The 57,671-nt window shown below is 54.5% G+C and carries 50 protein-coding genes (2 of these 50 cut by a window edge); 24 read left to right on the top strand and 26 right to left on the bottom strand.

Translation table 11 applies throughout. The annotated features are described in order from the left end of the window. From cydB to mngA, 4 genes are all read right to left on the bottom strand, one after another. Positions 1-597, bottom strand: the 5' portion of a protein-coding gene (gene cydB / locus OGX75_RS17465) for a cytochrome d ubiquinol oxidase subunit II (protein WP_012133250.1). Its footprint begins 543 nt before the window's first position; 597 of the gene's 1,140 nt are visible here — the first part of the coding sequence; it begins with the start codon at positions 595-597; its stop codon lies off the left edge, out of view. Positions 598-612: 15 nt separating this feature from the next. Further along, a complete protein-coding gene (cydA, locus tag OGX75_RS17460; RefSeq protein WP_024130525.1) occupies positions 613-2,181 on the bottom strand; it encodes a cytochrome ubiquinol oxidase subunit I in 1,569 nt (522 codons plus the stop codon). A 682-nt stretch (positions 2,182-2,863) separates the two neighbouring features. Beyond that, a complete protein-coding gene (gene mngB, locus OGX75_RS17455; protein ID WP_115614951.1) occupies positions 2,864-5,497 on the bottom strand; it encodes a mannosylglycerate hydrolase in 2,634 nt (877 codons plus the stop codon). Positions 5,498-5,518: 21 nt separating this feature from the next. Beyond that, positions 5,519-7,435, bottom strand: coding sequence for a PTS 2-O-a-mannosyl-D-glycerate transporter subunit IIABC (gene mngA / locus OGX75_RS17450; RefSeq protein WP_058669157.1), 1,917 nt, complete (start codon positions 7,433-7,435; stop codon positions 5,519-5,521). A 177-nt stretch (positions 7,436-7,612) separates the two neighbouring features. On the opposite strand from mngA, the gene OGX75_RS17445 reads away from it, so the two are divergent. The 10 genes from OGX75_RS17445 (at position 7,613) to cobO (ending at position 18,901) form a co-directional block, all read left to right on the top strand. Next, on the top strand, positions 7,613-8,332 hold the full coding sequence (locus OGX75_RS17445; RefSeq protein ID WP_049008346.1) for a GntR family transcriptional regulator: 720 nt from the start codon (positions 7,613-7,615) through the stop codon (positions 8,330-8,332). 490 nt (positions 8,333-8,822) lie between these two features. Beyond that, on the top strand, positions 8,823-9,272 hold the full coding sequence (glmS, locus tag OGX75_RS17440; protein ID WP_012133257.1) for a methylaspartate mutase subunit S: 450 nt from the start codon (positions 8,823-8,825) through the stop codon (positions 9,270-9,272). Further along, the gene (glmL, locus tag OGX75_RS17435; protein WP_012133258.1) at positions 9,272-10,660 is read left to right on the top strand and encodes a methylaspartate mutase accessory protein GlmL; all 1,389 of its coding nucleotides are present in this window, start codon (positions 9,272-9,274) and stop codon (positions 10,658-10,660) included. The genes glmS and glmL overlap by 1 nt, the downstream gene beginning before the upstream one ends. 18 nt (positions 10,661-10,678) lie before the next feature. After that, the gene (locus OGX75_RS17430) at positions 10,679-12,124 is read left to right on the top strand and encodes a methylaspartate mutase subunit E (RefSeq protein WP_012133259.1); all 1,446 of its coding nucleotides are present in this window, start codon (positions 10,679-10,681) and stop codon (positions 12,122-12,124) included. After that, entirely contained in the window at positions 12,124-13,365 is a 1,242-nt protein-coding gene (locus tag OGX75_RS17425) for a methylaspartate ammonia-lyase (protein WP_071259697.1), read from the top strand. The genes OGX75_RS17430 and OGX75_RS17425 overlap by 1 nt, the downstream gene beginning before the upstream one ends. Before the next feature lie 3 nt (positions 13,366-13,368). After that, complete coding sequence (locus OGX75_RS17420; RefSeq protein ID WP_012133261.1) at positions 13,369-14,739, top strand: acyclic terpene utilization AtuA family protein; 1,371 nt, start codon at positions 13,369-13,371, stop codon at positions 14,737-14,739. Next, positions 14,736-15,053 carry a DUF4387 domain-containing protein gene (locus OGX75_RS17415; protein WP_012133262.1) on the top strand — a complete coding sequence of 106 codons (318 nt, stop codon included), beginning with the start codon at positions 14,736-14,738 and terminating at the stop codon, positions 15,051-15,053. The genes OGX75_RS17420 and OGX75_RS17415 overlap by 4 nt, the downstream gene beginning before the upstream one ends. A 167-nt stretch (positions 15,054-15,220) precedes the next feature. After that, positions 15,221-16,528 carry a dicarboxylate/amino acid:cation symporter gene (locus OGX75_RS17410; RefSeq protein ID WP_012133264.1) on the top strand — a complete coding sequence of 436 codons (1,308 nt, stop codon included), beginning with the start codon at positions 15,221-15,223 and terminating at the stop codon, positions 16,526-16,528. A gap of 108 nt (positions 16,529-16,636) precedes the next feature. Next, positions 16,637-18,289 carry a class I fumarate hydratase gene (locus OGX75_RS17405; protein WP_286451408.1) on the top strand — a complete coding sequence of 551 codons (1,653 nt, stop codon included), beginning with the start codon at positions 16,637-16,639 and terminating at the stop codon, positions 18,287-18,289. 9 nt (positions 18,290-18,298) lie between these two features. Next, positions 18,299-18,901: a cob(I)yrinic acid a,c-diamide adenosyltransferase gene (gene cobO / locus OGX75_RS17400; RefSeq protein ID WP_012133266.1), complete on the top strand. Its 603-nt coding sequence runs from the start codon at positions 18,299-18,301 to the stop codon at positions 18,899-18,901. 242 nt (positions 18,902-19,143) lie between these two features. Here the strand turns inward: cobO and OGX75_RS17395 are convergent, their stop codons facing one another. The 9 genes from OGX75_RS17395 to sdhC form a co-directional block, all read right to left on the bottom strand. Continuing rightward, a complete protein-coding gene (locus tag OGX75_RS17395) occupies positions 19,144-20,052 on the bottom strand; it encodes a LysR family transcriptional regulator (protein WP_024130527.1) in 909 nt (302 codons plus the stop codon). A gap of 588 nt (positions 20,053-20,640) precedes the next feature. Continuing rightward, complete coding sequence (gene sucD, locus OGX75_RS17390; protein ID WP_012133270.1) at positions 20,641-21,510, bottom strand: succinate--CoA ligase subunit alpha; 870 nt, start codon at positions 21,508-21,510, stop codon at positions 20,641-20,643. After that, positions 21,510-22,676, bottom strand: a complete 1,167-nt coding sequence (sucC, locus tag OGX75_RS17385; protein WP_012133271.1) for an ADP-forming succinate--CoA ligase subunit beta — start codon at positions 22,674-22,676, stop codon at positions 21,510-21,512. Before sucC ends, sucD begins: the two co-directional genes overlap by 1 nt. A 129-nt stretch (positions 22,677-22,805) precedes the next feature. Further along, positions 22,806-24,026 carry a 2-oxoglutarate dehydrogenase complex dihydrolipoyllysine-residue succinyltransferase gene (gene odhB, locus OGX75_RS17380; protein WP_047458082.1) on the bottom strand — a complete coding sequence of 407 codons (1,221 nt, stop codon included), beginning with the start codon at positions 24,024-24,026 and terminating at the stop codon, positions 22,806-22,808. Positions 24,027-24,040: 14 nt separating this feature from the next. After that, entirely contained in the window at positions 24,041-26,842 is a 2,802-nt protein-coding gene (gene sucA, locus OGX75_RS17375; RefSeq protein ID WP_012133275.1) for a 2-oxoglutarate dehydrogenase E1 component, read from the bottom strand. 293 nt (positions 26,843-27,135) lie between these two features. Continuing rightward, positions 27,136-27,852, bottom strand: a complete 717-nt coding sequence (sdhB, locus tag OGX75_RS17370; protein ID WP_012133276.1) for a succinate dehydrogenase iron-sulfur subunit SdhB — start codon at positions 27,850-27,852, stop codon at positions 27,136-27,138. A gap of 15 nt (positions 27,853-27,867) precedes the next feature. Continuing rightward, entirely contained in the window at positions 27,868-29,634 is a 1,767-nt protein-coding gene (sdhA, locus tag OGX75_RS17365; protein ID WP_012133277.1) for a succinate dehydrogenase flavoprotein subunit, read from the bottom strand. Beyond that, complete coding sequence (sdhD, locus tag OGX75_RS17360; RefSeq protein ID WP_012133278.1) at positions 29,634-29,981, bottom strand: succinate dehydrogenase membrane anchor subunit; 348 nt, start codon at positions 29,979-29,981, stop codon at positions 29,634-29,636. The genes sdhA and sdhD overlap by 1 nt, the downstream gene beginning before the upstream one ends. Next, positions 29,975-30,379 carry a succinate dehydrogenase cytochrome b556 subunit gene (gene sdhC, locus OGX75_RS17355; protein ID WP_047458089.1) on the bottom strand — a complete coding sequence of 135 codons (405 nt, stop codon included), beginning with the start codon at positions 30,377-30,379 and terminating at the stop codon, positions 29,975-29,977. The genes sdhD and sdhC overlap by 7 nt, the downstream gene beginning before the upstream one ends. 383 nt (positions 30,380-30,762) lie before the next feature. Between sdhC and OGX75_RS21330 the strand changes: the two genes are divergently transcribed. From OGX75_RS21330 to OGX75_RS17325, 7 genes are all read left to right on the top strand, one after another. After that, positions 30,763-30,870 (top strand): hypothetical protein, encoded by a 108-nt coding sequence (locus OGX75_RS21330; RefSeq protein ID WP_418222314.1) that lies wholly within the window; start codon positions 30,763-30,765, stop codon positions 30,868-30,870. Between the two features lie 205 nt (positions 30,871-31,075). Then, positions 31,076-32,359: a citrate synthase gene (locus OGX75_RS17350; protein ID WP_012133280.1), complete on the top strand. Its 1,284-nt coding sequence runs from the start codon at positions 31,076-31,078 to the stop codon at positions 32,357-32,359. Between the two features lie 230 nt (positions 32,360-32,589). After that, entirely contained in the window at positions 32,590-34,323 is a 1,734-nt protein-coding gene (gene tssD, locus OGX75_RS17345; protein WP_286451409.1) for a type VI secretion system tube protein TssD, read from the top strand. Between the two features lie 10 nt (positions 34,324-34,333). After that, positions 34,334-34,612, top strand: coding sequence for a bacteriocin immunity protein (locus OGX75_RS17340; protein ID WP_134769621.1), 279 nt, complete (start codon positions 34,334-34,336; stop codon positions 34,610-34,612). A gap of 43 nt (positions 34,613-34,655) precedes the next feature. Next, a complete protein-coding gene (locus tag OGX75_RS17335) occupies positions 34,656-34,967 on the top strand; it encodes a bacteriocin immunity protein (protein ID WP_153258223.1) in 312 nt (103 codons plus the stop codon). After that, positions 34,964-35,368, top strand: a complete 405-nt coding sequence (locus OGX75_RS17330) for a DUF2251 domain-containing protein (protein WP_049011595.1) — start codon at positions 34,964-34,966, stop codon at positions 35,366-35,368. The genes OGX75_RS17335 and OGX75_RS17330 overlap by 4 nt, the downstream gene beginning before the upstream one ends. 204 nt (positions 35,369-35,572) lie before the next feature. Next, positions 35,573-36,622 (top strand): AbrB family transcriptional regulator, encoded by a 1,050-nt coding sequence (locus OGX75_RS17325; protein WP_286451410.1) that lies wholly within the window; start codon positions 35,573-35,575, stop codon positions 36,620-36,622. 5 nt (positions 36,623-36,627) lie between these two features. On the opposite strand, the gene OGX75_RS17320 is transcribed toward OGX75_RS17325, so the two are convergent. From OGX75_RS17320 to OGX75_RS17305, 4 genes are all read right to left on the bottom strand, one after another. Further along, positions 36,628-37,419 (bottom strand): oligogalacturonate-specific porin KdgM family protein, encoded by a 792-nt coding sequence (locus OGX75_RS17320; protein WP_286451411.1) that lies wholly within the window; start codon positions 37,417-37,419, stop codon positions 36,628-36,630. Between the two features lie 81 nt (positions 37,420-37,500). Next, positions 37,501-38,691 (bottom strand): glycoside hydrolase family 88 protein, encoded by a 1,191-nt coding sequence (locus tag OGX75_RS17315; protein WP_286451412.1) that lies wholly within the window; start codon positions 38,689-38,691, stop codon positions 37,501-37,503. A 21-nt stretch (positions 38,692-38,712) separates the two neighbouring features. Continuing rightward, positions 38,713-39,978: an oligosaccharide MFS transporter gene (locus tag OGX75_RS17310; RefSeq protein ID WP_012133289.1), complete on the bottom strand. Its 1,266-nt coding sequence runs from the start codon at positions 39,976-39,978 to the stop codon at positions 38,713-38,715. A gap of 23 nt (positions 39,979-40,001) precedes the next feature. Further along, positions 40,002-41,783: a DUF2264 domain-containing protein gene (locus OGX75_RS17305; protein WP_233599462.1), complete on the bottom strand. Its 1,782-nt coding sequence runs from the start codon at positions 41,781-41,783 to the stop codon at positions 40,002-40,004. 193 nt (positions 41,784-41,976) lie between these two features. Here OGX75_RS17305 and OGX75_RS17300 point away from each other — a divergent pair, with 193 nt between their 5' ends. Then, entirely contained in the window at positions 41,977-42,825 is an 849-nt protein-coding gene (locus OGX75_RS17300) for an AraC family transcriptional regulator (protein WP_058668776.1), read from the top strand. Between the two features lie 67 nt (positions 42,826-42,892). Here the strand turns inward: OGX75_RS17300 and nei are convergent, their stop codons facing one another. The 8 genes from nei to ybgI form a co-directional block, all read right to left on the bottom strand. Beyond that, on the bottom strand, positions 42,893-43,684 hold the full coding sequence (gene nei / locus OGX75_RS17295; protein WP_047458116.1) for an endonuclease VIII: 792 nt from the start codon (positions 43,682-43,684) through the stop codon (positions 42,893-42,895). A 14-nt stretch (positions 43,685-43,698) separates the two neighbouring features. Then, positions 43,699-44,343, bottom strand: coding sequence for a pyroglutamyl-peptidase I (gene pcp / locus OGX75_RS17290; protein ID WP_286451415.1), 645 nt, complete (start codon positions 44,341-44,343; stop codon positions 43,699-43,701). Between the two features lie 9 nt (positions 44,344-44,352). Then, positions 44,353-45,348: a DUF979 domain-containing protein gene (locus OGX75_RS17285; RefSeq protein ID WP_012133294.1), complete on the bottom strand. Its 996-nt coding sequence runs from the start codon at positions 45,346-45,348 to the stop codon at positions 44,353-44,355. Next, positions 45,345-46,070, bottom strand: a complete 726-nt coding sequence (locus tag OGX75_RS17280; RefSeq protein WP_012133295.1) for a DUF969 domain-containing protein — start codon at positions 46,068-46,070, stop codon at positions 45,345-45,347. The genes OGX75_RS17285 and OGX75_RS17280 overlap by 4 nt, the downstream gene beginning before the upstream one ends. Positions 46,071-46,149: 79 nt before the next feature. Beyond that, entirely contained in the window at positions 46,150-46,884 is a 735-nt protein-coding gene (pxpA, locus tag OGX75_RS17275) for a 5-oxoprolinase subunit PxpA (protein ID WP_049009860.1), read from the bottom strand. Then, positions 46,874-47,806 (bottom strand): 5-oxoprolinase subunit PxpC, encoded by a 933-nt coding sequence (gene pxpC, locus OGX75_RS17270; protein WP_286451416.1) that lies wholly within the window; start codon positions 47,804-47,806, stop codon positions 46,874-46,876. The genes pxpA and pxpC overlap by 11 nt, the downstream gene beginning before the upstream one ends. Beyond that, entirely contained in the window at positions 47,800-48,456 is a 657-nt protein-coding gene (pxpB, locus tag OGX75_RS17265) for a 5-oxoprolinase subunit PxpB (protein ID WP_286451418.1), read from the bottom strand. The genes pxpC and pxpB overlap by 7 nt, the downstream gene beginning before the upstream one ends. A gap of 25 nt (positions 48,457-48,481) precedes the next feature. Next, positions 48,482-49,225 carry a radiation resistance protein YbgI gene (ybgI, locus tag OGX75_RS17260; RefSeq protein WP_024130534.1) on the bottom strand — a complete coding sequence of 248 codons (744 nt, stop codon included), beginning with the start codon at positions 49,223-49,225 and terminating at the stop codon, positions 48,482-48,484. 266 nt (positions 49,226-49,491) lie between these two features. Here ybgI and OGX75_RS17255 point away from each other — a divergent pair, with 266 nt between their 5' ends. After that, positions 49,492-50,973: an MFS transporter gene (locus tag OGX75_RS17255; protein ID WP_286451420.1), complete on the top strand. Its 1,482-nt coding sequence runs from the start codon at positions 49,492-49,494 to the stop codon at positions 50,971-50,973. 349 nt (positions 50,974-51,322) lie between these two features. On the opposite strand, the gene OGX75_RS17250 is transcribed toward OGX75_RS17255, so the two are convergent. Beyond that, entirely contained in the window at positions 51,323-51,529 is a 207-nt protein-coding gene (locus OGX75_RS17250; RefSeq protein WP_024130535.1) for a YbfA family protein, read from the bottom strand. 309 nt (positions 51,530-51,838) lie between these two features. Here OGX75_RS17250 and kdpF point away from each other — a divergent pair, with 309 nt between their 5' ends. The 5 genes in view from kdpF to kdpD are tightly spaced (at most 20 nt apart) and all read left to right on the top strand, a layout consistent with a single transcriptional unit that may run on beyond the window. Next, positions 51,839-51,928 (top strand): K(+)-transporting ATPase subunit F, encoded by a 90-nt coding sequence (gene kdpF / locus OGX75_RS17245; protein WP_047458128.1) that lies wholly within the window; start codon positions 51,839-51,841, stop codon positions 51,926-51,928. Next, a complete protein-coding gene (kdpA, locus tag OGX75_RS17240) occupies positions 51,928-53,607 on the top strand; it encodes a potassium-transporting ATPase subunit KdpA (protein WP_286451422.1) in 1,680 nt (559 codons plus the stop codon). The genes kdpF and kdpA overlap by 1 nt, the downstream gene beginning before the upstream one ends. Before the next feature lie 20 nt (positions 53,608-53,627). Then, positions 53,628-55,676, top strand: a complete 2,049-nt coding sequence (gene kdpB, locus OGX75_RS17235) for a potassium-transporting ATPase subunit KdpB (protein WP_286451424.1) — start codon at positions 53,628-53,630, stop codon at positions 55,674-55,676. Between the two features lie 8 nt (positions 55,677-55,684). Beyond that, positions 55,685-56,251, top strand: coding sequence for a K(+)-transporting ATPase subunit C (kdpC, locus tag OGX75_RS17230; RefSeq protein WP_286451426.1), 567 nt, complete (start codon positions 55,685-55,687; stop codon positions 56,249-56,251). Then, positions 56,251-57,671: the 5' portion of a two-component system sensor histidine kinase KdpD gene (kdpD, locus tag OGX75_RS17225; RefSeq protein WP_286451427.1), read on the top strand. 1,267 nt of this gene lie beyond the right edge of the window; the window shows 1,421 of its 2,688 coding nt (coding positions 1-1,421); it begins with the start codon at positions 56,251-56,253; its stop codon lies beyond the right edge, outside the window. Before kdpC ends, kdpD begins: the two co-directional genes overlap by 1 nt.

Raw genomic sequence — 57,671 nt, 5'->3', positions numbered from 1 at the left:
ACGCAGGTGCAGCTCACCCACGGTGCGCATTTGCAGATAGGTCGCGCCCTGGGTAATGATCATCCCTACGCTGACGATACCTGCCAGCAGGCCAAACGGGTTCAGCAGTTGGAAGAAGTTACCGGTGTAGTACAGACGCAGATACTCGTCGATATGGAACGGTACGCCCTGCAACAGGTTGCCAAACGCCACGCCGATAACCAGCGGCGGCACAAAGCTCCCCACGAAGATGCCCCAGTCCCACATGTTGCGCCAGCGGGTGTCTTCAATCTTGGAACGGTAGTCAAAACCGACCGGACGGAAGAACAAGGACGCCAGCACGAGGATCATCGCCACATAGAAACCAGAAAACGCCGCAGCGTAAACCATCGGCCAGGCGGCGAACAGCGCACCACCGGCGGTGATCAGCCACACCTGGTTACCGTCCCAGTGCGGGGCGATGGAGTTGATCATAATTCGACGCTCGGTGTCGTTACGACCGAGGAAACGGGTGAGCATGCCCACCCCCATGTCGAAGCCATCGGTAACCGCAAAACCGATCAGCAGAATGCCAACCAGCAGCCACCAGATAAAACGCAATACTTCATAATCGATCATTTGACGACTCCTGTCTTAGCGTGCCGGCTGAGAGGCCACATTGGGCTGCTCAAAGTGATAGCGACCGGTTTTCAGGCTGCTTGGGCCACGGCGTGCAAACTTGAACATTAAGTACAGCTCCGCCACCAGGAACAGGGTATACAGGCCGCAAATCAGGATCATGGAGAACAGCAGGTCACCGACCGTCAGTGACGAGTTCGCCACGGCGGTTGGCAGCACCTCACCGATCGCCCACGGCTGACGACCATATTCGGCAACGAACCAGCCTGCTTCTACAGCAATCCACGGCAGCGGGATGCCGTACAGCGCCGCGCGCAGCAGCCATTTTTTCTCACCGATGCGGTTACGAATGACGCTCCAGAAGGAGAGCGCGATGATCGCCAGCAGCAGGAAGCCGCACGCAACCATGATACGGAACGCAAAGTACAGCGGCGCAACGCGTGGGATGGAGTCTTTGGTCGCCATCTCAATTTGCGCTTCGGTCGCGTCAGTGACGTTCGGCGTATAGCGTTTAAGCAGCAGACCGTAGCCCAGATCTTTCTTCACGTTATTAAACTGGTCGCGAACGGCCTGGTCGGTAGAACCGGCACGCAGTTCTTCCAGCAGCGCGTAGGCTTTCATCCCGCTACGGATACGTTCTTCATGCTGCACCATCAGGTCTTTCAGACCGATGACCGGCGTATCGACGGAGCGAGTCGCGATAATACCCAGCGCGTAAGGGATCTGGATAGCCAGTTTGTTTTCCTGCGTCTCCTGATCCGGGATACCGAACAGGGTGAAGGAAGCAGGCGCTGGCTGGGTTTCCCATTCCGCTTCAATCGCGGCGAGTTTGGTTTTCTGCACGTCGCCCATTTCGTAGCCGGATTCGTCACCCAGCACGATAACAGACAGCACAGCAGCCATACCGAAGCTGGCGGCGATAGCAAAGGAGCGTTTAGCGAACGCGATGTCGCGGCCTTTCAGCAGGTAGTAAGCACTGATACCGAGGATGAACATTGCACCGGTCACATAGCCAGACGCCACAGTGTGAACGAATTTCACCTGCGCAACCGGGTTAAGCACCAGTTCGGAGAAGCTCACCATCTCCATACGCATGGTTTCGAAGTTGAAATCCGATGCGATAGGGTTCTGCATCCAGCCGTTCGCCACAAGTATCCACAGCGCAGACAGGTTGGAACCCAGCGCCACCAGCCAGGTGACACACATATGCTGGACTTTACCCAGACGGTCCCAGCCAAAGAAGAACAGACCTACAAAGGTGGATTCGAGGAAGAAGGCCATCAAACCTTCGATTGCCAGCGGCGCACCGAAGATATCCCCTACATAGTGGGAATAGTAAGACCAGTTAGTCCCGAACTGGAACTCCATGGTCAGACCGGTAGCCACACCCAGAGCGAAGTTGATACCAAACAACTTGCCCCAGAACTTGGTCATATCTTTATAAATCTGTTTGCCGGAAAGGACGTATACCGTTTCCATAATGGCCAGCAGGAACGCCATACCGAGCGTCAGCGGCACAAACAGGAAGTGGTACATCGCGGTCAAGGCAAACTGTAAGCGCGACAGTTCGACTATATCTAACATCATGACTCCTTGCTCATCGCATGAAGACTCCGAGAGTGAACCCCGTTAGAAAGGGTCACACGCATGCCCCAATAAAATTTATTTGCTCCCCTTCACCGTTGCCGTTTCATCATCAGAGGAAACAGCAATGATAAAAAGTTACAAACATGTTAATAAAAAACCTAAATTGATCCCGCAAATATATTACGCCGTAAAATCCCTACAATAAACAGGTTTTTATTGAGTCAAATTTGCATTTTTCGACATTGATCAATTTACAGCTAATTTACCGGTTTCAGGCCAATTTGATCGGCGACAATTTATCGTGTTTTGACATCTTTTTCCAAGCATTAAACATTGATTTAAATCAAAAACACCAAAATTCGTTAACGGTGTATACAATGCGTAAACACAGTGAAAACAATGTTGCGCATATGTATCTCTGAGGGTGTTGGCGGTTATCTAATAGAAAGGTATATATAAAAAAACAGCATTTCATTTAACGTTATCATCGACGACATTCTTTTGCCGTCTGCAACTATTTAGCGTAGACGCTTCAGCGTAATTTTCCACAGGGTCAATTCGCCATGAAAATAATCACAAATATTTTACTTTTGAGCCCATTGAAATTAACACCGGATTGTTATTATTCCGTTAACAATAAAGCCACGCTAAGCGTGGCTTTAATCTGTTTGTCTGAGATTCAGGCAAGCGTGTAGCTAAACGTTCGGGACTGCCCCGGCAGAAAGAGGCCAGCCCCACTTGCGCCCTCTCCTTTCGCAGGGCACGCCTGTTCATCCATCATGGTCTCTGTACATGCGCTAACGGCTCTGCCGAAGGCAACGGTGGCATCACATGAGGTTGTTTCGGACGGATTGTACAGGCGCAGGATGACATCATCGCGATCCTCTGCTTTTTTCAGCGCGCTTAACAGGCAGCCCACCGGCGACATCGTTAACAGGCTGTAATGTTCCGGTACGCAAACATCGGCCTTGTTGAGTTTCATCGCATCCCAGGGAATTTTGTTATAGCACTGAACAGGCGTCAGCCACGCCTTCGCCTGTTGCGCGACACCGGCGCTAAAAGGCGTTCCGCTATAGCTGAACAGGCTAAACCGACTGCGCAGCATTCCGCGCATTTGTGAATCCGGCACCGCCATTTTGATGCCGGAAGGCCGCCCTGGTCGCAGCAGTAGATCCTCTTTCCCCAGCAGCCCCACCCCACGCAGGAGCGTCAAGGCGAACGTTTTCTTCCCTTCGCCGATAACTTCAAATTCACGTAATCCCTCCGTGAAAAGCGCAAGGCCATTTCTCTCTTCCTGAAGCGCCGCATAGTTCAGCATATTCCAGACCGGCACCGGCGCCTCTTTCCACCCCTCTTCCTGCCAGTTTTCCATCGCACTGTCCTGTACCGGACGCGTCACTGCGCCAAACTGGGTGTCCGCCAGCACAACATCCGTCGTGAACGGCGTGGGGATTAACACCCGCACGCGGTGATCGTCAGCCTGATTATCCAGCGCCACCTCAACATCAATGCGTCTGCTGTTATGGCTCAAGGTGACGGCGATCTCCACGCCTAACGTTCCGTTGCGCTGCCGCGCGCTGCGTTCGGCAAGATTCGCCGGAACCGCCAGGGTATAGCGAATGACAACCCTGCTCTGCCACGCGTCATGAATCACTTCATATTCCGGTTTTGCCGTCGTCGAAGTAAGCAGCCACTCTTCTCTGGCGGGGGAGTAATCGTACTCATCGCCATCGTCTGACCCCTCTTCCAGCGCCAGTATGCGTTGATAACGCACGCCGCTGTCTTTATCGCGCAGGTTCAGCGTACCGTCATCATTCGCCGTAATCTGCCAGAACGCGTTCTCCAGCAGCGCGTCTGATGAAACCGTCGGGCTCACCACATTGCCCGCAGCGTTCGGTTCGATATAAAGCGTGCGATAGCCCATTGAAGGGATAATCTGCTGGATCTGGATATCAAATTCCATAAACGGCTCGTAGTTACCGTAATGCACAATCTGGCGGTCAATTAAACCGGGATCGATCTCCCGGGCATGGCGAATGCAATAAGGAATGGCATTGCCCCGATCATCCCGCAGAGAGAACTGGCTGGCGCGCAGGCGTACCGTGGTGTTAATTACCTCTTCACGCGGCCACGGCATCAGGTTAAACAGCACCAGTTTGTCGGCATCGCTCTGCGGCATGTTGTCGGCGATTTTGCGCTGATAAAAACAGATCAGGTTGTCGGCCATATCCTCAGCCAGCTCGAAACGGGAGGCAATTTCGCGATGTACTTTGTCACTGCAACAGCAGCCGATGCTGTCGTGGGCGTGATTCTTCAGAATCTCTTTCCACATTTTCTCCAGCAGGCCGTGGTGATACTCAAACCCCAGCGTCCAGGCCAGCGTCGCCAGCGGCTCAAGAATGTTGACGATTTTGTTCTCAATGCGCGCATGGGCGATTTTGATGTCCATCCGCGTCGAACCAATGGTGCGATGAACGCGCATATATTTGCCATCAATAAACTCGCCTTTCAGCGTGGCAAGCTGCTCGCGGCGGGCTTCTATGTGTTCAAACACCTCTTCAAAGCGGCTCATCACAAACTTACGCTGCGGGTAGATTTCGCGCAGTTTATCCATCACCGCAAAGATATTTTGCTGCAACGGCATCTGATCGTGGCCATTCGGCAGCAAAATTTCTTTGGTCAGCGACGCGCGCTCCAGCACATCGAAGTAGCTGTCGAGACGTTTACGCAGCCCGGCCTCGTCCTCCGGTAAGTACTTACCAATCGCGTAGCCCAGCGGCAGCACCTGCGCCGTCACTTCACTGCCATCCGCGCTTTGCCATAAAAACTCGGTTTTATCGGTGCCGTGGCGTTCCGAACAACCACGCCAGAACATGGCGCGGGTAATACCGAAACCGTTATAGATATGCGGAAGCTGCCCCGACATGCCGAACGAATCCGGCAGATAGCCAATTTTCATCGGTTCGCCAAACGCCAGGCAGTCGCGCATACCGTACATCAGATTACGCACGATCGACTCCCCGGATACCAGCGTGGTATCCGTTTGGGTATACCACGGGCCGATAATCAGTTTTCCGGCCTGCACCAGCTTTCTTACCCGCGCTTTATTTTCCGCTTTGACGGCGAAATAGTCCTCCAGCACCGCCGTCTGCCCGTCAAGGACATAATATTTATACTCTGCATCCTGCTCCAGGCGGGTCAGGATCTCCTCCATATTGTTGACCAGCAAAATACGTGACGCTTCCGTGGTGAAATACCATTCACGATCCCAGTGCATGTGCGGCGTAATGTGAACGCGAGATACTGCTTTCATCTTCGTTTCCTGTTAGTTCGTTTATGGCAACACATTGTTAGTCAGATACTTGCCCTGCTTTACCGCATGACGACGCCAGAACAGCAGGATAGTGGTCGATATCGCTGTCCCCACTAACGCTGCGCCAAACCAGCCTGCGGCGGCGACGAAACCGCCGTATCCGGCGTCATGCAAAAGAAAGAGTGAAAAAATGCCTGCGCCCGGCGTCGAAAGACCAATGTTCATCGCGCCGACAATCGCACCCGTCACCATTGACCCCAGAACAAAAGAACCGATAACCCGCAGCGGATCTTCAATCGCCATCGGGATTGCCCCTTCCGTAATGCCCGCCAGCCCCAGTAGCCAGGTCGACTTTCCTGTTTCGATCTCAAACTCTTTGAACAGCCTCGGCGCCAGCATCGTTGATGCCGTTACGGTGAAGGCGGACACCATTTTGACCGAGGCGAAAATGGCATACGGGCCGTAGACGCCGTTCGCCATCGCCCCAAGGCAGAACGCGTAAGACGCTTTATTGACCGGCCCGCCCAAATCGAAAGAACACATAAAGCCGAGAATCGCGCCAAGCAGCAGTGCATTGGCGCCGCTCAGCCCATTAAGCCAGGCGGTCAGCGCGTTGTTGATCCACGCAACGGGCTCGCCCACCACAAACAGCATCAGGCTGCCCGCGCCTAAGGTGCCGATGACCGGATACAGATAGAAGGTCAGGAAGCCGTTGAATTTGCTGCTCAGGCGAAGATGGTTTTTCACCCAGCGCATCAGATATCCGGCGATCAAGCCACCCGCGATCGCGCCGAGAAAGCCGGAGCCAATCATATTGGCGGCAAGGCCGGCGGCGAATCCGGGAGCCAGCGCGGGTTTATCCGCCAGCGAATAGGCGGTATAAGCGGCGAGCACCGGCACCATCAGGATGCCGAGCATCCCGCCGCCCAGCTTGCGGTACATCCACAGCCAGGAGTTCTCCTGATCGAAGAGATGCTGCAAGCCGAGCATTTGCGCCAGCAGCACCGACACGGCCAGTACGGTTCCCCCGGCGACAATCAGCGGCACGGCGAACGAGATGCCGCTCAACAGCGCCTGTTTTAACTCCGTTTTCAGACTCTTAGGCGCTGCCGTTTCCTGGTAAACCGCGCGATCGCCCTGCACGGGCTCCAGCGCCAGCGCTTGTTGGATCAATGCTTCGGCATGGCGGATAGGTTCGGCGACGGGCACCGACAGCGCAGGAATGCCCGCAAAGCGCTCACTCTCTTTTATCGCCACCTCTGCGGCGAAAATGCAGGCTTTTGCCGCGTTGAGCTGCTGTGCGGTAAGACGGCCTTCAATTCCGTTAGCGCCCTGCTTTTCCACATACACGTTCACGCCCAGTTTGCGTCCCGCTTTTTCCAGATACTCCGCCGCCATATAGGTGTGCGCAATCCCCGCCGGGCACGCCGTTACGCAGACGATGGTCGGCGCATCCTGTAAGGGCTGAAAAGCGCTTTCCTGATATTGGTCGTCCAGCGCCGACAGTAGCTCATCCGCCGTGGTCGCAGCCAGAATCCTCGCGCGGGTGTCATCATCCGCCAGTCGCGTGGTGAGTGCGGTCAGCAACTGCATATGGGTGCTTCCCGCTTCGCCTGGCGGAATGGCGAGCAGAAAAATCAGCGTCACCGCTTCCGGCCCGTCAACCCCTTCCCACATCATGGGTTCGCGCAGGGTGGCCACGGCAAATGCCGCTTCTTTAACCGCCGACGTTTTACCATGCGGCACCGCCAGCCCTTCTCCCAACGCCGTTGGCCCCTGGCTTTCACGCAAAAAGACTTCTTCAAGGTAAGCATCGGAATCTGAAATTTTCCCCAGTTGCACAAGCCGCTGGGTTAACGCGTGAATAGCCTCTTCACGACTGCCAAACCGGGCGTTCAGGCATAACGCATCGCGGTGGGTTAACGTCGTCAGGTTCATCATAGTCCTCACACTGTCATTGTATGTTTCAGAAATTGTGCCAGATGAAACAATACATTTATGTGATCATTTTCACTTACGCAAAATAATTTGTATTTAATTTGTATTATTTACAAGAGCTATTGATCGGGCATAATCAACGAAGTCGTATTAATTCATTCATACAAAAGTAAAAAGATGAGCCAAAAACCGTTATACCGACAGATTGCTGACCGAATCCGCGAGCAGATTGAACGTGGCGAACTGAAAGCAGGCGACGCGTTACCCACCGAGCAGGCATTGCAGCATGCGTTTGGCGTGAGCCGGGTCACGGTACGTCAGGCGCTCAAGCAACTGACCGAACAGCAGATCATCGAAAGCATTCAGGGCAGCGGGACCTATGTGAAAGAAGAGCGGGTCAATTACGACATTTACCAGTTAACCAGCTTTTACGAAAAACTCGCCGATCGCCATGTTGACACCCACAGTGACGTTTTGGTTTTTGAAGTGATCCCGGCGGACGACTTTCTGCGCAACCAGTTACAACTGGCGGAGAACAACCGGGTCTGGCACGTAAAACGCGTGCGTTACATTAAGCAAAAACCCGTCGCCCTCGAAGAGACATGGATGCCGCTGGCGCTCTTTCCCGACCTGACCTGGCAGGTGATGGAAAATTCCAAGTATCACTTTATTGAAGAGGTGAAGCAGATGGTCATTGATCGCAGCGAGCAGGAGCTGATCCCGATCATGCCAACCGAAGAAATGAGCCGCACGCTGGCGATCAGCGCAAACAAACCGATCCTGGAAAAGGTTTCTCGCGGATTTCTGAAAGACGGTCAGGTATTTGAATATAGCCGTAATGCGTTTAATACCGATGATTATAAATTTACGTTGATCGCGCGCAGAAAACAGCGCTGATCATGTTTTCTGTTCACGGTATTGTGACAATATGCTACCGGGCTCACAAATAATCCGCCCGGTAAGAAAGAACAAATTATTATCATATTTATCCTTTCATTAACAATGAACCGTGTTCCTATAGAAACATCCATTTCTGTTCCGTTATTTAACTCACAGTTTTGCCTTTGTATTATATTTATCTCTCAATAACCGTTTGCAAAAATAAATAAGACCGCGATCACAAACACAGCATATTATTTATTAACCCCCTGTTCCAATTAAATTAACCAGAGCTGGACAATCAATAATAACTCATTGATAACAAACACCCTTCCAATGATTAATTAAGAACATTAGTTTTAAGAAAGATATTTTGAAAATAGATCAATTGCATCCCTTCCCGCCTGCACAGACACTCCATGACTATTAAAAGGTTGCAGAAACCTGAGTGCGCAATATTAAACGAAGACTCTTACCTTTTGTTCATCAGCTCTACAGAGGATTACTCATGAAAAAATCAACACTTGTTATTGGCGTCATTGGTGCTGACTGCCATGCAGTAGGCAATAAAGTTTTGGATCGCGTTTTTACTGCCCATGATTTTCGCGTAATCAATCTGGGGGTCATGGTAAGCCAGGATGAATATATTGATGCCGCAATCGAAACCGGCGCCGATGCGATTGTCGTGTCATCCATTTACGGCCACGGCGATATCGACTGCCTCGGTTTACGTGAACGCTGCATCGAACGCGGTATTGGTGACATTCTGCTCTATGTCGGCGGCAATCTGGTGGTGGGTAAACATGACTTTGCCGACGTGGAAGCGAAGTTTAAAGAGATGGGCTTTAACCGCGTCTTTGCGCCAAGTCATGATCTGGAAGATGTGTGCCGGTTAATGGCCGGAGACATTAACCCGCGTCATGGTGTTGAACAGCGCTGCCTTGAAGAGGCCATCTGATGCAAATCGTCTCTGTCGATATCGGCTCGACATGGACCAAAGCCGCCCTCTTCGCCAGGGAGGGGGATGCGTTAACCCTGGTGAACCATGTCCTGACGCCAACCACCACATACCATCTGGCAGACGGTTTTTTTGCCAGTCTGAATCAGGTGCTGAATGTCGCCGATGCTCGTCCGTTGCTGAAAAGCGGCGAAGTGCAGTTGAAATACTCCTCATCGGCAAAAGGCGGGCTCGCCGTCGCCGCTATGGGGCTGGTGCCGTCTATCACGCTGGAATCCGCAAAAGTTACTGCCCACTCAGCGGGGGCGAAGATCGCGCAATATTACGCGTATAAGCTCAACCGCCATGACATCCAGGCGTTAGAAAACTCGCCGCCGGACATCCTGCTGTTTACCGGCGGTACGGATGGCGGCGAAGAAAGCTACGGCCTGGCGAATGCACGCGCGCTGGCGAACTCAAATCTGGATTGCGCGATTATTTATGCCGGAAACCGTGACATTCAGGATGAGGTACAGGCCATTCTGGGGCATAAAGATCTGACCACGGTAGACAACATTCTGCCCGACCTCGATCACCCGAATCCGTATGCCGCCCGCCAGGCCATTTGCGATCTGTTCCTGTCCCGCATCGTGAAAGGCAAAGGGCTGGACGTGATTGTTGGCGAAACCGGCGAAGAGCCGATGCCAACGCCGTGGACCGTCTACGAGCTGGTTAAAGCCATCAGCGACATCGACAGCGCATGGAAAGAGTTCATGCTGATCGATATGGGCGGCGCCACCACCGACGTGTACTCCGCCTGCGCCAATATGCTCTCTCCCGATACCGTGCTGCATGGCGTGCCGGAACCGTTCGTCAAACGCACCGTTGAAGGCGATCTCGGGATGCGCGTCTCTGCCCTTGTGGTCGGAGAAAGCACCCAGGAGATGGTAAACGTCGTGTTTGCCCAACAGCCTGAGCGTCAGGAGGCGTTTTACGGCTATCTGCGCCACCTGGTGTCCCACCCCGATTACCTCCCCCGCAGCGACGAAGAGAAATTCTTCGACGCCCTGCTGGCAGGGCTGTGCGTGGGTTATGCCAGCGAACGTCACGCGGGCACCAAAAAGCAGGTCTGCACCTGCGTGGGCAACGTCGACTTACAGATGGGGCGCGACCTCACCACCGTTCGCAAAGTTGTCGGTTCCGGCGGATGGCTCTCCCGCGCCAGTCAGTTCGACATCCATCGCTGGTTGAAATACCGCGAGCTGGACGATGACGGCAGACGCATTCTCTTACCCGGGCAGTTTGACTATTACCGCGATTCAAAAGGCTTGCTTCCTCTGCTGGCGAACGTCGCCAGGCTGTACCCGCAGCTCGCCGCTCGCACCAGTATTCAATGTTTAACCCTATAAAACCTAAGGCAGCTACGAATGGAACTCCGAAATAAAAAATTAACCCATGACGAATTCATGACCGAGCGGCATCAGGTATTGCAAACCTGGCATACCGGCAAGGACGTCGAGAATTTTGAAGATGGCGTGAAGTATCAGCAAACCATTCCAGAGAAAAAACGCTTTTCTCACGCCCTGTTAAAAGCCGATCAGGAAGGCAAAACGCTCAGCCAGCCGCGCGCGGGCGTGGCGCTGATGGATGAACACATCGCGCTGCTCAAAACGTTGCAGGAAGAGTGCGATCTGCTTCCCAGCACCATCGATGCCTATACCCGTCTGAACCGTTACGAAGAAGCGGCGATCGGTATTCAAAAATCCATCGAAGCAGGCACCTCTAAGCTGAACGGCCTGCCGGTTGTCAACCACGGCGTTGCTGCCTGCCGCCGGATGACGGAAGCGCTGGAAAAACCCATTCAGGTTCGTCACGGTACGCCGGATGCGCGACTGCTGGCGGAAATCGCGATGGCCAGCGGCTTCACCAGCTACGAAGGCGGCGGCATCTCCTACAACATTCCTTACGCCAAGCGCGTCACGCTGGAAAAATCAATCCGCGACTGGCAGTACTGCGACCGTCTGATGGGAATGTATGAAGAGCACGGCATCCGCATTAACCGCGAGCCGTTCGGCCCGCTGACCGGCACGCTGATCCCGCCGTTTATGTCCCACGCGGTCGCCATCATCGAAGGTCTGCTGGCGCTGGAACAGGGCGTGAAGTCGATTACCGTCGGCTATGGCCAGGTGGGCAGCCTGACGCAGGATATCGCCGCCATTCAGTCACTGCGCGAACTGTCCCACGAATATTTCCAGAACTACGGCTTTGATGATTACGAACTGAGCACTGTCTTCCACCAGTGGATGGGCGGCTTCCCGGAAGATGAATCCAAAGCGTTCGCCATTATCTCCTGGGGCGCGGCGGTGGCGGGTATGTCCGGCGCGACCAAAGTGATCACCAAGAGTCCGCACGAAGCCTTCGGTATCCCAACGGCCGCCGCAAACGCCCAGGGGCTTAAAGCCTCTCGCCAGATGCTCAATATGGTCAGCGACCAGAAGTTCCCGCCGTGCGCGGCCGTGGAACAGGAAGTCGAACTGATTAAGTGCGAAGTCCGTGCGGTGCTGAAAAAAGTCTTTGAGCTGGGTAACGGCGATGTGGCGCGCGGCACGGTGCTGGCTTTTGAAGCCGGCGTGCTGGACGTACCTTTCGCCCCGGCCTCCTGTAACGCAGGCAAAATCCTGCCGGTTCGCGATAACTCCGGCGCCATTCGCATCCTTGAAGCCGGTGCGGTTCCACTGCCGAAAGATATCCTCGCCCTGCACCACGATTACGTCGCTGAGCGCGCCCATTTTGAAGGACGCAAGCCCTCATTCCAGATGGTTGTTGATGACATCAACGCGGTATCCCACAGTCAATTAATAGGAAGACCATAATGAAAATTAAACAGGCCCTTTTCACCGCTGGCTACTCCTCATTCTATTTCGACGATCAGCAGGCGATTAAAAACGGCGCGGGTCATGATGGATTCATTTATACCGGCGCGCCGGTCACGCCCGGCTTTACCTCTGTGCGTCAGGCGGGCGAGTGCATCTCGGTACAGCTGATTCTGGAAAATGGCGCGGTAGCGGTCGGTGACTGCGCCGCCGTGCAGTATTCCGGCGCTGGCGGTCGTGACCCGCTGTTCCTGGCAGAGCACTTTATTCCGTTCCTGAACGATCACATTAAACCGCTGCTGGAAGGTCGTGATGTCGATGCGTTCCTGCCGAACGCCCGCTTCTTCGACAAGCTGCGCATTGACGGCAATCTGCTGCACACCGCCGTGCGTTACGGCCTGTCGCAGGCGCTGCTCGACGCCACCGCGCTGGCGTCCGGTCGTCTGAAAGCAGAAGTGGTTTGCGATGAATGGCAGTTGCCGTGCGTCCCGGAAGCGATTCCGTTATTTGGTCAGAGCGGCGACGATCGCTATATCGCCGTCGATAAGATGATCCTCAAAGGCGTTGACGTGCTGCCGCATGCGCTGATCAACAACGTGGAAGAGAAACTGGGCTTTCAGGGCGAGAAACTGCGTGAGTATGTACGCTGGCTGTCCGATCGCATCCTGAGCCTGCGCACCAGCCCACGCTATCACCCGACGCTGCATATTGATGTCTACGGCACCATCGGCCTGATCTTCGATATGGACCCGGTACGCTGCGCGGAGTACATCACCAGCCTGGAGAAAGAAGCGCAGGGTCTGCCGTTGTACATTGAAGGCCCGGTGGATGCCGGTAACAAACCGGATCAGATCCGTCTGCTGACCGCGATCACCAAAGAGCTGACCCGCCTCGGTTCCGGCGTGAAAATTGTCGCTGACGAATGGTGTAACACCTATCAGGACATCGTCGATTTCACTGACGCGGGCAGTTGCCACATGGTGCAGATCAAAACCCCGGATCTCGGCGGCATTCATAACATCGTTGACGCCGTGCTCTATTGCAACAAACACGGGATGGAAGCCTATCAGGGCGGCACCTGTAACGAAACCGAGATCAGCGCCCGCACCTGCGTACATGTCGCGCTGGCCGCACGCCCGATGCGGATGCTGGTGAAACCGGGTATGGGCTTCGATGAAGGTCTCAACATCGTGTTTAACGAGATGAACCGTACCATCGCGCTGTTGCAGACAAAGGATTGAGAAATGGCACGCACATTTAAGATCTTATCGCCGACGGCCATTCTGGGCTATGGCTTCCCGGAAGAGAGCTTTCGCAAAGCGATGGAGGAGTCGCCGGATCTGATCGCCGTTGACGCCGGTTCCTCCGATCCTGGCCCCCACTACCTGGGGGCAGGGAAACCCTTTACCGACAGGGCGGGAGTGAAACGCGATCTGCGCTATATGATCACCGCAGGCGTGAAAAACAACATCCCGGTGGTGATCGGCACTGCCGGAGGCTCCGGCGCGGCGCCGCATCTGGAGTGGTGTCGCCAGATAATCCTTGAGATTGCTCAGGAAGAGAAGCTGTCGTTTTCGATGGCGCTTATCCCGTCAGATGTTGATAAAGCGATCGTTCACCAGGCGCTGGATAACGGCAAAATCACCGCGCTGGATTTCGTCCCGGAACTGACCCACGACGCGATCGACCAAAGCACCTATATCGTCGCGCAAATGGGCATCGAACCTTTCCAGCGGGCGCTGAAAGCCGGTGCGCAGGTGGTGCTGGGCGGACGCGCTTACGATCCGGCCTGCTTCGCGGCGCTGCCGATCATGCAGGGCTTTGATGAAGGTCTGGCGCTGCACTGCGGTAAGATCCTTGAGTGCGCGGCCATCGCCGCGACGCCGGGTTCCGGTTCCGACTGCGCGATGGGGATCATTGACGATAACGGCTTTACGCTCAAAACGTTCAATCCAAAGCGCAAGTTCACCGAAACCTCTGCGGCGGCGCACACCCTGTATGAGAAATCCGATCCGTACTACCTGCCAGGGCCGGGCGGCGTGCTGAATCTGAAAGGGTGCAGCTTCAAAGCGGTCAACGAGGGCGAGGTCTACGTCAGCGGTTCCCGTCACGAAGAGACGCCGTACGCGCTGAAGCTGGAAGGCGCGCGTCAGGTGGGCTTCCGCTGTCTGACCATCGCCGGGACGCGCGACCCGATCATGATTGCCAGCATTGACACCATTCTCGAAGAGGTGAAGACCAGCGTGGCGCGTAACCTCTCGCTGAATGATGACAGCATCCGCATGACGTTCCACCTGTACGGTAAGAACGGGGTGATGGGCAATCATGAACCGATGCAGAGCGCCGGGCACGAACTGGGCATATTGCTCGACGTGGTCGCGCCGACGCAGGATATCGCCAACAGCGTCTGTTCGCTGGTGCGTTCCACCCTCCTGCACTACGGCTATGAAAACCGGATTGCGACGGCGGGCAACCTCGCCTTCCCGTTCTCGCCTTCCGACATTCAAAGCGGGCCAGTGTATGAGTTTTCAATCTATCACCTGATTGAAGCGAGCGACGCGCTGCAATTTGATTTCCACCTCGAACAGGTGACGCCGGAAGGAGTTCAGGCATGAAACACTCGATTTGCTCACTGGCGCAGGTGATCCGTTCCAAAAACGCCGGACCGTACGAACTGGTTTTAGATATTTTGTTTAAAACCCGGGAAGACTATCAGCGGGTAAAAGCATCGGAACAATTAACGCCGCAGCTTATTGCCCGTTTATATAACGTCGAGCCTGATTTTATTCATCGCATTGTCTGGTTTGATCCGGCAAATGCGGTAAAAATTGTCATGCCGCGCGATATTATTTCCGGCAACGTTGGTGACAATGATGTTTATGGCGCGCAGCAACACGCGCCGCTATTAAGTATTACCTTCGACTTGTAGTCATAACAATACAACAACAGCCATCAGGATACAGGATTTTGCTGTATCACTGTTTTCCTGATTATTCATGCGGTTGGTCATAACAAGTGCGTACCTGAGCGGTTTTCTGCGTTCGGGTATGCGCTGCCCTACACATTATTCTCCAACCATTATCCGATGGAGCAAACATGAAAAAAATAAGTTTAACCAAAATGATCATATTAGGCCTGATACTCGGCATGATTGCCGGGGTGGCCATTAATAATATGGCATCGGCTGAAACAGCAAAATCGTACGCCCAGGACATCTCTATTTTTACCACCATATTTTTGCGCATGGTAAAAATGATTATTGCCCCCCTGGTTATTTCAACATTAGTGGTGGGGATCGCCAAAATGGGCGATGCCAAAACGCTGGGACGTATATTCTCTAAAACCTTTTTCCTGTTTATTTGCGCCTCATTGTTGTCTATTGCGTTGGGTCTGGTCATCGTCAATATGTTCCAGCCAGGCGCAGGCATTAACTTTGTGGCACACGACGCAGGCGCGGTTGCCGCCGTGCAGTCTGAACCCTTCACGCTGAAAGTCTTTATCTCGCACGCCGTGCCCACCAGCATTATCGATGCGATGGCGCGCAACGAGATCCTGCAAATTGTGGTGTTCTCCATTTTCCTCGGTTGCAGCCTGGCCGCCGTTGGTGAAAAAGGCGCCGCCATTGTTAAAGTGCTCGACTCGCTGGTGCACGTCATGCTGAAGCTGACAGGTTACGTGATGCTGTTTGCGCCGCTGACCGTCTTTGCCGCCATCTCCGGTTTGATTGCTGAACGCGGTCTGGGCGTGATGGTCAGCGCCGGGATCTTCATGGGCGAGTTCTACCTGACGCTGGGGATGCTGTGGGCGATCCTGATTGGCCTGTCGACAATGATTGTCGGGCCGTGCATCAGTCGTCTGACCAAAGCAATCTTCGAACCCGCGCTGCTGGCCTTTACCACGTCCAGCTCGGAAGCGGCTTTCCCCGGTACGCTGGACAAACTGGAGAAATTTGGCGTCTCTTCCAAGATTGCCAGCTTCGTACTGCCTATCGGTTACTCCTTTAACCTCGTCGGCTCAATGGCCTACTGCTCGTTTGCCACCGTGTTTATCGCCCAGGCGTGCAACATTGAACTGAGCATGGGCGAGCAGATCACCATGCTGCTGATTCTGATGCTGACCTCCAAAGGAATGGCAGGTGTGCCGCGTGCGTCAATGGTGGTTATCGCCGCTACCCTCAACCAGTTCAACATTCCAGAAGCCGGTCTGATCCTGCTGATGGGCGTCGATCCGTTCCTCGATATGGGCCGTTCTGCCACCAACGTGATGAGTAATGCGATGGGGGCGGCGATTGTCGGTCGTTGGGAAGGCGAGCACTTCGGCGCAGGCTGCCGTGGCAAAGCACCGGTCAAAACCCCGGAACAGGAGCGCCCGGCAACCGAACACTCAGAAGTGGCGATGTCCTGATACCACAGCGATGCCGGATGGCGCTAACGCTTATCCGGCCTACGGTTTGCGCATTGTTGTAGGCCGGACAGCCGTCCGGCAAAAATAACTTAAAGGTGAGAAGTTAATATGTCTAAACCATTTGTCTGGCAGGAACCGTTTGTTCAAAGCAAAGATACGACGGAATATGAATTACTCAGCGACAAGCACATTACGGTAACGGAGTTAGACGGTGAAGAGGTTATCAAAGTCGCGCCTGAAGCGCTGACTCTGCTGGCCCAACAGGCATTTTATGAAGCCTCGTTTTTCCTGCGCACCGCGCATCTGAAACAGATTGCCAGCATCCTGCACGATCCGCAGGCCAGCGGTAATGATAAGTACGTCGCGCTGCAACTGTTACGCAATGCCGAAGTCTCGGCGAAAGGCGTACTGCCAAACTGCCAGGACACGGGAACGGCAACCATTGTGGCGAGCAAAGGTCAGCACGTCTGGACAGGCGGCGACGATGCCGAAGCCCTGAGCAAAGGCGTGTACATCACTTTCCAGGAAAATAACTTACGCTACTCCCAGAACGCCCCGCTGGACATGTACACCGAGGTAAATACCCAAACCAACCTGCCCGCCCAGATTGATATCAGCGCGACGCCGGGTGACGAATACCGGTTTCTCTTCGTCAATAAAGGCGGCGGTTCCGCCAACAAAGCGGCGCTGTTTCAGGAAACCAAATCTATTCTGCAACCCGAAAAACTCACCGCTTTCCTGATCGAAAAAATGCGTTCGCTGGGAACAGCAGCCTGCCCGCCCTACCATATCGCTTTTGTGGTTGGCGGATTGTCTGCCGACCAGGCGCTGAAAGTGGCGAAGCTGGCCTCAACCAAATATTACGACACCCTGCCGACCAGCGGAAACGAGTTGGGCCAGGCGTTTCGCGACACGGCGCTGGAAACAACCCTGCTCAATGCCAGCCGCGAGTTTGGCATCGGAGCACAGTTTGGCGGCAAATATTTCGCTCATGATATCCGCGTTATCCGCCTGCCGCGCCACGGCGGTTCCTGCCCCATCGCAATGGCGCTCTCCTGCTCTGCCGACCGCAATATTAAAGCGAAGATCAACAAGCGCGGCATCTGGCTGGAAAAACTCGAACACAATCCGGGAAAATTTATTCCTGAATCCCTGCGCGTGGAAAACAGCGCCCAGACCGTACAGCTCGATCTCAACCGTCCGCTGCGCGAGATCCTGCATAACCTTTCCACGCTGCCTGTCGGCACCCGACTGTCGCTGAACGGCCCGATTGTCGTCGCCCGCGATATCGCGCACGCCAAAATTAAAGAGCGTCTGGATAACGGCGAACCGATGCCGGACTACATGAAAAATCACATTGTTTATTACGCGGGGCCAGCCAAAACGCCGGAAAAACAGGCCTGCGGCTCGCTCGGCCCGACCACCGGCGGGCGCATGGACGGCTATGTTGACGCCTTCCAGGCGGCGGGCGGCAGTTTGATCATGCTTTCGAAAGGCAACCGCAGCCAGCAAGTGACCGAGGCCTGCCACAAGCATGGCGGTTTCAATCTTGGCAGCATTGGCGGCGCTGCCGCGCTTCTGGCGCAGCAGTACGTTAAAAGCTTACGCTGCCTTGAGTATCCCGAACTGGGGATGGAAGCCGTGTGGATGATGGAGGTCAAAAACCTGCCCGCCTTTGTGCTGGTGGATGATAAAGGCAATAACTTCTTCAGCCAGTTTGAGCAGCAACATCGCTGCGCGACCTGTCCGGCAGGGCATTAAGGAGCATTTATGGAAGCGCGAGCCAATACTGACAGGCACCGCCAGCGGCAGCAAAAACTGAAAGAACAGGTGGACACCCGCGTGGCGGCGGCCACGGAACAGAAAGGAGTCCTGATTGTTTTCACCGGGAACGGTAAAGGAAAATCGACGGCGGCCTTTGGCACCGCAACCCGCGCGGTCGGTCACGGCAAAACCGTTGGCGTCGCGCAATTTATTAAAGGTCAGTGGGATAACGGTGAATACAACACGCTGCAACCGCTTGGCGTTGAGTTTCACATTATGGGCACCGGTTTTACCTGGGAGACGCAGGACCGGGAAGCGGATATACAGGCGGCGGAAGCCGTCTGGCAGGAAGGCAGGCGTATGCTCGCCGACCCGCGTTACGATCTGGTGGTGCTGGATGAACTGACATACATGCTGGCTTATCACTACCTGGACACCCAGGACGTGATCGCCGCGATTGTGAATCGTCCCGAACAGCAGAGCGTGATCGTTACCGGTCGCGGGTGTCATACGCAATTACTGGAACTCGCCGATACGGTTAGCGAAGTCCGCCCGGTGAAACATGCATTTGATAGCGGCATTCAGGCGCAGGCGGGGATAGACTGGTAGCCGCGCCTTTGCCTGATGGCGCTGCGCTTATCAGGCCTACAGTCCTCACCGTTTGTAGGCCGGATAAAGCCATTGGCCGTCATCCGGCATCAGTTCTCACCGCTTGTAGGCCGGATAAGGCCACTGGCCGCCATCCGGCATCAGTTCTCACCGCTTGTAGGCCGGATAAGGCCACCGGCCGCCATCCGGCATCAGTTCTCACCGTTTGCAGGCCGGATAAGGCCACTGGCCGCCATCCGGCATCAGCGCTCCACCGCTGAGATTACCGATTTTTGCAGCAGCCAGTCACGGAAGATCTGTAAATACCGGGATTCCGCTTTTTCTTCGCGCCACGTCATAATAAACCGGTTCCCTGTACGCATCGGCACATCGCAGGGAATCACCATCTCACCGTTATCCAGATCGTGCTGGATCGCAAACCGGGGCAATAGCGCCACGCCCAGATTAGAACGCACGGCGGCAATCAGCATCGACAATAAATCAAAGCGCGGGCCTTTATTCACCAGCGGACTGTTGATATCCGACAGCGCGAACCATTCCTGCCAGCCTTTGATGCGCGTGCTTTGATGCAAAAGGGGAAATTCATTGAGCAACTCTTCTACGGTCAGTTTTTGATTCGGCTGAGGTAAAAGGCTGCCACTGCATACGGGTAAAATTTCCTCTTCAAATAAATACTCCACCTCTGACCAGGGCGAGCAAAAATCTTCCCGCATAATGGCGGCGTCATACTCACGGTTAAGAAAATCGCCAATATTCGCCAGCGAATGAATATTAACGATAATGTCAGGATTTATTTTATTAAATTCACGTAAATTCGGAATCAGCCAGTGGGTACTGAACGTTGGGTTCACCGCCAGCTCAATGACCTGAACGGTGGGTTGCCAGGTCATTATCGTATTGGTATCGCGTTCAAGTTTGTTAAGTGTTTCTTTAACAATGCTCAGATAATGCTTACCGGCTGCATTTAAAAAAATTCGCTTTTTGGCATGGTTAAATAACGAGGTATGTAAAAAATCCTCCAGCGCATTCACCTGCCGGAACACGGCACTCTGAGTCAACGCCAACTCTTCTGCTGCCCGGGTATAGCTTTCGTGACGCGCCACCACTTCAAAAGTCACCAGTAATTCGGTCTTGGGTATCTTTCCTCTCATAACGTCTTCCATATGCAGCGTACAAAAATAGTTTAATTTATAAAAAATTAATGCAACCCCTCCAGATTATCCCCGAGAGTTATATTTTATTTTCTCCGCTAATGTCATTGATCCACTCCATGATTTACGCACACTGCCAGTGTTTAAATATTAAGCAATAATACTCAACCCCGACAATAAACACAATTTAAACGCGGTTAATTACAGGCAAATAGTGCTAATAAGTTCTTAATAATTTTTCATGTTAACTTGTTTTATGGAGAAAAAATGTTGCGAGGTGAATCAATATTATTTGTGGTTTATTTAAGGAGGATTTAACACGCGGCATAACAGAAAGTGACTGTTTATGTGTCTGATAATTTTCTGTTCGTTACCTGCTGGCAGGATGATATTAATAACAATAAGCGCGGGTAAACGTTTACCGCAGCAAGATGCTTATTTTCAACACGGTTAAGCGGCAAAACAGGCAAAAAAAGGTCACCAGAAGGTGACCAACCATGTCGAAAACGGACCAGCCCTGCATCCTCCGCGCTTCAGGTATTCCCCTGTCGCACGAAGGAGTCGGGCCTTATTGCTGCTTTTTGAGAATTACTTCATTACGGCTTTCAGCGCTTCGCCGATATCCGCCAGGCTACGAACGGTTTTCACGCCTGCGGCTTCCAGCGCGGCGAATTTCTCATCCGCCGTACCTTTACCACCCGCGATAATCGCGCCCGCGTGACCCATACGCTTGCCTTTCGGCGCGGTAACGCCCGCGATGTAACCGACAACCGGCTTGGTTACGTGTTCTTTAATGTATGCCGCCGCCTCTTCTTCCGCGCTACCGCCGATCTCACCGATCATCACGATCGCTTCAGTCTGCGGATCTTCCTGGAACAGTTTCAGGATATCGATGAAGTTAGAGCCCGGGATCGGGTCGCCGCCGATGCCCACACAGGTGGACTGGCCGAAACCGTAGTCAGTGGTCTGCTTAACCGCTTCATAGGTCAGCGTACCGGAGCGGGACACGATGCCCACTTTGCCCGGCTTGTGAATGTGGCCCGGCATGATGCCGATTTTGCACTCGCCAGGGGTGATCACGCCCGGGCAGTTCGGCCCGATCATGCGCACGCCCGCTTCGTCAAGCGCGACTTTCACGGTCAGCATATCCAGCGTCGGGATGCCTTCAGTGATGGTGATAATCAGTTTGATGCCCGCGTCGACAGCCTCCAGAATGGAGTCTTTGCAGAACGGCGCCGGAACGTAGATAACCGTTGCGGTGGCACCAGTGGCTTCTACCGCTTCACGCACGGTATTGAACACCGGCAGACCCAGATGCGTGGTGCCGCCTTTGCCTGGCGTTACGCCGCCCACCATCTGCGTGCCGTAAGCAATCGCCTGTTCAGAGTGGAAAGTCCCCTGGCTACCGGTAAAGCCCTGGCAGATAACCTTGGTGTTTTTATCGATTAAAACAGACATTATTTCCCCTCCACTGCGGCAACAACCTGCTGAGCTGCATCCGTCAGACTTTTCGCTGCAATAATATTCAGGCCGCTGTCAGCCAGTTTTTTCGCGCCGAGTTCGGCGTTGTTGCCTTCCAGACGTACGACAACCGGTACGCTAACACCCACTTCTTCTACCGCGCCGATGATACCGTCGGCAATCAGGTCACAACGGACGATGCCGCCGAAGATGTTAACCAGAACCGCTTTCACGTTGTCATCAGAGAGGATGATTTTGAACGCTTCGGTTACGCGCTCTTTGGTCGCGCCGCCGCCTACGTCGAGGAAGTTAGCCGGTTCGCCGCCGTGCAGTTTAACGATGTCCATCGTGCCCATCGCCAGACCTGCGCCGTTAACCATGCAGCCGATGTTGCCGTCCAGCGCCACGTAGTTCAGTTCCCACTGCGCCGCCTGCGCTTCACGCGGGTCTTCCTGAGACTGGTCGCGCATTTCACGCAGATCCGGCTGGCGGAACAGCGCGTTGCCGTCAGCGCCCAGTTTGCCGTCGAGACAGATCAGATCGCCCTGCTTAGTGATCACCAGCGGGTTGATTTCGATCAGCGCCAGATCGCGCTCAAGGAAAATGGTCGCCAGACCCATAAAGATCTTCGTAAATTGCTGAACCTGCTTACCTTCCAGACCCAGTTTGAACGCCAGTTCGCGGCCCTGATACGGCATTGGACCCGCCAGCGGATCGAGGGCGATTTTGTGGATCAGGTGCGGGGTCTCTTCCGCCACTTTTTCGATTTCCACGCCGCCTTCGGTGGAGGCCATAAAGACCACGCGGCGAGAACTACGGTCAACAACCGCGCCAAGATACAGCTCTTTATCGATATCGGTCGCCGCTTCAACCAGAATCTGGTTGACCGGTTGACCGTTAGCGTCTGTCTGGTAGGTCACGAGGCGTTTACCCAGCCAGTGTTCCGCAAACGCGCGAATCTCTTCTTTGCTGTTAACAACCTTCACACCGCCCGCTTTGCCACGGCCGCCTGCGTGAACCTGACATTTTACTACCCACGGACCCGCGCCGATTTTTGAAGCGGCTTCTTCTGCTTCACGCGGAGTAGTACAGGCATAACCCACCGGCGCCGGTAAGCCATAGCGGGCAAAAAGTTGTTTTGCCTGATATTCATGTAAGTTCATGTGTTCTGTCCATCCTTCAGGTAATCGTTATCTTTAAACCTGTAGGCCTGATAAGACGCGGCTGCGTCGCCATCAGGCATCTCACCAGCGCCTTATCCGGCCTACAGGGCAGGTGACACTAAAAAGTGACTACACGTCCAGCAGCAGACGCGTCGGATCTTCCAGCAGCTCTTTAATGGCGACCAGGAAGCCCACTGATTCACGACCATCGATCAGACGGTGATCGTAAGACAGCGCCAGGTACATCATCGGCAGGATCTCAACCTTGCCATCTACCGCCATCGGACGATCTTTGATCGCATGCATGCCGAGGATTGCGCTCTGCGGCGGGTTGATGATCGGGGTAGACATCAGCGAGCCGAACACGCCACCGTTGGTGATGGTGAAGTTACCGCCGGTCAGATCGTCCACCGTCAGCTTACCGTCACGCCCTTTCACGGCCAGTTCTTTGATTTTCTTCTCGATATCCGCCATGCCGAGGGTATCAACATCACGCAGTACCGGCGTTACCAGACCACGCGGCGTGGAAACCGCCATGCTGACATCGAAGTAGTTGTGATACACCACGTCGTCGCCATCAATGGAGGCGTTCACTTCCGGGTAGCGTTTCAGCGCTTCAACCACCGCTTTCACGTAGAAGGACATGAAGCCCAGACGAATGCCGTGACGTTTTTCAAACGCGTCGCCGTACTGCTTACGCAGATCCATGATTGGCTTCATGTTGACTTCGTTGAACGTGGTCAGCATCGCGGTGGAGTTTTTCGCTTCCAGCAGACGCTCGGCTACGCGCTTGCGCAGACGGGTCATCGGGACGCGTTTTTCACTGCGAGCGCCAAGCGCAGGCTGTGCGGCAGGCGCGGCTTCCGGCGCTTTGGCTTCCGCTTTCGCCGGTGCCTTCGCCAGATGTTTTTCCACATCTTCGCGCGTGATGCGACCGCCTACGCCCGTGCCTTTGATGGCGCTGGCGTCGAGGTTGTGTTCACCCAACAGACGGCGGATCGCCGGGCTGAGGGCATCGTTGTTCTGCTCGGATAGCGACGCCTGCTGGCGCTGCGCCGGCGTAGACGCTTTCTCTTCGGATTTGGCGCTGGTCTCTTTACCGGAGCTGTTGCCTTCACGCAGGCGACCCAGGATCTGGCGAGACGTTACCGTCGTACCTTCATCTTCCAGAACCGCATCCAGAATGCCGTCAGCCGATGCCGGTACTTCCAGTACCACTTTGTCAGTTTCGATTTCTACCAGCACTTCATCACGCTGGACACTATCGCCCGGTTTTTTGTGCCAGGTCGCAACGGTTGCGTCCGCTACGGACTCAGGCAGGTCGGGAACAAGAATATCTACGCTACTCATTATTTATCCTTTAATTAATCGACGTTCAGCGCGTCATTAACCAGATCTTGTTGCTGTTTCTGGTGAACGGACAGATACCCTACCGCCGGGGAGGCGGAGGCCGGGCGACCTGCGTAACGCAGAGCAGACCCAAATGGAATCACTTCACGGAAATGATGCTGACTACAGTACCATGCGCCCTGGTTGAGCGGCTCTTCCTGGCACCAGACAAAATCATGTACGTGGGCGTACGGTTTCAGCGCTTCCTGAACCGCTTTGTGCGGGAACGGGTAGAGCTGTTCAATGCGCACAATGGCGACATCTTTCTGATCGTTTTTACGGCGTTGTTCCAGCAGGTCGTAATAAACCTTACCAGAACACATCACCACGCGCTTCACGCCTTGCGGATCGAGCTCATCAACCTCGCCAATCGCAGGCTGGAAGGCGCCGTTGGCCAGTTCGTCCAGGCTGGAGACCGCCAGCGGATGACGCAGCAGCGACTTCGGCGACATAACGACCAGCGGACGGCGCATACCGCGCAGCGCCTGACGACGCAGCATGTGGTAAACCTGCGCCGGGGTGGACGGGACGCAAACCTGCATGTTCTGCTCAGCGCAAAGTTGCAGATAACGTTCCAGACGCGCGGAGGAGTGCTCCGGCCCCTGCCCTTCGTAGCCGTGCGGCAGCAGCATCACCAGGCCGCACATCCGACCCCATTTCTGCTCGCCGGAGGAAATGAACTGATCGATCACCACCTGCGCGCCGTTGGCGAAGTCGCCGAACTGCGCTTCCCAGATGGTCAGGGTGCGCGGTTCAGCGGTCGCATAGCCGTATTCGAACGCCAGCACCGCTTCTTCAGACAGGACGGAGTCCCAGACGCGGAAGGTGCCCTGACCGTTATGAATGTGCTGCAACGGCGTATACGTGGAACCATTTGCCTGGTTATGAATCACCGCATGACGGTGGAAGAAGGTGCCGCGACCGGAGTCCTCACCGGACAGACGCACCGGAATCCCCTCATCAACCAGCGTGGCGTAGGCCAGCGTTTCCGCGCCGCCCCAGTCGAACAGCTTCTCGCCAGCGGCCATCGACTGACGATCGCCGTAAATTTTGGCGACGCGCGACTGCATTTCTACCGCTTCCGGCACCGTGCTGATGCGTTTAGCCAGTTCCTGCAAACGCTTCATTTCCACCTTATTCGGGTAGCTCTCATCCCATTCATGGTTGAGGTACGGCGACCAGGTGAAGGAGTGCATGTTCATCGGACGCCACTCTTTCACCACGCATTCGCCTGCATCCAGCGCATCGCGGTAGAGGTTGACCATTTCAGTGGCGTCTTCCAGCGTAGCGACCTTGTCCGCTTCCAGCTTGTCGGCGTAGAGTTTACGCGGCGTCGGATGCTTTTTGATTTTCTGGTACATCAGCGGCTGGGTTGCGCTCGGCTCGTCGGCTTCGTTATGGCCGTGACGGCGGTAGCACACCAGATCGATGAAGACATCGCGTTTAAAGGTGTTACGGAAGTCCAGCGCCAGACGGGTAACGAAAGCCACCGCTTCCGGGTCATCCGCGTTAACGTGGAAAATCGGCGCCTGAACCATCTTGCCGATGTCGGTGCAGTATGGGGTGGAACGCGCATCCAGCGGGTTGGAGGTGGTAAAGCCCACCTGGTTGTTGATGACGATACGCACCGTACCGCCCACTTCGTAACCACGCGCTTTGGACATGTTCAGGGTTTCCTGAACCACGCCCTGGCCCGTCACTGCGGCGTCACCGTGAATGGTGATTGGCAGCACTTTATTGCTGCTCGGCTCATCCAGACGATCCAGACGGGCGCGCACGGAACCGATCACCACCGGGCTGACGATTTCCAGGTGCGACGGGTTAAACGCCAGCGCCAGGTGAACCAGACCGCCTTCGGTTTCGATATCAGACGAGAAGCCCATGTGGTACTTCACGTCGCCGGTGCCGAGGTGTTCTTTATGTTTGCCCGCAAATTCGTCGAACAGATCCTGCGGTTTTTTACCCAGCACGTTGACCAGCACGTTCAGACGGCCACGGTGCGCCATACCCAGCACCACTTCGCGGGTGCCGCTGTTGCCCGCATGACGGATCATCTCTTTGAGCATCGGGATTAACGCATCGCCGCCTTCCAGCGAGAAGCGTTTCGCCCCCGGGAATTTCGCCCCCAGATAACGCTCCAGCCCTTCGGCGGCGGTCAGTTCGTTGAGGAAGCGTTTTTTCTCTTCCGCGCTGAAGGCGGCGCGGCCGGATTCGATACGCTGCTGAATCCAGCGTTTCTCTTCGGTGCTGGTGATATGCATATACTCGGCGCCAATCGGGCCGCAGTATGTTTGTTTGAGCGCGGAAATAAGTTCGCCCAGCTTCATCGTCTCTTTGCCAATCGCAAAAGAACCTACGTTAAAGCTTTCCTGGAAATCGGCCTCTGTCAGATCGTGGAAAGAGGGGTCCAGATCCGCCACGTTTTCTTGTTCCCACAGTCCCAGCGGATCGAGATTCGCATGCTGGTGACCACGGAAACGATAAGCGTTGATAAGTTGCAGGACTTTGACCTGCTTCGTATTGGTGTCAGGGTCGGAAATCGAAGAAGAGTAACGTGAGGCATCCTTCGCCAGACGACGGAAATAATCACGCGTTTTTGAATGGAATTGATCCGGTTTGACTCCGGTGCCAGGTAACTGCTGGAACGTCGAACGCCAGTTAGCGTCTACCGAGTCAGGATCGGTTAAGAAGTCTTCATAGAGCTGTTCTATCCAGCTCTGGTTTGCGCCAGAGAGGTAAGAAGAGTCCAACCAGGCTTTCAAAGCGCTGTTCTGCATCGTGATCCCTTAAGCATTCTGTATGCTTACTTCGCCGTGGATACTACCACGCACATTGCTGTGCGTGCCGGGGTTCACTTGCGAGCTCTTCTCTGTGTAGCGGCTCGCGAAGGAACCTTTAGAAACTGTCTAACCATCAGGGCAGTTTTTAAAGGTTTCCTGCATTTCAAACCGGTGGTGGCCCCGTAGACCTGATAAGCGTAGCGCCATCGGGCAATATATGCCGGATGACGACGCCAACGTCTTATCCGGCCTACGGGACTGTCATTTACTGCGCTTACCGGCGTTATTATTTACGCACTGCGTTGCAACAACATCGACTTAATATGGCCGATGGCGCGCGTCGGGTTCAGCCCCTTAGGACATACACTGACGCAGTTCATGATGCTATGACAGCGGAATACGCTGAATGCATCGCTCAGGTCTTCCAGGCGGCTGTCGGTCTCGGTATCACGGCTATCGATCAGGAAACGATACGCTGCTAACAGACCTGCCGGGCCGATAAACTTATCCGGGTTCCACCAGAACGACGGGCACGACGTTGAACAGCACGCACAAAGAATACACTCATACAGCCCATCGAGTTTTTCACGCTGCTCGGGCATCTGTAAATGCTCACGAGCGGGTGGATTTTGCCCATTATTCAATAAGTAAGGCTTAATCTTCTCATATTGTGCGTAGAATTGCCCCATGTCTACCACCAAATCGCGGATAACCGGTAAACCGGGCAGCGGACGGATAACAATCTTCTTACCCGGCTGGTGTAGCGCCGAAACCGGCGTAATACACGCCAGGCCGTTTTTGCCGTTCATGTTCAGGCCATCTGAACCGCACACGCCTTCACGGCATGAGCGACGGAAAGAGAGGCTGGGATCTTTCTCTTTCAGCTGCATCAGCGCATCCAGCAGCATCATGTCACGCCCTTCTTCGCCTTCCAGGGTGTAATCCTGCATGCGCGGAGCGTCATCAACATCCGGGTTATAGCGATAAATCGAAAACTCGAGTTTCATTTTCCTGTCTCCGCATTAGTAAGTACGAATCTTCGGCGGGAATGCCGGGCGCAGTTTCGGTTCCATATTGACGCTACGACGCGTCATGGATTCCGTCTCTGGCAGATACAGGGAATGGCACAGCCAGTTTTCATCATCGCGATCCGGGAAGTCGAAGCGGCTATGCGCGCCACGGCTTTCGGTACGGAAGTTGGCGGATACCGCAGTTGCGTAAGCCGTTTCCATCAGGTTGTCCAGCTCCAGACACTCGACGCGCTGGGTGTTGAACTCGCTGGAGGTGTCATCCAGACGGGCGTTTTTCAGACGCTCGCGGATCACCTTCAGTTGCTCAAGCCCTTTCGCCATCGCGTCGCCTTCACGGAATACCGAGAAGTTGTGCTGCATACATTCCTGCAACGCTTTACGGATAACCACCGGATCTTCACCGTCACGGTTGTTGTTCCAGCGGTTGAGACGTTCCAGAGAGGCCTCAATGTCAGACTCGCTGGCGTCACGCAGCGCGCCCTGCTCGGCGATGGACTCCTGCAAATGCAGACCGGCCGCACGTCCGAAGACCACCAGGTCAAGCAGCGAGTTGCCACCCAGACGGTTAGCGCCATGTACGGATACGCAGGCGATCTCACCCACCGCGAACAGGCCAGGAATCACCACGTCTTCACCCTGCTCGTTCACGGTCAGCGCCTGACCGGTCACTTTGGTCGGGATACCGCCCATCATGTAGTGACAGGTTGGGATAACCGGGATCGGCTCTTTAACCGGGTCAACGTGCGCAAAGGTACGGGACAATTCGAGGATACCCGGCAGACGGGATTCGAGCACTTCTTTACCCAAATGGTCGAGCTTCAGTTTCGCGTGCGGCCCCCACGGGCCGTCGCAGCCGCGACCTTCACGGATTTCGATCATAATAGAACGCGCGACCACGTCACGACCGGCCAGGTCCTTCGCGTTCGGGGCATAGCGCTCCATAAAGCGCTCGCCATGTTTATTCAGCAGATAACCGCCTTCACCACGGCAGCCTTCCGTCACCAGCACGCCCGCGCCCGCAATGCCGGTCGGGTGGAACTGCCACATTTCCATATCCTGCACCGGAACACCGGCACGCAGCGCCATACCCACGCCGTCGCCGGTGTTGATATGAGCGTTAGTGGTGGACTGGTAAATACGGCCTGCGCCGCCGGTCGCCAGCACGGTTGCGCGCGCTTTGAAGTAGACCACTTCGCCGGTTTCGATACACAGCGCGGTACACCCCACTACCGCGCCATCCTGGTTTTTCACCAGATCCAGCGCATACCATTCAGAAAAAATGGTGGTGTGGTTTTTCAGGTTCTGCTGGTACAGCGTGTGCAACAGCGCGTGACCGGTACGGTCAGCCGCTGCTGCGGTACGCGCCGCCTGTTCGCCGCCGAAGTTTTTCGACTGGCCGCCGAACGGACGCTGATAGATACGGCCATCGTCAAGACGGGAGAAAGGCAGCCCCATGTGCTCCAGTTCCAGAATCGCTTCCGGGCCGGTTTTGCACATATATTCAATCGCGTCCTGGTCGCCGATGTAGTCCGATCCTTTTACGGTATCGTACATGTGCCATTCCCAGTTATCTTCATGGGTATTACCGAGCGCCACGGTGATGCCACCTTGTGCGGATACGGTATGGGAACGGGTTGGGAAGACTTTGGAGAGCAGCGCACAGGTCTGGCCGCTCTGGGAAATTTGCAGCGCTGCGCGCATACCTGCGCCGCCTGCGCCAATAACAACAGCATCAAATTCTCTGACTGGCAGTTTCATTACACACCCCACACCACAACAAATCCATAAATGACGTAAACCACCAGCGCAACAACGATTGCCAGCTGTAGCACAAGGCGCAGGGCCAGAGGTTTAACGTAGTCGGTCAACACCTGCCACATGCCAATCCAGGCATGAATCAAGATGGAGAAAAGTGCCAGCAGGGTGAAGACTTTGGTGAATGCCGATGAGAAGAAACCGCTCCAGACATCAAAGGTCAGCTCGCCGCTTATTGCGAAAAAGCCCACCATATAAACGATGTAGAGGGTCAGAACGATAGCGGTAGCACGGACCAGGATGAAGTCATGTACGCCATTGCGTCCTAATGCGGAGGCGTTGCTTACCATACGAGGACTCCTGCGAGAAGTGAAAGCACGACAGTGATAACAAAAGAGATTTTGGCTGAGCGTTTACCCGCTTCGAATGTTTCTTCCAGATAGCCAAAATCCATCATCATGTGACGAATACCGACCACGACGTGATACGCCAGCGCGGTGAGGATGCCCCACATAATAAATTTAACAAAGAAGCTCCCCATGATGGCGGATGCCTGCTGGAATCCTTCAGGGGAAGAGAGGCTGGTGCCCAATAACCACAACAGAATCCCGACCGCCACGAAGGTGATCACTCCAGAAACGCGATGGAGAATGGACGCTATCGCCGTGATTGGGAACCGGATCGTTGTCAGATCCAGATTGACAGGTCTTTGTTTTTTCACATTTCTTATCATGAATAACGCCCACATGCTGTTCTTATTATTCCCTTTGGACTTCGGGTACAGAGGGTGAATCTACCTGTAGCCAGAAAGACGACGGGATTTCCTTCCTCCGGTCTGCTTGCGGGTCAGACAGCGTCCTTTCTATAACTGCGCGTCATGTAAAACACTGCTTCCAGTTGCTAAAACGACACGTTACAACGCTGGGTGGCTCGGGATTGCAGGGTATTCCGGAGACCTGGCGGCAGTATAGGACGTTCACAAAATCATTACAATTAACCTACATATAGTTTGTCGGGTTTTATCCCGAACAGTGACATAGGTCACGATAACAACATTTATTTAATTTTTAATCATCTGATTTGACAAATATTAAACAAAGTTGTTACAAACAACACCAGAAAAGGCATATAATGCGCAAAAGTTATGGGGTCACTCTTTCACCTGCTAATAAGTTATGTAACAGTGTGGCGGTATTGACCAATTTATTCAGGACAGTTATTAGTGATAGTCAGGTTTAATAATTCGGATTGCTAAGTTGTTGATTTGTTGCTAATTCGCCATAAGTTAACTGTTTTTACCTGCAAGCGCCCATTGCTCTGTACCCTGGTTTTCTCCTCTTTCGCAGAGCGGCGAGCCAAATAACAAACTGGTAACGGTTGATTTATGTAACGAAGCAAATCTCACTGAGTAGTCTTAAGCAATAAGGCGCTAAGGAGACCGTAAATGGCTGATACAAAAGCAAAACTCACCCTAAATGGTGACTCTGCTATTGAACTGGATGTGCTAAAGGGCACACTCGGTCAAGACGTTATTGATATTCGTAGTCTCGGCTCAAAGGGGATGTTCACTTTTGATCCAGGTTTCACCTCTACCGCATCCTGCGAATCCAAAATCACCTTCATCGACGGCGACGAAGGCATTCTGTTACATCGCGGCTTCCCGATTGACCAACTGGCTACCGAGTCTAACTATCTGGAAGTATGTTACATCCTGCTGTACGGCGAGAAACCGACCCAGGCAGAGTACGACGAGTTCAAAACCACCGTCACACGCCATACCATGATCCATGAGCAGATTACCCGTCTGTTCCACGGTTTTCGCCGCGACTCGCATCCGATGGCCGTTATGTGCGGCGTCACCGGCGCGCTGGCTGCGTTCTACCACGACTCGATGGATGTGAATAATCCGCGTCATCGTGAAATCGCCGCGTTCCGCCTGCTGTCCAAAATGCCGACAATGGCGGCAATGTGTTACAAGTATTCTATCGGTCAACCGTTCGTCTACCCGCGCAACGACCTCTCCTATTCCGGCAACTTCCTGAACATGATGTTCTCCACACCGTGCGAAAACTATGAAGTTAACCCGGTGCTGGAACGCGCAATGGATCGCATTCTGATTCTTCACGCCGATCACGAACAGAACGCATCGACGTCAACCGTCCGTACCGCAGGCTCCTCCGGCGCGAACCCGTTCGCCTGCATCGCGGCGGGCATTGCCTCCCTGTGGGGACCGGCGCATGGCGGCGCGAACGAAGCGGCGCTGAAAATGCTGGTAGAAATCAGCTCTGTTAAACACATCCCGGAATTTATTCGCCGGGCAAAAGACAAGAATGATTCTTTCCGCCTGATGGGCTTCGGTCACCGTGTTTACAAAAACTATGACCCGCGCGCTACCGTCATGCGTGAAACCTGCCACGAAGTTCTGAAAGAGCTGGGCACCAAAGATGACCTGCTGGAAGTCGCGATGGAGCTGGAACACATCGCGCTGAACGACCCGTACTTTATCGAGAAGAAACTCTACCCGAACGTAGACTTCTACTCCGGCATCATTCTGAAAGCGATGGGCATTCCGTCCTCCATGTTCACCGTGATCTTCGCGATGGCGCGTACCGTGGGCTGGATTGCACACTGGAACGAAATGCACAGCGAAGGCATGAAAATCGCCCGTCCACGTCAGCTGTACACCGGCTACGAAAAGCGCGATTTCAAGTCTGATATTAAGCGTTAATCATCCTGGCCATCGGGTAACACCGGTGGCCTTTATTATTTACTGAAACTCTGGCAACAATATTCATCTTGCCAATATAACCTTTATTACTCCAGTCACTCCCAATATATTACCGCCGAAAAAATAGCTATTTCCTTTCACATAGCATCAATAGCTAATGCATTATTTGACCTTTAAAACCATTAGATCTTTAATCCGACACAATTGGATGCAGGTAAAGGCTAAATGGAATGGGCGATATTATTTACCTGAGAATCACAGGTGAGGAACAAGGAAACATTTCGGCGGGATGTGGAACATATTCGTCAACAGGTAATCGCTGGCAAAAAGGACATGAAGACGAGATCTTCGTATTTTCGCTATTCAGCGCATTGAGTAATACAGGAAGAGGTATTAACCTTCAGGGACTCAGATTCAGCAAATTAATCGATAAAAGCACCCCGCTATTTTGTAATGCAATCACTAATAATGAAAGACTGTTCATTGAAATTGATTTCTGGCGAATAAACAGAACGGGCCGATGGGAACGCTATTATTATATTCAACTAAGAAATGCTTCTGTAAGAAGTATTCAAACGCATGTGGCCCTTAATGAGCTGGATACCGAAGAGATTGCGGTATCATATGATTATATTCTTTGCAAACACCTCATCGCCAATACCGAATTTGACTACCTGGCATTTCCCGCTGAATATAACCACTTGTTTATGCCGCAGCGCCCTCAACCGGTAAGTTCCCCCAGACCAGCGGCAATAAAAATCACGCCCCCCAGCCAACACCTCCCAAAAATCACACCGGTCTATGCTAAATCCTGCCTGAAAGCGAAAGGATGTACGGACGCCGGGAACACAGAAGAACCGGCAAAAAACTTCGGCCAGATGGCGATTTTTGCACAATCGTCAGTCGATGATTGTTGCGGATATACACAGCCCGCGGAAGCCTCAGCCATACCGCTGGCTCTGGGCGGACTGGCGCAGGTGTGGGGAGAGTGGCCGCTCAGCGGTACGCTCAGTGCGACAAGAGCGATACCTTATGTGGGAGCCCTGGCTTCCGCTCTGTATATTTCGTCCGCTGGCGAAGGCAGCGCGCGCGTTCCCGGGCGTGATGAATACTGGTACGAAGAGGCCCTCAGACAGAAAGCGCTAACCGGAAGTACCGCCACCACCCGGGTACGCTTTTTCTGGGGCACCGACACTCACGGCGCACCGCAGGTCTATGGCGTACATACAGGGGAAGGTACCCCTTATGAAAACGTCCGCGTCGCGAACATGGTGTGGAATGATGAACATCATCGCTATGAATTTACGCCTGCTCACGACATAGACGGGCCGTTAATCACCTGGACACCGGAAAACCCCGCAACTGGTGATTTACCTAATCACACCGGAAGCAATGTTCCACCGCTTGATCAGCCAACCATTCTGGTGACACCTATCCCGGATGGCAAAAATGAGTACACCACGCCCCCGTTCCCGGTGCCGGATGTCGCCGATTTTAACGATTATATTCTGGTCTTTCCGGCCGATTCAGGCATTCAGCCGATATATGTATACCTGAAAACAGCCCGGGACGAACCCGGTACAGCAACCGGCCACGGTGAAATTCTATCCGGAAATGGTCGTTGGCTTGAGGCCGCCAGTTCAGGGCTGGGAGCGCCGATACCTGCACAGGTCGCAGATAAGCTGCGAGGAAGAACGTTTCGCAACTTTGACCATTTCAGAAAAGAGTTCTGGCTTGCGGTATCAGAGTGTCCTGAGCTAATGTCACAGTTTAAAAAATCGAACCAATTCCATATTCTTAACGGTAACGCGCCATTTAATATTCCTTCTGAACGGGTGGGAGGCAGGAAAAGGTTTGAAATTCATCACATTGATTTTATCCGTGATGGTGGTGAAGTCTATGATATGGATAAGATGCGCGTTAACACAGTAAAAAATCATATCAGCATTCACTCAAATAAATAGCGAGGTTCATATGGAACTAAAAAAACGGATTGAAGATTATACCGAAGCCGAATTCATAGAATTCCTGAATGAATTTTTCAGTAACGTTCACAATCTGAAAGGAAGAGAACTTGAATCTCACATTGATTCGTTAGTCGATCATTTCGATAAAATCGTGGACCATCCAGAAAGTAATGGTTTGATTTTCTATCCCCCGGATGACAGGGAAGACAGCCCACAAGGCATCATTGAAGAAATTAAAAGATGGCGCAAATCTCAGGGACGCCCATCATTCAAAGACTCTGAGTAAATACGAGGACCTGTATTTAACAACACATTAGAAAGGTGAACATATGATTCATTTTAAACAAAAACTCGAAGACTACACTGAATCCGAATTCATAAAATTCCTGAATGAATTTTTTGAAAACCCTGGCAATCTGAAAGGAAGAGAATTTGAATCTCACTCTAATAGGCTAGTCAAACACTTCGATAAAATCGTGGATCATCCTGAAGGGAATGGTTTGATTTTTTATCCCCCGGATGACAGGGAGGACAGCCCACAAGGCATCATTGAAGAAATTAAAAGATGGCGTAAATCCCAGGGACTTCCCCCGTTCAATCACAGAAAAAACTCAGATACAAACCTAAGGAAATTCAAATGACAATACTGGTTACGGTTCAGGCTCAGCTCATTGTGGGTGAAGCGCAGGTGATAGAGAGTCTGGCCCCCGAAGGTTCATTTGCAGCAGTGTTTGAAGACGATGGAAAAACGGGATATTTCTATGCCCTTGATGAGTCTGTTGATGGTAATCCTATCAGAGATGCTCTACATATCTACAATACAGAAGACGTTTCAGACGGGCATATCCCGTCTGATGTGAAGATCGGTTGGTCAGAAGACAGCAGGAAATGCGTGCTTTTAATTAATAATTATCCGCATGGTGTATTTGATTTTGAATCTAAAAATGGATACTGCCGAAGTGGCTTCCCACCCCCAATCAATCAGGAATGGTCTGTTTCAGGTCACAACTGGAATGATACCGTTGATGATTTTTTCAGATGATTTGTGAATAACCCACAGGTGTCAGGCATATCAATACTGTCGAGGTAAAATTAAAGTATCCTCCTGTCAGTATAAAACAGTACCAGACACCTGTTATTCAGTTCTGGTTTAGCCCGCTTTTATTGACGCCTGATATTTTTTTCAGCGTACTTTTTCTCTATGCTGTATCGATACACTTGATTGGATATCGCCAGGGAGCACAGGATGCCGGTTTTGCAGTGGGGTTTGTTGTTCCTGCTATCACTCCTTCTTTCGCTGGCTTTTCTCTGCATCCACCTCCCGGCGGCGCTGCTGCTCGGCCCGATGATTGCCGGTATCGCATTCAGTCTGAAAGGCATTACGCTGCAACTCCCCCGCTCCACTTTTCTCGCAGCGCAGGCCATTCTCGGCTGCATGATTGCGCAAAACCTTACTGGTTCGATTCTCACCACGCTGGCGGTGAACTGGCCGGTGGTGTTAGCCATTCTGATGGTGACGCTGCTCTCCAGCGCGGTGGTCGGCTGGCTGCTGGTGCGCTACAGCTCACTGCCGGGCAATACCGGCGCATGGGGTTCCTCCCCCGGCGGCGCGGCGGCAATGGTGGCGATGGCGCAGGACTACGGCGCGGATATCCGCCTGGTGGCGTTTATGCAGTACCTGCGGGTACTGTTTGTCGCAGGCGCCGCCGTGCTGGTCACGCGGCTGATCCTCGGCGACAGCGCAGAAGCGGTCAGCCAGCAGATTGAGTGGTTCCCGCCGCTGACCGGCAATCTGTGGAGCACGCTGCTGCTGGCTGCGGTTGCAGGCTTCGCCGGGCGCATATTGCGCATTCCTTCCGGTACGATGCTGGCGCCGATGATCGTCGGCGCATGGCTTCATGCAGGCGGCATGATCGTGATTGAACTGCCGGAATGGCTGCTGGCGATTGCGTATATGGCCATTGGCTGGCGCATCGGATTAGGGTTCGACAGGCAGGTCTTTTTTATGGCGCTGCGTCCGCTGCCGCAGATTCTGGCCTCCATCTTTGCCCTGATGGCGATTTGCGCGGCGATGGCCTGGGGACTCGCCCACTACATGCAGATTGATTTTATCACCGCCTGGCTTGCCACCAGCCCCGGCGGGCTGGATACCGTGGCGGTGATCGCCGCCGGTAGCAACGCCGACATGGCGCTGATTATGGCGATGCAAACCCTGCGGCTGTTCAGCATTTTGTTGACCGGGCCTGCGGTTGCCCGTTTTATTTCAACCTATGCGCCGAAACAGCCGCAGGTATAAAATGTTTAATTTAAATTATACTTAAACCCAACCCTGATCTGGTATTCATTTTTGGTGTCATCGCCATCTTTATATTCATCCAGATAACCTAATTCAAAGAAGGGATAAAAACGCGGCGTTGCATGGAAGTTAAAAACAAAATTATGTTGCAGCGTATGGTTTTTACCATTCGCATATTCAAATTTATCGCCATGCGTTTTACTGTAATATGTCGGATTATATTGCACCCAAAAATCTGGCGTAAAATATTTGGTCAGATAAATATCAACGCGATGTTCCGAAGAGTCATCCCAGTCGCCCTGTAGCGTCTGGCTGTCGTGATTTTGATGATTATAGCGGTAGCGTAAAACGGCACCCAGCGTTGGGTCGAAGTGATAACCAATGCCGAGGTAAGGATCGATACGCGAACCGGCGGACTCCCAATGAAAGACAACCCCAGGTTCAAGCCAGAAGTCGCTCTCGCCCAGCGGGAACGGCTTGTTAAACTCCGCTTCTTCGTAGCTGCTTTTCCACTGCTCCATATTTTTACCGAGATCGGAGTCCGTCTCAAAACTCCAGTACATTCGGGCGAAAATACTGTTCTGGTCCTGCACCACGCCTGTCAGCATCAGTCGTTGTAAAAAACGTTCGCTGGCTGTACGATATTGTGTGCGTGGCGCAAAATAAACCGTCGTAAACGGTTTTTCTTTTGCCTGTGGCGCCGTCGTTGAATGGCTGTTATTGTCCGCAAAAACGCTGGCGGAAGGCATGACCAGTGCAGCCGCTAATAGGGCTGTATTCATATTCTTACTTTGCATTATATTTTCCTTGCAGAAACAGAGATAAAATCTCCCCCTGCTAACTGAATAGCATTATTATTCAACAGGAGGAGTGGGATATTACCAGTAACTATTCCAGCATGACGTTGCGCGGGTAATGGCCTCCATCAGGAAATAATCACCCCAGGCACAGCATTCATTCACGCCGACGTTACCTTTAAAATAATAAACAGAATGTTTTAATAATCCTTCGCCTTCTTTGTGCTCCAGATTGAGATAGCCGTCGAGCATCCGCTCAATCATTCGCAATGCCAGCGCCTCATAACTTTCGCGATCGGGATGAGTCGCCGGAAGCTGTTTTACCAGCTCCAGCAAGGCGCAGGCGAGAATCGCGCTGGCAGAACTGTCTCTTTCGCTGTTGGGATCGGTCAGCGCCAGATCCCAGTAACAGACCAGGTCTTTCGGCAAACGGTTAATAAAATAGTTTGCCAGCGTCTGGCTCAATTCCAGCAGTTTCTCATCCCCGGTATAGAGGTAGTTCAGCAGAAAACCATACACGCCCCATGCCTGCCCACGCGACCAGCAGGAATCGTCGGAGAACCCCTGATGAGTATTGCCAAAGCGTGGCTCACCGGTGTGAACATCCATATAGTACGTGTGAAACGTCGAGCCGTCCTCGCGCACAATATAGCGTCGCGCCTGCTCAATATGGCTTTTCGCCGCCTGTGCATAGCGCGGGTCGCCCGTTGTCGCGCTGGCCTGATACAACAACGGCAGATTCATATTGCAGTCAATGATCATCCTCCCCTGCTGTTCCGGGTTATCCAGCTCGCCCCACGCCTGAATAATGCCGCACTTGTCGTGATAGCGCTCCATCAACACTTCTGCCGCCTGCTGGGCGATATATATTGCCTCCCGGTTATCGGTCAATTTGCTGGCAGCCACGCAGGAAAGGCTGTACAGAAACCCGAGGTCATGGTGGTTAGTGTGGTCGCGCTTTGCGATACGTTCGCCAAAGGAGCGGACATGCTGCCCGGCTAACGCGCGATATGCGGCATTCCCTGTCCACTCCCATGCCAGCCACAGTTGCCCGGTCCAGAAACTGGTCGTCCACTCCTGATTATCGATAATCGGATAGATACCGTTTTTACATGCCGCGTCGGGAAAACGCTGGCCGAAATAAGCGCTGTTACGATCAACAGCCTTCAAAATCACCGGCAACGCATGACGAATTTTCTGCGCGATAGCAGCGCGCTCGCCGCGCTGTAGCGCAACAGGGACAATCGTTTCTTTACGGATAGTTGCAGACATAATTCTCTCGTTTTCTTTACTTTAATGAATGGCTTCTTGCCCGTGGGCAGGGATGGCGGTGTTTTTTTTATGCTGATAGCAGGGAGATAGCGTGATGGCGGAGATCCCGGTAAATATCAGCGCGATGATGCCCATAATCAGATAGGTGTGTTCAAAACCGATCTTCTGGTAGGCATACCCTGCAGGCGGCGCCACCACGATAGAGCCGACGTAAATCATGGCCTGATAACCCAGCAGATACATCGTGGCGTTGACGCGCTTGTCGAAGTGTTCGGCGATATATTTGAAAACCGAGACCAGAATCAGCGCAATTTCAATCCCATACAGCGGTTTCACCAGGCAGATAATCAACGGATCGTTGGTTAACCCGGAGATAATCAAACGCAGGCTGATCACCAGCCCTGTCAGGAGCATCCCCTGTTTGGCGCCGATGCGGTTAATGATGGCGGGCACCAGCATCATGCCGAAGAACTCGGCGGCGGACTGCGCGGTGCTCATATAGCCAAACATGGCGTTTCCTTCCTCTTTGGTACTGAAGAAGGTGACGAAATAGCGAGAGAATTGCTGCTCGGCAATAAACATCATCCATGCCACGCCCGCGATATACAGGGAGAAGGTCCAGAACTTTTTATTGCGCAGCAGCTGGAACACATCGCCAATGACAATCTTCTCTTTCGACAGAACGTTGTTTTCTTCCTGACCAAAGTGATCGACCTTCAGCGTCAGCAGCACCGCAAACATGCACAGCGCGGAAACGGTGCTGATAACAAAGTTGATTTTGGGGGAGATATTGTAGAGATAGCCGGAAAACGACGACGCCGTCGCCCAGCCCAGCGCCGCCCACATGCGGATGCGGCCAAACTCCATGTCATACAGACGGCTGAAACGGTCAACATACGACTCTTCCGCCGCCACGCCCGCATACCAGCCGAGGCTGAAAAACAGCGCGCCGACAATCATTCCGCTGACAAAATGGGTTTGCAGCAGCGGCAGATAGCACCAGATGTAAAACGGCGCCATCAGTGCCGAAACAATACAGACAAAATAGAGCAGGTGTTTTTTCATGCCCATTTTGTCCATGATGTAGCCGTAAACGGGTTTGATAATCACCGCAAAAACGCCGTTAACGGCAAACACCGTGCCGATTTCCACGCCATCCAGCCCGGCTTTATCCCCCAGCCAGATAGCATACAGGCCAAAACTGGCCGCCCAGGTAAAGGTAAACAGAAATACAAACAGACTCAGCTTGATGTAAGCCGAACGTGTCGACTGAACAGGGTTCATCATTATTTTCTCCGCATCAGCGTCAATTATTTTATTTCCAGCGTTTTCGAGTTCAGCGTCAGCACCTGATTGATACGATCGAATGCCATGACCACCGGCGGCGGCAGCGACGGAGACATCGTGGCGTTAACGCTACAGGCCAGCCAGTGAGTGCCCGGCGTGAGCGTCGTGCCGAGACAGGGGATCTCTCCAGGAGAGGCATACAGAATGTTGCTGTTCGGCGGGGTGGTGACGACCCGCGGCTGGCGTTCAGCCAGCAAATCCTCGATCTGACACACGCCGGAAGTGGTACTGAGAGTCAGCCCGTTTTTTGCCATTCGGGTCGTCGTCAGATGATGGCGATTCAGTGCGAATCCGCCTTCCACGCAGTCGAGCGTGCGTGGGGTTACAACGCGATGTAGCCGGAGATGCCCCTGCTCATGCGGAATAAGCCAGGTGGTGACGCTGACATCCGGCCAGGGGCGCCAGACGCTTCGAAGCCACGCTGGCGTCATCTCCACCGCATCGCACTCGCGCCGCCCGCGCCAGTAGCCGTCCTGCTCGCTGAACATCAGCGTTGAATCACAGGCGGCATGGTTCAGACCATACACGCCGCGTTCAAGGGTGAAACCAAAGTGGCTGGAATAGGCGAACTTGCAGTATTTGGCGTCGAAATTGACGAAGTTATTGCGATCGTACTGCCCGGACATCAGCATCCAGACGTGATGGTTATCCTCCGCATGAACAATAAACTGCCCGGCTTCCGCTATCGGGTGAACCGTCTCCAGCGCGGGCAATGGCGCGGGTTCCGCCTGCCAGAACGCACTCTCTTGCGGCAGCGCCAGAATCAGCAATGCCTTACATGCCCAGTACGGCGAACCGGGGCTGTTGTAATCTTCGGTCATCACCAGATTCGGGTATGTGTACCCCAGCGTGAACAAACCATCCGGGCCGATAAACGGTTGGCTCAGCCACCAGTCGACATGCCGCAGGATCAGCCCTTTGATAACCGGTACGCTAAACACATCCAGTCCGGTATATGCCACCGCGCTCCAGAATGCGACCTGTACGAAGCGATAAGTCAGGCTACGGCCAAAGGGGATCGCATTGCCGTCACCGGTAAAGTAATGGATATAATCTTTCGCGAACTGACGCGCGCGCTGACGATAGCGCAGGCAACGTTCGGGATCTGCATCCTGCATAAAGTGGCTGTACAGCAGGCTGTAAAAGTGAAATCCGCTGGAGATGTAGTAGTCGCGCGGCTTACCGGCGCCATCGGCGTACCAGCCGTTGCCAAGCCAGAACGGTTCAATGGCATTCAGATGCTTATCAATCACCATCATGTCGTAATGCCGCCCAACGCACTTAAGCCCCACCTGCACCAGCACCGGGAAGAAATGCCAGTTGTTATCGGGGATCTGAATGTCGGCGCTCTGGCGTAACCAGCGCTCCAGATTGTTTTGCTCGTCGATGGAGAGCGCTGACCAAAGCCCCGTTCCCGGTAACGCCAGCGCCAGGCCAAACGCCGCCATTTCGACGCATCGCTGATCGTTATCCGCCAGAGAACCCCAGTAATCAGGATGTTCGGGATCGCAGCCGTGACGAATACCGTCGATAAACGTCTCGCGAAAATCATCGGCTTCGCCACCGCTCAGTAACGGCGCCAGCAGCCACAGCAGACGGGAGAAACCTTCCATTCCGGCGACATCCGCCGGGTAGTGTGCAGACGTTTCTCCGGCGTCCAGACGCGTGTTCCCTCGCCTCAAATGGGGGACGGCTGACGCCAGCCATTGTTGCGCCAGTCCGACGTATTCTTGCCTTATTCGCATAATGAAACCTCGTTTCATTTGATAAATGTTGGACGCATAATAAGGATTCAGACGGACAGACAAATGTGATAATTGTCGTATTTTCGGACAACGTCGGTGATGAATAACAACATTCATCCTCTTTTAGCGACAAAAATTCGATTAGAGTGATAAAAGTTTAAGTTTATTCACATTGCGGGAGGGGCGGGCAGAAATGCAGCGAATGGAAGACAGCAGTTATCTTGAGAATATCAACCTCAACGATAAGTCGATTTACTTTAACCGCATGAAGAATATGCCTGCCAACTACTACCACTGGCATCAGTGTGTGGAGATCCTGTCAGTTTCTCAGGGAGTTGGCATCGCGCTAATGGAGCACCAGCAGTACACCGTTAAGCCGGGGCGCATTTTTATTTTTCCGCCGGGAAAGCTGCATAAGGTGTTTGTCGAGCAGGACGATCGTAATGTTTATCACCGCACAACGCTGCATTTTAATGGTTCAATTATTGAGCAGTACCTGCGGGATTTTCCGCGTCAGCAAATGTTGCTGCGTCAGCTCTGCGGTCGGGGAGAAAAGGCGCGGGTATTTGATGTCGGCGACGTACAGCCGGTGATTGAAACGCTGCTGAGCCGTTTTGAAACGCTGGTAAAAAGCAAAACGTTCAGCGTCAGCGACAGCGCATTTCTGGTGATGCAGATTATCAGCCTGCTGCCGCATCAGGAGCAGGCGACGGGATACAATACCTTTTCGGTCAGCATTATCCGTTGGATAGAAACTCATTTTCACCAGCGCTGCTCGCTGGACGATATCGCCCGCGAGATGGGCTGCTCGCGCGGACATGCCTCACGCCGCTTTCACGAGGAAACGGGCGGCACCATTCAGGAGTATCTGATGATGCGCCGTATCCGTCAGGCATGTGAATTGCTGTTGCACACCAACAGCTCAGTGCGTGAGATTGCCGAACAGGTCGGTTTCTCCGAGTACGCCTGGTTTATTACCTGTTTTCGCAAGAATATGGGTAAAACGCCGTTGCAATATCGCAAAACGTATTCCCCCGCCTAGTTTCCACGCTGGATGGTCTGGTCTGTAGGCCGGATAAGGCGAAGCCGCCACCCGGCGCGTTGACAGATTACGTCTGGCAGTGTGGACACCAGTAGAACGGGCGCGAGGAGAGCGTCGTTTTCTCAATAATGCCGCCGCAGCGCTCGCAGGCTTCGCCGTCCCGGTGGAACACCTTAAAGCGAAACAGCGCGCCGTGATGCGTGTTCTCATCCGCCTGACCGCGCGTGGTATAAGAAAGACGCGGGATATCGAGCAGCGCATGAGATAACGCCTCCAGCTGTTGGTCACTGAGATCTTTCGCCTTATGCTGCCCCGTCAGCCCTACCTGCCAGAGAATTTCCACACGCAGATAGTTGCCCAGCCCGGCGAGAAACGCCTGATCCAGCAACAGCCCGGAAAACTGACGATTACGAAAACGCGCAGAGAGCAGACGCGCTTTTACATCACTGGGCGTCAGCCGCGGGTCCAGCACGTCCGGCCCGACGCGTTGCAGAAACGGGTGGGTGGCGAGCTGTTCCGGCGTCAACATTTCAATGTCGGACGCGCTGTAAAGCAGAATGGTTTTATCCGCCGTTTGCAGGTTAACGCGTAATACCCGGCTGGTTGCCGGGATGTTCCCCGTCTCCACTACTCGCCATACGCCATACAACTGGTTATGGCTGTAGAGCGTCAGCCCCTGCGAAAAGTGGGTCAGCAACGCTTTCCCCCGCGTTTCGATATGGGTGACCGTCTGCCCAATCAGCGGCGATTCATACGGTTTTAACTGCGAAAAGGCAAACCAGACGTCCGTCAACGGTTTGCCTTTGATCGCCGCCTCCAGGTTATCCGCCGCACGACGGATCTCCGGGCCTTCAGGCATAGTTCTGTCCTTTGTTAGTGAGTTGCTCCGCCTGTTACTGCAATGTCAGTTTCCACATGAAGCGCTGTGACAATGGCGATTTCCAACGCCTGACGCACCGTTTCCGCCGCCATGCTGGGCGCACCAAGATGTGCCGCCGCCTGTTCCGGCAGATAAGGAATATGGATAAATCCACCCTTCACGTCCTGAATATCGCGCAATTTATGCAACAGTCCATACATTACGTGGTTGCAGACAAAAGTGCCTGCGGTCTGAGAGACCGATGCCGGAATCCCCGCTTCGCGCATCGCCGAGACCATCGCTTTGATCGGCAGCGTGCTAAACCAGGCTGCCGGGCCTTCCGCCACGATGGGCTCATCAACTGGCTGCCTGCCGCGATTATCGGGGATACGCGCATCGTCAATATTAATCGCCACGCGCTCCACGGTAATATCCGTGCGCCCTCCGGCCTGCCCTATCGCCAGCACCAGCACCGGGGATAACGCGTCAATCGCCGCATTCAGCACGGTGAGAGAGTCGCCAAAGACGCAAGGGAGCTGGCGGGCCACCACGCGACACCCTGCGATAATAGCATTGTCGAGACGCGAGACCACTTCCCAGGAAGGGTTAACCTGCTCGCCGCCGAAGGGTTCAAACCCGGTGATTAATACCGTCTTCATCCTTCCTCCTTACAGAAACATCAGGAAATACATCAGAAACACGTTAACCAACAGCAGCACAATACCGGTCGGCACCTGCGCTTTGATCACCGCATTTTTATCCGGCAGTTCCAGCAGCGCCGCAGGCACGATATTAAAGTTTGCCGCCATCGGCGTCATCAGCGTTCCGCAGTAGCCGGAGAACATGCCGATTGCCGCCATCACCGCCGGATTCCCGCCATGTTGCAGCACCAGGATTGGAATCCCAATCCCCGCCGTCACAATCGGGAATGCGGCAAAGGCGTTCCCCATCACCATCGTCAGTAGCGCCATACCGATGGTGTAGACCGCCACGGCGATAAAACGGCTATCGACGGCAAGATATTCCTGGGTGAGATACGAAATTCCGCTGCCGACGCCTGCCGCGGTAAATAACAGCCCTAACGTGGCGAGGATCTGCGGCAAAATGAACGCCCAACCGATGGAATCTAGCAGACGACGCGCTTCCTGAATCGGCTGGTGCACCTTCTCATGCGTCATCTTTATCGCCATCCCCAGACCAATCAATGACCCCGCAGTCATGGAAAACAGCGTCACCAGCGTGGCGTGATTGCCCGGCCCGAACAGCGCCTCCTGCAATCCGGGAACATGGTTGAACATAAGCACGCCGATCACCGTGACCACCGGGATCGCCAGCGCCGGATAAAACAGGCGGTTGCCCAGACGACTGGCGCTTTCCTCACGCTGTTCGCGAGTTCGCTGGTGATAGCTTCCGAGCTTCACGCCGCCAAAACCGGCAATCAGCGCCATCACCACCACCGCCCCACCGACGGCGATGTTAACCATGCGTTTGTCGCCCACCAGCTGATAAGTCCAGTCGCCGAGCAGGAACAGTACGCCATAAACGCCCCAGAATAACCCCGTCGTCAGGCGACGCGGGTTGGCTTTGTCCTGCCACGACATGACGGCGACAATCAACAGCACCACACCGGCCAGCCAATAGAGATAACTTTGTTGAAAATTCATTTCGCCTCTCCTTTGCTCATCGCCGCGCTGACTTTCGCCACTTCACGTTGCAGATAATTGTCCAGACGCCACAGGCGCGCGCCGTGAATCAGAAAAGCGCAGATCGCCGTCGGAATCCCCCACAGCGCAATATGCAGCGGCTCGGTCTGAATCCCGCCGGACTCCAGCATGAAGTTGTGCATAAAGATGATGGCGCCAAAAGCCACGAAAATGTCTTCGCCAAAAAACAGTCCGACGTTATCGGTGGCTGCTGACATTGCCCGCAGCCGGTAGCGAACCGTGCCTGGCAGCTCCCCGTGTATTTTCTCTGCCGCCCCTTCCGCCATCGGCGCCAGCAACGGACGCACCATTTGCGGATGGCCGCCGAGACTGGTCAGCCCCAGCGCTGCCGTCGCTTCGCGGACAAACAGATAGACAATCAGCAGACGTCCTGCCGTGGCGCTGCGGATTTTCGCGATCCACGCCTGCGCGCGCTCTTTGAGCCCGTGACGTTCCAGCAGACCGATAACCGCCAGCGGAATCAGCAGAATAAAGGGCAGGTTACGGGTATTGAGGAACCCTTCACCCAGTTTTTCGAGGATCGTGGCGATCGGCATCTGCGCCGCCAGTCCCGTGACGATCCCGGCAATAATGACCACTAATACCGGGTTAAAGCGTAAAAGAAATCCAGCCACAATGACGGCGATACCCATCAGTGGCCAGAGAGAAATTGCGTCTCCCATGATCCGTTCCTGTCAGTCGTGTTGCGTTGTTTTTATTTGCACAGCGCCTCTTCGGGCACTGTGTCAGCCTGGTTATTGGTTATGCCATAATCCTGATACTGCGTTCTTCAAACGCCGCGCGCAAACGACGGGCAAAAGCGAGTGCGTGCTCGCCGTCGCCGTGAATACATACCGTTTGCGCCACAACGTTCGCCCATTCACCGGTAATGCTTTTCACTCTACCGGATTCCACCATGCCCAGCGTTTGCGCCAACGCGTGCTCTTCGTCTTCTACCAGCGCGCCCGGCTGGGTTCGCGGCACCAGGCTGCCGTCAGCCTGATACCCCCGATCGGCAAAAACCTCCTGACGCGTCGTCAGGCCATAATGCTCGCCTGCGCGAATCAGTTCGCTGCCCGCCAGCCCGACCAGAATCAGCGACGGATCGCAGGCATGTACCGCTCTGGCGATGGCATCCGCCAGCTGTGGATCTTTCGCCGCCTGGTTGTACAACATACCGTGCGGTTTGACATGACGCATAACGCCGCCTTCCGCGCGGGCTATCGCCGCCAGCGCGCCGATCTGGTACAGCGTCTGGCCGTAGACGGTTTCCGGCGGTAACGTCATGGCGGTGCGGCCAAAATTTTCCCGGTCAGGGAAACTGGGATGCGCGCCAATCGCTACGCCGTTTTTCAGCGCTTCGCGCACGCTCGCCAGCATGGTTTGTGCATCGCCCGCGTGAAATCCGCAGGCGATGTTGGCGGATGACACCAGTTGCAGTAACGCCGCATCGCTGGCGCACCCTTCTCCTAAGTCTGCGTTAAGATCAATGTTCATCATTAAGTCGCCATGTTAACTGTTCCAGATAACGCTGCTGGTCGTGACGCGCCTTAAGCGCCTCCTCCAGCGTACACTGAACAAAATGGATCGGTTGCCCGAGAGGGATCTGCGCCAGATGATACATATCCGCCTCAATGATGCAGGCGATACGCGGGTAGCCGCCGGTGGTCTGGGCATCGTTCATCAGCACGATCGGCTGACCATTATGCGGCACCTGAATAACGCCCGGCAGCAGCCCGTGCGACAGTAACTCACGTTCGGTGGTACGTTTCAGCGGTTGCCCCTGCAAACGATAGCCCATACGGTTACTTTGCGGGCTAAGCTGCCACGGCGAGCGCCAGAACGCCTCCTGCGAGGCCGCGTCAAACTCCTGGTATTCCGGGCCAGGCAACGCGCGAATCCGGTTCCCCCACAGCAGCTGTTTAACGCCCTGCGGGCCGCTGAACTGGCGTTCTGACCTTCCTGTCGCCAGCCGATCGCCATCTTTTAACAAGCGCCCTTCCAGCCCGCCAATGCCGACCTTCAGGTCGGTACTGCACGACCCCATCACTTCAGGCACGTCAATGCCGCCTGCCACGGCCAGATAGCTGCGCATTCCGTGGAGCGGGCGCTTCAGCGCCAGACGCTGTCCCGCTTTCACCGGCAGCCGCCAGCCGGTCCAGACCGGTTGGTCGTCCAGACGGGCCTCGCACCCGGCGCCGGTCAATGCAAACCAGCCGTCGGATTCAAATTCCACCACCAGTTGGCCGAGCGTAATCTCCAGCGCCGGAGCACTGGCGTCATTCCCCACCAGCAGGTTTGCGATATGCAGCGCCGGTTTGTCCAGCGCGCCGCAATGGCTAATACCGGACTGACGATAGCCGTGTCGTCCCCCATCCTGCACTGAGGTGTACATACCCGCGCGAATAATGTTCAGCATACCCCCTCCTTCTGCGGGACAAAGCGTATGGTGTCGCCCGGACGTAACAGGATGGGCTCATCCCGCTGTGGGTCGAACAGCTTCAGCGGCGTATGGCCGATTAGTTGCCAGCCGCCCGGCGTCGGCAGAGGGTAAATCCCGGTTTGCGGGCCGCCAATCCCCACGGAACCCGCCGGAACAATCAGGCGCGGTTCTGCCCGTCTTGGCGTGTGCAATTGTTCCGGTAAGCCCCCGAGATACGGAAAGCCCGGCTGAAAACCTAAAAACCAGACGACGTACTCTACTGAAGCGTGCAGTTCAACCACCTGCTTTTCGCTTAATCCGCTGTGTTGCGCCACCGCCGCCAGATCCGGGCCGCCCTCACCGCCGTAGGTCACGGGAATTTCGATAAAGCGTGAATCAGGCTCCAGCGCCTCGCTCTCTTCCCACCAGCGCTGCAAACGTTCAATCGCATCCAGCGCCAGCGTCTGCGGCTCGCGCAGGATCACCGTGATATTGTTCATACCCGGAATTGCTTCAACAACATTCGGCATATCGACCAGGCGCTGCGCCAGTCGCCAGATGCGTTTCTGGGATGCCAGCGTGACCGGCGGCTCAAGCTCCAGCACCACCGCCGTTTCACCTAACAGATAACAACGCGCTCGTTGCACTTTCGTCCCTCTCGTGTTTTATGCGTTATGCCGGATTAGGAATATCAATAAAGGTCACATCCAGACTCGTATTTTCAGTCAGCCATTCGCTTAACGCGCGAATACCGCCGCGCTCGGTGGCGTGGTGTCCGGCGGCATAGAAATGCAGCCCCTGTTCGCGGGCGGAGTGAATCGTCTGTTCAGAGACCTCGCCGGTAATAAACGCATCCACGCCAAAGCGCGCGGCGCTGTCGATAAAACTTTGCCCGCCACCGGTACACCAGGCCACACGCTGCACTTTTTCCGGCCCGGTATCGCCGCACCATAACGGTTTACGCCCCAGGCGCGCTTCAATCCACGAGGCCAGTTCCAGCCCCGGCACCGGCATTGATAACTCTCCCCACGGCACCAGCGGCTCGATTTCCCCCATCACGGTAATGCCGAGCAGCGCCGCCAGCTGCACGTTGTTTCCCAGTTCCGGGTGCGCATCCAACGGCAGATGCCAGCCATAGAGGTTAATGTCATTCGCCAGCAGCGTTTTCAGACGGTTGCGTTTCATACCGCGAATGACCGGAGATTCCCCTTTCCAGAAGTAACCATGATGAACGATGACCGCATCAGCCTGCTGGCGTACCGCTTCATCCAGTAAGGCCTGGCTTGCCGTCACGCCGGTCACGATTTTTTGCACCGTCTCTTTGCCTTCAACCTGTAAGCCATTCGGCGCGTAATCGCTGATGGCCGCGCTGTTCAGCTTTTCATTGATCAGTTGTTCCAGTTCGGTGTTTTTCATCATCGCTCCCTTCTTCATATGTGCACTACGTTAAAATAGCGTTCTCCCGTCACTTCGTCGATAGCCATTTCTTCGACACATTGAGAAACAATCACGCCGTTTTAAGACGCAAAATGCTTACCCTTACTCGATCTGATTCATGTATATTTATGCAATCAGACAGCATATTGCAAAAATAATCAGATCTGTATCGAAGTTATAACTTTAAGGAAACACACTCACGCCGCGGATTTCTTTTGCGGTGTGACATCCATCCCGGAATCACAATGAATAAACCATCTTCTCAACCGCGCGCCATTTATTACGTCGTCGCACTGCAAATTTGGGAATACTTCAGCTTTTACGGCATGCGCGCCCTGCTGATTCTCTATCTCACCAACCAGCTAAAATACGACGATAACCATGCGTATGCGCTGTTCAGCGCTTACTGTTCGCTGGTCTATGTCACCCCGATTCTCGGCGGGTATATGGCGGATAAAGTGCTTGGTAATCGCATGGCGGTCATGCTGGGAGCATTTTTGATGGCCGTTGGGCATCTGGTGCTGGGGGCGAGTGAAATCGCGCCGACCTTCCTTTACTTGTCGCTGGCGATCATCGTCTGCGGTTACGGTCTGTTCAAATCCAACATCAGTTGCCTGTTGGGTGAGCTGTATAAACCGGAAGATCCACGCCGCGACGGGGGATTCTCACTGCTGTATGCCGCCGGCAATATCGGCTCGATCGTTGCCCCTATCGCCTGTGGTTATGTTCAGGAAGAGTACAGCTGGGCGATGGGTTTTGCGCTGGCCGCCATCGGCATGATCGCCGGGTTAATTATCTTCCTGTGCGGCAATCGCCATTTCGCCCACACCACTGGGGTAAATAAAGCCGTGCTGCACGCCAGAACGTTTGTTCTGCCCAACTGGTGTTGGCTGCTGGTGCTGTTGGTCGCCGCGCCGCTGCTGATCACGGTGCTGTTCTGGAAAGAATGGTCGGTCTATGCGCTGATTGTCGCCACCGTCATTGGTCTTGCGGTGCTGACAAAAATCTACCGTCAGGCACAGACGCAAAAACAGCGTAAAGAGCTGGGGCTGATTGTGGTTCTCACCTTCTTCAGCATGTTGTTCTGGGCGTTCGCCCAACAGGGCGGCAGCTCCATCAGTTTGTACATCGACCGATTTGTGAACCGTACGATTCTGGGTTACGAAGTACCGACGGCGATGTTCCAGTCAGTGAATGCCTTCGCGGTCATGCTGTGCGGCGTGGTGCTGGCCTGGCTGATTAAGGAGAGTATGGGCGGCAACCGTACCGTGCGGATCTGGGGGAAATTCGCCCTGGGCCTCGGTTTGATGAGCGCCGGATTCTGCATTCTGACCGTAAGCGCCCGGTTATCTGCCGCCTACGGTCACTCTTCTATGCCACTGATGATCTTAGGGTTGGCGGTAATGGGTTTTGCCGAGTTGTTCATCGACCCGGTCGCAATGTCGCAGATTACACGTATTGAGATCCCTGGCGTGACGGGCGTCCTGACCGGCATCTATATGTTGCTCTCCGGCGCGATCGCCAACTATCTGGCTGGCGTCATTGCCGATCAGACCTCGCAGAGCGCGTTTGATGCAAGCGGCGCGATCAACTACGCCATCAATGCCTATATCGATGTGTTCGACCAGATAACCTGGGGAGCGCTGGCCTGCGTGGCGCTGGTACTGTTGATTTGGCTGTATCAGTCACTCAAATTCAGAAACCGCCCGCTGGCGGTTGAGTCCTGAATGACATTACGCCCGGTGGCGCTACGCTTACCGGGCCTACAGTGTGGCACTATCTGTATGCCAGATAAGGCATCGCCGCCATCCGACCGCCACATTCATTACGCCCGGTGGCGCGACGCTTACCGGGCCTACAGTGTGGCACTATCTGTAGGCCGGATAAGGCATCGCCGCCATCCGGCATAACGTATAAAAAAAACCGCCACATTTCTTACGCCCGGTGGCGCAGCGCTTACCGGGCCTACAGTGCGGCACTATCCTGTAGGCCGGATAAGGCATCGCCGCCATCCGGCATAACGTATAAAAAAACCGCCACATTTCTGTTGGCGGTTTTCTCGGACGATGCTGTATATCAGTAGAAATCGCAGGTCACTTTTTCTGCCTGCTCCATCCACACCGGTTTATCGCTGGTTTTCGACCAGACGCGATGCAGATAGCTGTAAAAACGAGCACGGTCTTTCCAGAACAACATGACCGGCAGCGCCAGAACCCCAGCCACAACGGCGAGAGTGCGGCGTAACAAAACAACATGAGCTGGATATTCTTTATAGAGTTCCATACTTTTCTCCCCTTTATCTGGCCGGTAATCATCACCGGTAAAGTCAAATTGGTTATCTGCTGAAAATAGTACCGCTTTGCGTGTAATTTTACTACTCATCCGACCACTTATTTTTGTCTATTTAAGGTTTATTTACATTCGCCCTGTAATTAAGTTACATAAAAGTTAAATTAATACTAATCATTAGTTAAATGATGGTCTTTTCCATTTTTATACTTTTTTTACACCCTACGCGCCGATTTTTGCGAAATCTTTGCAGGCAAAAAATTACCCTCCGCATATCAGAAGAAAAACCACTGGAGGTGCACCGTGAGTGCAGGCGTAATCATCGGCATCATGCTGATTTTCTTACTTTTGGGTTACCTGGTGTATGCCCTGATTAATGCGGAGGCATTCTGATGGCGGCCCAGGGATTTTTACTGACAGCCAGTTTTTTACTGATCCTGTTCGTGCTCGCCCGCCCTTTAGGCGTGGGTCTGGCGCGACTTATCAACGACATTCCCCTGCCAGGCACCGCCAGCGCAGAGCGTCTGCTATGGCGCGGGTTGGGGATACCGACGCAGGAAATGGACTGGAAACAGTATCTGCTGGCCATTCTTACCCTGAATCTGTTGGGTCTGGCAGTGCTGTTTCTGATGCTGCTGGGGCAAAACCTGCTGCCGCTGAACCCGCAGCAGTTGCCTGGTCTTTCCTGGCATCTGGCGCTCAATACGGCCATCAGTTTTGTCACCAATACCAACTGGCAGTCCTACGGCGGGGAAACCACCTTAAGCTACTTCAGCCAGATGGCGGGACTGACCGTACAGAACTTCCTGTCGGCGGCTACCGGTATCGCGGTGATCTTCGCCCTGATCCGCGCCTTTACGCGCCAGAGCATGAATACGCTGGGCAACGCCTGGATGGATTTGGTGCGCATTACGCTGTGGATCTTATTGCCGCTCGCCCTGTTAATCGCCCTGCTTTTCATCCAGCAGGGCGCACTGCAAAACCTGCTGCCCTATCAATCGTTCACCAGTGTTGAAGGTGTGAAACAGCTTTTACCGATGGGGCCGGTAGCTTCACAGGAAGCCATAAAGATGCTCGGCACCAACGGCGGCGGGTTCTTCAACGCCAACTCATCGCATCCGTTTGAAAACCCGAGCGCATTAACCAACATGGTACAGATGCTGGCGATCTTTTTGATTCCCGCCGCGCTTTGCTTTGCCTTTGGCGATGCGTCAGGCGATCGCCGTCAGGGGCAGATGCTGCTGTGGGCGATGTCGATCATTTTCGTAGTCTGCGTCGCCGTGGTGATGTCGGCGGAAGTCCAGGGCAATCCTCATCTGCTGAAGTTTGGCGCCGACAGCAGCCTCAATATGGAAGGCAAAGAGAGCCGCTTTGGCGTGCTGGTCAGCAGCCTGTTCGCCGTCGTGACCACGGCGGCCTCCTGCGGGGCGGTTATCGCTATGCATGACTCCTTTACCGCGCTGGGCGGCATGGTGCCAATGTGGCTGATGCAAATCGGCGAAGTGGTTTTTGGCGGCGTCGGTTCGGGTTTGTACGGCATGCTGTTGTTCGTATTGTTAGCCGTATTTATCGCCGGGCTGATGATTGGCCGCACGCCAGAATATCTGGGTAAAAAAATCGACGTGCGCGAAATGAAAATGACCGCCCTGGCGATTCTGATTACCCCGACGTTGGTATTGCTCGGTACGGCGCTGGCGATGATGACCGAAACCGGCCGCAGCGGAATGCTCAACCCCGGCCCACACGGTTTTAGCGAAGTGCTGTACGCCGTCTCTTCGGCGGCCAACAACAACGGCAGCGCCTTTGCCGGTCTGAACGCCAGCACGCCCTTCTGGAACTGCCTGCTGGCCTTCTGCATGTTTGTCGGTCGCTTCGGGGTGATTATCCCGGTCATGGCAATTGCCGGATCGCTGGTCGGTAAAAAGCGCCAGCCGGCCAGCCCCGGCACACTGCCGACGCACGGCGCGCTGTTTGTCGGCCTGCTGATCGGTACGGTGTTGCTGGTGGGCGCACTGACCTTTATTCCTGCGCTGGCGCTTGGGCCGGTTGCTGAACACCTCTCTTTATATTGAGCGAAGCGGAGTACATGGTGATGAGTCGCAAACAACTGGCGCTGTTCGAACCCTCCCTGGTCGCTCAGGCGCTGATCGAGGCCGTGAAAAAATTAAGCCCACATACCCAGTGGCGCAATCCGGTCATGTTTATTGTCTGGATCGGCAGTCTGCTGACGACCCTTATCACGGTGGCGATGGCAACCGGGCAGATGCCAGGTAATCCCCGGTTTACTGGCGCGATAAGCCTCTGGCTGTGGGTTACCGTCCTGTTCGCTAACGTTGCCGAAGCGCTGGCGGAAGGTCGCAGCAAAGCGCAGGCCAGCAGTCTGAAAGGGGTGAAGAAAACGGCATTTGCCCGCAAACTGCGTGAACCAAAGTATGGCGCGCAGACGGATCGCCTCCCTGCCGATGAGCTGCGTAAAGGGGATATAGTCCTGGTTGAAGCGGGCGATATTATTCCCTGCGACGGCGAGGTCATTGAAGGCGGCGCATCGGTGGACGAAAGCGCCATTACCGGTGAGTCCGCGCCGGTGATTCGTGAATCCGGCGGCGACTTTGCCTCAGTGACCGGCGGAACACGTATTCTCTCCGACTGGCTGGTCATCGAATGCAGCGTGAATCCCGGCGAAACCTTCCTTGACCGGATGATCGCGATGGTGGAAGGCGCGCAGCGCCGTAAAACGCCAAACGAAATCGCGCTGACCATTCTGCTGGTTGCCCTGACTATTGTCTTTTTACTGGCAACCGCCACGCTCTGGCCCTTTTCCGCCTGGGGCGGCCATGCCGTCAGTGTGACGGTGCTGGTCGCCCTGCTGGTTTGCCTGATCCCCACCACTATCGGCGGATTACTTTCGGCGATCGGCGTCGCCGGGATGAGTCGAATGCTGGGAGCAAACGTCATCGCCACCAGCGGGCGGGCGGTGGAAGCCGCAGGCGACGTGGACGTGCTGCTGTTGGATAAAACCGGCACCATCACCCTCGGCAACCGTCAGGCCTCGGACTTTCTGCCCGCTCAGGGCGTAGATGAAAAGACGCTGGCCGACGCAGCGCAACTCTCTTCGCTGGCCGACGAAACGCCGGAAGGCCGCAGCATCGTCATTCTCGCCAAACAGCGTTTTAATCTGCGCGAGCGCGATGTGCAGTCGCGCCATGCCACCTTTGTTCCCTTTACCGCGCAAAGCCGGATGAGCGGCATCAACATTGATAACCGAATGATTCGTAAAGGTTCCGTGGATGCCATTCGCCGCCACGTTGAAGCCAGCGGCGGTCACTTCCCTGCTGACGTGGAGCAAAAAGTGGATAGCGTCGCCCGTCTTGGCGCCACGCCGCTGGTGGTGGTGGAAGGTTCCCGCGTGCTGGGCGTTATCGCGCTGAAAGATATTGTCAAAGGCGGGATTAAGGAACGTTTTGCCCAGTTGCGCAAAATGGGCATCAAAACGGTGATGATCACCGGCGACAACCGCCTGACGGCCGCGGCGATTGCCGCCGAAGCCGGAGTGGATGATTTCCTGGCGGAAGCCACACCAGAAGCCAAGCTGGCGTTGATCCGCCAGTACCAGGCTGAAGGTCGCCTGGTGGCGATGACCGGCGACGGAACCAACGATGCACCGGCGCTGGCGCAGGCTGATGTGGCGGTGGCGATGAACTCCGGTACTCAGGCAGCGAAAGAAGCCGGTAACATGGTGGATCTGGATTCCAACCCGACCAAGCTGATCGAAGTGGTGCATATCGGTAAACAGATGCTGATGACGCGCGGTTCGCTCACCACGTTCAGTATCGCCAATGACGTGGCGAAATATTTCGCCATCATTCCGGCGGCGTTTGCCGCGACGTACCCGCAGTTGAATACGCTGAACATTATGCGTCTGCATTCGCCGGATTCCGCAATCCTCAGCGCGGTGATCTTCAATGCGTTGATTATCGTTTTTCTGATCCCGCTGGCATTGAAAGGGGTGAGCTATAAGCCGCTTTCGGCCTCTGCTATGCTGCGCCGTAACCTGTGGATCTACGGCCTGGGTGGTCTGGTTGTGCCGTTTATCGGCATTAAAGTGATTGATTTACTGCTGACTCTGCTGGGTCTGGTGTGAGGTTTATAATGAGTGGATTACGTCCTGCATTATCAACGCTGGTGTTTCTGACGCTGCTAACCGGCGGCATTTACCCGCTGCTTACCACCGCGCTGGGGCAATGGTGGTTCCCGCATCAGGCTAACGGCTCACTGATTGTTGATGGCAGTCTCGTGCGCGGCTCTGCGCTTATCGGGCAGAATTTTACCGCCGACGGCTATTTTCAGGGACGCCCGTCAGCAACGGCGGAAATACCCTATAATCCCATGGCTTCCGGCGGCAGTAATCTGGCGGTCAGCAACCCGGAGCTGGATAAACAGTTGCAGCAGCGGGTGAAGGCGCTGCGGGCCGCTAACCCGGACGCCAGCACGACGATTCCGGTGGAACTGCTCACCGCCTCCGCCAGCGGGCTGGACAATAACCTGACGCCAGCGGCGGCGGCGTGGCAGATCCCGCGCGTCGCCAAAGCGCGAAATCTCAGCGTTGAAGCCGCGACGCAGTTGGTCGCAGAATATACGCAAAAGCCGCTGGTGAGTTTTATCGGCCAGCCAGTGGTCAATATCGTGGAACTCAATTTAGCGCTGGATAAGCTCTGATGGTTAATGAAGAACCGCTACGCCCTGACCCCGATCGCCTGCTGGAACAGACCGCCGCACCACACCGGGGAAAACTGAAAATCTTCTTCGGCGCCTGCGCAGGCGTCGGGAAAACCTGGGCGATGCTGGCTGAGGCGCAGCGACTGCGGGCGCAAGGGCTGGATATTTTGACGGGTGTCGTGGAAACCCACGGGCGTAAAGAGACCGCCGCGCTGCTGGACGGCCTCAGCATCCTGCCGCTAAAACGGCAGACGCGTCACGGACGCCATCTCAGCGAGTTCGATCTCGACGCGGCGCTGGCCCGTCGCCCGGCGATTATTCTCATGGACGAACTGGCGCACAGTAATGCGCCAGGCTCGCGCCACCCTAAACGCTGGCAGGATATTGAAGAACTGCTGGAAGCGGGTATTGACGTCTTTACCACCGTCAACGTCCAGCACCTGGAAAGCCTCAACGATGTGGTCAGCGGCGTGACCGGCATTCAGGTTCATGAAACCGTACCAGATCCCTTCTTCGATGCCGCCGATGAAGTGGTTCTGGTCGACCTGCCGCCTGACGATCTGCGAGCGCGTCTGAAAGAGGGCAAGGTGTACATTGCCGGTCAGGCTGAACGCGCCATTGAGCACTTCTTTCGCAAAGGCAATTTGATCGCCCTGCGTGAACTGGCGCTGCGCCGCACGGCCGACCGGGTGGACGATCAAATGCGCGCCTGGCGGAGCCACCCGGGCGAAGAGAAAGTGTGGCATACCCGCGACGCCATTCTGCTGTGCATCGGGCACAACACCGGCAGTGAAAAACTGGTGCGTGCCGCCGCGCGGCTGGCTGCCCGCCTCGGCAGCGTCTGGCACGCGGTGTATGTCGAAACCCCGGCGCTGCATCGCCTGCCGGAAAAACAGCGGCGCGCCATCTTGAGCGCCCTGCGTCTGGCACAGGAGCTGGGCGCGGAGACCGCCACGCTTTCCGATCCCGCCGAAGAAAAAGCGGTTGTGCGTTACGCCCGGGAACATAACCTCGGCAAAATTGTGCTGGGTCGTCCGGCAACGCGACGCTGGTGGCGCAGAGATTCGTTTGCCGATCGCCTGGCGAAACAGGCGCCGGATCTCGATCAGGTGGTCGTCGCCCTTGATGATCCCCCGACTCGCCCGTTGAATCAGACACCGGATACCCGTGCCTTCAAAGATAAGTGGCGGGTGCAGATACAGGGCTGCCTGGTCGCGATCGCCCTTTGCGCAGTGACCACCGTCATCGCCGTACAGTGGATGGTCGCCTTTGATGCCGCTAACCTGGTGATGCTGTATCTGCTGGGCGTGGTGATTATCGCTCTGTTTTATGGGCGCTGGCCCTCGGTAGTGGCAACCTTTATTAACGTCGCCAGCTTCGATCTCTTTTTTATTGCTCCTCGCGGCACGCTTGCCGTTTC

The organism is Citrobacter sp. CK199, assembly GCF_030333285.1.
Classification (GTDB): domain Bacteria; phylum Pseudomonadota; class Gammaproteobacteria; order Enterobacterales; family Enterobacteriaceae; genus Citrobacter_B; species Citrobacter_B koseri.
This window is presented reverse-complemented; position numbering and strand designations above follow the sequence as displayed.

Coding starts and splice junctions, on each gene's coding strand:
- cydA (WP_024130525.1), bottom strand. CDS start 2,181: ATGTTAGATATAGTCGAACTGTCGCGCTTACAGTTTGCCTTGACCGCG.
- mngB (WP_115614951.1), bottom strand. CDS start 5,497: ATGAAAGCAGTATCTCGCGTTCACATTACGCCGCACATGCACTGGGAT.
- mngA (WP_058669157.1), bottom strand. CDS start 7,435: ATGAACCTGACGACGTTAACCCACCGCGATGCGTTATGCCTGAACGCC.
- OGX75_RS17445 (WP_049008346.1), top strand. CDS start 7,613: ATGAGCCAAAAACCGTTATACCGACAGATTGCTGACCGAATCCGCGAG.
- glmS (WP_012133257.1), top strand. CDS start 8,823: ATGAAAAAATCAACACTTGTTATTGGCGTCATTGGTGCTGACTGCCAT.
- glmL (WP_012133258.1), top strand. CDS start 9,272: ATGCAAATCGTCTCTGTCGATATCGGCTCGACATGGACCAAAGCCGCC.
- OGX75_RS17430 (WP_012133259.1), top strand. CDS start 10,679: ATGGAACTCCGAAATAAAAAATTAACCCATGACGAATTCATGACCGAG.
- OGX75_RS17425 (WP_071259697.1), top strand. CDS start 12,124: ATGAAAATTAAACAGGCCCTTTTCACCGCTGGCTACTCCTCATTCTAT.
- OGX75_RS17420 (WP_012133261.1), top strand. CDS start 13,369: ATGGCACGCACATTTAAGATCTTATCGCCGACGGCCATTCTGGGCTAT.
- OGX75_RS17415 (WP_012133262.1), top strand. CDS start 14,736: ATGAAACACTCGATTTGCTCACTGGCGCAGGTGATCCGTTCCAAAAAC.
- OGX75_RS17410 (WP_012133264.1), top strand. CDS start 15,221: ATGAAAAAAATAAGTTTAACCAAAATGATCATATTAGGCCTGATACTC.
- OGX75_RS17405 (WP_286451408.1), top strand. CDS start 16,637: ATGTCTAAACCATTTGTCTGGCAGGAACCGTTTGTTCAAAGCAAAGAT.
- cobO (WP_012133266.1), top strand. CDS start 18,299: ATGGAAGCGCGAGCCAATACTGACAGGCACCGCCAGCGGCAGCAAAAA.
- OGX75_RS17395 (WP_024130527.1), bottom strand. CDS start 20,052: ATGAGAGGAAAGATACCCAAGACCGAATTACTGGTGACTTTTGAAGTG.
- sucD (WP_012133270.1), bottom strand. CDS start 21,510: ATGTCTGTTTTAATCGATAAAAACACCAAGGTTATCTGCCAGGGCTTT.
- sucC (WP_012133271.1), bottom strand. CDS start 22,676: ATGAACTTACATGAATATCAGGCAAAACAACTTTTTGCCCGCTATGGC.
- odhB (WP_047458082.1), bottom strand. CDS start 24,026: ATGAGTAGCGTAGATATTCTTGTTCCCGACCTGCCTGAGTCCGTAGCG.
- sucA (WP_012133275.1), bottom strand. CDS start 26,842: ATGCAGAACAGCGCTTTGAAAGCCTGGTTGGACTCTTCTTACCTCTCT.
- sdhB (WP_012133276.1), bottom strand. CDS start 27,852: ATGAAACTCGAGTTTTCGATTTATCGCTATAACCCGGATGTTGATGAC.
- sdhA (WP_012133277.1), bottom strand. CDS start 29,634: ATGAAACTGCCAGTCAGAGAATTTGATGCTGTTGTTATTGGCGCAGGC.
- sdhD (WP_012133278.1), bottom strand. CDS start 29,981: ATGGTAAGCAACGCCTCCGCATTAGGACGCAATGGCGTACATGACTTC.
- sdhC (WP_047458089.1), bottom strand. CDS start 30,379: ATGTGGGCGTTATTCATGATAAGAAATGTGAAAAAACAAAGACCTGTC.
- OGX75_RS21330 (WP_418222314.1), top strand. CDS start 30,763: ATGCGCAAAAGTTATGGGGTCACTCTTTCACCTGCTAATAAGTTATGT.
- OGX75_RS17350 (WP_012133280.1), top strand. CDS start 31,076: ATGGCTGATACAAAAGCAAAACTCACCCTAAATGGTGACTCTGCTATT.
- tssD (WP_286451409.1), top strand. CDS start 32,590: ATGGGCGATATTATTTACCTGAGAATCACAGGTGAGGAACAAGGAAAC.
- OGX75_RS17340 (WP_134769621.1), top strand. CDS start 34,334: ATGGAACTAAAAAAACGGATTGAAGATTATACCGAAGCCGAATTCATA.
- OGX75_RS17335 (WP_153258223.1), top strand. CDS start 34,656: ATGATTCATTTTAAACAAAAACTCGAAGACTACACTGAATCCGAATTC.
- OGX75_RS17330 (WP_049011595.1), top strand. CDS start 34,964: ATGACAATACTGGTTACGGTTCAGGCTCAGCTCATTGTGGGTGAAGCG.
- OGX75_RS17325 (WP_286451410.1), top strand. CDS start 35,573: ATGCCGGTTTTGCAGTGGGGTTTGTTGTTCCTGCTATCACTCCTTCTT.
- OGX75_RS17320 (WP_286451411.1), bottom strand. CDS start 37,419: ATGCAAAGTAAGAATATGAATACAGCCCTATTAGCGGCTGCACTGGTC.
- OGX75_RS17315 (WP_286451412.1), bottom strand. CDS start 38,691: ATGTCTGCAACTATCCGTAAAGAAACGATTGTCCCTGTTGCGCTACAG.
- OGX75_RS17310 (WP_012133289.1), bottom strand. CDS start 39,978: ATGATGAACCCTGTTCAGTCGACACGTTCGGCTTACATCAAGCTGAGT.
- OGX75_RS17305 (WP_233599462.1), bottom strand. CDS start 41,783: ATGCGAATAAGGCAAGAATACGTCGGACTGGCGCAACAATGGCTGGCG.
- OGX75_RS17300 (WP_058668776.1), top strand. CDS start 41,977: ATGCAGCGAATGGAAGACAGCAGTTATCTTGAGAATATCAACCTCAAC.
- nei (WP_047458116.1), bottom strand. CDS start 43,684: ATGCCTGAAGGCCCGGAGATCCGTCGTGCGGCGGATAACCTGGAGGCG.
- pcp (WP_286451415.1), bottom strand. CDS start 44,343: ATGAAGACGGTATTAATCACCGGGTTTGAACCCTTCGGCGGCGAGCAG.
- OGX75_RS17285 (WP_012133294.1), bottom strand. CDS start 45,348: ATGAATTTTCAACAAAGTTATCTCTATTGGCTGGCCGGTGTGGTGCTG.
- OGX75_RS17280 (WP_012133295.1), bottom strand. CDS start 46,070: ATGGGAGACGCAATTTCTCTCTGGCCACTGATGGGTATCGCCGTCATT.
- pxpA (WP_049009860.1), bottom strand. CDS start 46,884: ATGAACATTGATCTTAACGCAGACTTAGGAGAAGGGTGCGCCAGCGAT.
- pxpC (WP_286451416.1), bottom strand. CDS start 47,806: ATGCTGAACATTATTCGCGCGGGTATGTACACCTCAGTGCAGGATGGG.
- ybgI (WP_024130534.1), bottom strand. CDS start 49,225: ATGAAAAACACCGAACTGGAACAACTGATCAATGAAAAGCTGAACAGC.
- OGX75_RS17255 (WP_286451420.1), top strand. CDS start 49,492: ATGAATAAACCATCTTCTCAACCGCGCGCCATTTATTACGTCGTCGCA.
- OGX75_RS17250 (WP_024130535.1), bottom strand. CDS start 51,529: ATGGAACTCTATAAAGAATATCCAGCTCATGTTGTTTTGTTACGCCGC.
- kdpA (WP_286451422.1), top strand. CDS start 51,928: ATGGCGGCCCAGGGATTTTTACTGACAGCCAGTTTTTTACTGATCCTG.
- kdpB (WP_286451424.1), top strand. CDS start 53,628: ATGAGTCGCAAACAACTGGCGCTGTTCGAACCCTCCCTGGTCGCTCAG.
- kdpC (WP_286451426.1), top strand. CDS start 55,685: ATGAGTGGATTACGTCCTGCATTATCAACGCTGGTGTTTCTGACGCTG.